This is a genomic window from Streptomyces sp. NPDC059009 (assembly GCF_042740175.1).
Taxonomy (GTDB): domain Bacteria; phylum Actinomycetota; class Actinomycetes; order Streptomycetales; family Streptomycetaceae; genus Streptomyces.
In genome coordinates this window covers 114,312-171,135 of the sequence record NZ_JBHYJB010000019.1, presented here as the reverse complement: position 1 = coordinate 171,135, position 56,824 = coordinate 114,312, and the positions used below count along the sequence as shown (strand labels likewise).

Sequence of the window (56,824 nt, the reverse complement as noted above, 5' to 3'; positions counted from 1 at the left end):
GCGCTGAACAGGCTGCTCGCGGCCCTGGCGGCGATGCGGGACGGAAATTTCCGCAAGCGGCTCACGGTCTCCGGCGATGACGTGATGTCGCAGATCGCGGCGGTCTTCAACGAGGTGGCCGACCGGAACCTGCACCTCACCGGAGAGCTGTCGCGGGTGCGGCGCATGGTCGGACGTGAGGGAAAACTCACGGAGCGGCTCGAGGGCGGCGCGAGCGAGGGCTCGTGGGCGGCGGCGATCGACGCGTCGAACGCGCTGGTCGACGATCTCGTACGGCCGGTCTCCGAGGTCGGCCGGGTGCTCACCGCGGTGGCCGAGGGCGACCTGGAGCAGCGGATGGAGCTGCGGGCGCAGGGCGCGGACGGCAGCGGGCATCCGCTGCGCGGGGAGTTCCTGCGGGTCGGGCGCACGGTCAACAACCTTGTCGACCAGCTGTCGACGTTCACGGACGAGGTCACGCGCGTGGCCAGCGAGGTGGGGACCGAGGGCAAGCTGGGCGGGCAGGCCCGGGTGCGCGGTATGTCGGGTTCGTGGAAGGACCTCACGGATTCGGTCAATACGATGGCGTATCGGCTGACCGCGCAGGTGCGGGACATCGCGCTGGTGACGACCGCGGTGGCCAAGGGTGACTTGTCCCGGAAGGTCACCGTTCATGTCGCCGGTGAGATGCTCGAGTTGAAGAACACCGTCAACACGATGGTGGACCAGCTCTCCTCGTTCTCCTCCGAGGTGACCCGCGTCGCGCGTGAGGTCGGCACGGAGGGCGAGCTCGGCGGGCAGGCGCAGGTGCCGGGTGTCGCGGGTGTCTGGAAGGACCTCACCGACTCGGTGAACCTGATGGCGGGCAACCTCACCGCCCAGGTGCGCGGGATCGCGCAGGTGACGACGGCGGTGGCCAACGGCGACCTGTCGCAGAAGGTCACGGTCAGCGCGCGCGGCGAGGTCGCGCAGCTCGCCGAGACGATCAACCAGATGACCGAGACGCTGCGCACGTTCGCGGACGAGGTCACGCGTGTGGCCAACGAGGTCGGCGCGGAAGGGCAGTTGGGCGGTCAGGCGAACGTGCCGGGCGCGGCGGGGACTTGGAAGGACCTGACGGACTCCGTCAACACGGTCTTCCGGAACCTGACGACGCAGGTGCGGGACATCGCGACGGTCACGACGGCGGTCGCCAACGGTGATCTGTCGCAGAAGGTCACCGTCGATGTCGCGGGCGAGATGCTGGAGTTGAAGAACACCGTCAACACGATGGTGGACCAGCTGTCGGCGTTCGGTGCCGAAGTGACGCGGGTGGCGCGGGAGATCGGCGTCGAGGGTGAGCTCGGCGGGCAGGCGCAGGTGCAGGGCGCGGCCGGGACGTGGAAGGACCTCACCGACTCGGTGAACACCGCTTTCCGCAACCTCACCGGTCAGGTGCGCAACATCGCCCAGGTGACGACGGCGGTCGCCAACGGCGACCTGTCGCAGAAGGTCACGGTGGACGTCTCCGGAGAGATGCTCCAGCTGAAGAACACCGTGAACACGATGGTGGACCAGCTGTCGTCGTTCGCCGACCAGGTCACGCGGATGGCGCGGGACGTGGGCACGGAGGGACGGCTCGGCGGCCAGGCGCGCGTGGACGGCGTCAGCGGCACGTGGAAGGACCTGACGGACTCCGTCAACTTCATGGCGGGGAACCTGACGTCGCAGGTCCGCCAGATCGCGCAGGTGACGACGGCGGTGGCCCGCGGTGATCTGTCGCAGAAGATCGAGGTCGACGCCCGGGGCGAGATCCTCGAGCTGAAGAACACGATCAACACCATGGTCGACCAGCTCTCCGCCTTCGCCGACCAGGTCACGCGCGTGGCCCGCGAGGTGGGTACGGAGGGGCGGCTCGGCGGCCAGGCGCAGGTGCCGGGTGTGGCCGGTGTGTGGCGCGACCTGACCGATTCCGTGAACGGCATGGCGGGCAACCTCACCGCGCAGGTCCGCAACATCGCGCAGGTCGCGACGGCGGTGGCGCGCGGTGACCTCTCGCAGAAGATCGGCGTGGACGCGCGCGGCGAGATCCTGGAGCTGAAGAACACCCTCAACACGATGGTGGACCAGCTCTCGGCCTTCGCCGAGCAGGTGACCCGGGTGGCCCGTGAGGTGGGCACCGACGGCATCCTGGGCGGCCAGGCGGAGGTCCAGGGAGTCTCGGGCACCTGGAAGGACCTCACGCAGTCGGTGAACGGCATGGCGAACAACCTCACCCTCCAGGTGCGGAACATCGCCGAGGTCACGACCGCCGTCGCCATGGGCGACCTCTCCAAGAAGATCACCGTCGACGCGAAGGGCGAGATCCTCGAACTCGTCACGACGGTCAACACGATGGTCGACCAGCTCTCCAACTTCGCCGAGCAGGTGACCCTGGTCGCCCGCGAGGTGGGCACCGAGGGCAACCTCGGCGGTCAGGCCCGGGTGCCCGGCGTCACCGGCATCTGGAAGGACCTGAGCGACAACGTCAACCTGATGGCCTCCAACCTGACTAGCCAGGTGCGGAACATCTCCCAGGTCTCGGCGGCGGTCGCCAACGGTGACCTCACCAAGAAGGTCACCGTCGAGGCGCGCGGCGAGGTGGCGCAGCTCGCCGACACGGTCAACACGATGGTGACGACGCTGAGTTCGTTCGCCGAGCAGGTCACGCGAGTGGCCCGTGAGGTGGGCACCGACGGCATCCTCGGCGGTCAGGCGCGCGTCCCGGGCGTCTCGGGCACGTGGAAGGACCTCACGGAGTCCGTGAACGGCATGGCCTCCAACCTCACCGGCCAGGTCCGCAACATCGCGATGGTGACCACCGCGATCGCCAAGGGCGACCTGACCAAGAAGATCGACATCGATGCGCGCGGCGAGATCCTGGAGCTCAAGACGACCATCAACACGATGGTCGACCAGCTCTCGTCGTTCGCGGAGCAGGTCACCCGGGTCGCCCGCGAGGTGGGCACGGAAGGCCAGCTGGGCGGCCAGGCGCGGGTACGGGACGTCGACGGCACCTGGCGCGACCTCACCGAGTCCGTGAACGAGATGGCCGGGAACCTGACCCGGCAGGTGCGCGCCATCGCGAAGGTCGCGACCGCGGTGACCCGCGGCGACCTGAACCTCAAGATCGAGGTGGACGCGGCCGGCGAGATCCAGGTCCTCCAGGACAACATCAACACGATGATCGCGAACCTCCGCGACACCACCCTCGCCAACAAGGAGCAGGACTGGCTGAAGGGCAACCTGGCGCGGATCTCCGGCCTGATGCAGGGCCGCCGCGACCTGGAGGACGTCGCCTCGCTGATCATGAGCGAGCTGACGCCGGTGGTCTCCGCGCAGCACGGCGCGTTCTTCCTGGCGATGCCCACGGACGACGCGAGCACCGAGGAGGACGCGTACGAGCTGCGCATGCTGGGCAGTTACGGCTACTCGATGGGCTCGATGCCGACGTCGTTCCGGCCCGGTGAGACGCTCATCGGCACGGCGGCCAAGGAGCGGCGCACGATCCTCGTGGAGAACGCCCCGTCCGGGTACCTGCGGATCGCCTCCGGTCTCGGGGAGGCGCCGCCCGCCCAGGTCATCGTGTTGCCTGTGCTCTTCGAGAACACGGTCCTCGGTGTGATCGAGCTGGCGTCCTTCCAGCCCTTCACGCACATCCAGAAGGACTTCCTCAGCCAGATCGCCGAGATGATCGCGACGAGCGTCAACACCATCAGCGTCAATACGAAGACCGAGGTGCTGCTCAAGCAGTCGCAGGAGCTCACCGAGCAACTCCGGGAGCGCTCGGCCGAGTTGGAGAACCGGCAGAAGGCCCTCCAGGAGTCGAACGCGGAGCTGGAGGAGAAGGCCGAGCTGCTCGCCCAGCAGAACCGGGACATCGAGGTCAAGAACACCGAGATCGAAGAGGCCCGGCAGGTCCTGGAAGAGCGCGCCGAGCAGCTCGCGGTGTCGATGCGCTACAAGTCCGAGTTCCTCGCGAACATGTCGCACGAGCTGCGCACACCGCTCAACTCCCTGCTGATCCTGGCCAAGTTGCTGGCCGACAACGCCGACGCGAACCTGACCCCGAAGCAGGTCGAGTTCGCCGAAACGATCCACGGGGCGGGCTCGGACCTGCTGCAGCTCATCAACGACATCCTCGACCTGTCGAAGGTCGAGGCGGGCAAGATGGACGTCTCCCCGACGCGCATCGCCCTGGTCCAGCTCGTCGACTACGTAGAGGCCACGTTCCGGCCGTTGACGGCAGAGAAGGGCCTCGACTTCTCCGTACGGGTGTCCCCGGAACTGCCCGCCACGCTGCACACGGACGAACAGCGCCTCCTCCAGGTGCTGCGCAATCTGCTGTCCAACGCGGTGAAGTTCACCGACTCCGGAGCCGTCGAGCTGGTCATCCGGCACGCCAACTCCGATGTGCCCAACGCCATTCGGGAGCAGCTCCTGGAGGCGGGCTCGCTGCGGGACGCGGACGCGGACCTGATCGCGTTCTCGGTGACCGACACGGGCATCGGGATCGCCGCGAGCAAGATGCGGGTGATCTTCGAGGCGTTCAAGCAGGCGGACGGCACCACGAGCCGCAAGTACGGCGGTACGGGCCTCGGGCTCTCCATCAGCCGGGAGATCGCGCGGTTGCTCGGCGGTGAGATCCACGCGGCGAGCGAGCCGGGCCGCGGCTCCACGTTCACGCTGTATTTGCCGCTGCACCCGAGCGAACTGCCGCCCCAGGGCTACACGCAGCTCGCCCCGCCGTCCGCGTCGGGCGACAGGCCGGTCCTGGAGGCCCTGGACGAGGCGGTGGCCATCGAGCCCGCGCCGTCGCCCGGCGAGGCCGCTCCGCCGCGCCTGGAGGCCCCTTCGGGGAACGGGACGCTGTTCCGGCGCAGCACGCGCCGTACGGCGCCCACGCCCGAGCTGCCGGCCTCGCTGCCGGGGCAGTCGGCCCCGGGCGGTCAGGAGCGCCAGCAGGAGCAGTGGCAGGGCGCGGGGCAGGAGTCGGCGCCCGCGCGCGGGGGCTTCCAGTTCGGCGGCGAGAAGGTGCTGATCGTCGACGACGACATCCGCAACGTGTTCGCGCTCACGAGCGTCCTGGAGCAGCACGGCCTGTCGGTGCTGTATGCGGAGAACGGCCGAGAAGGCATCGAAGTCCTGGAGCAGCACGACGATGTGACGGTCGTCCTGATGGACATCATGATGCCGGAGATGGACGGCTACGCAACGACGACGGCGATCCGCAGGATGCCGCAGTTCGCCGGACTGCCGATCATCGCGCTCACCGCGAAGGCGATGAAGGGCGACCGGGAGAAGGCGATCGACTCCGGAGCCTCCGACTACGTGACGAAGCCGGTGGACCCGGATCATCTGCTCACAGTGATGGAGCAGTGGATGCGCGCGGAGTGACCGAGTAGCCCGGAGATTACGCGGAGTTGCTGACTCAGTGTGGCCGACGCCGTGTAGAAGGGCGGTATACGGGGAACCTTCTGGTCTCCCACTGCGTTTCTGCTACGTGCACAGTGACATCGCGGTGACAGGGTGTGGCGACCGGCGGGGTGCGGCTACCATGACCGGCACAAGGACGGGCGGCGCAACGGAGTCGTCCCCTGGGGCGGCGCCCGGTGTACCGCCGGGGCGAGGAGGGCGGGCCATGGTGCAGAAGGCCAAGATCCTCCTGGTCGATGACCGGCCGGAGAATCTGCTGGCGCTGGAGGCGATCCTCTCCGCGCTCGATCAGACACTGGTGCGGGCATCGTCCGGGGAGGAAGCGCTCAAGGCACTACTCACGGACGACTTCGCGGTCATTCTGCTGGACGTCCAGATGCCGGGCATGGACGGTTTCGAGACGGCCGCACACATCAAGCGGCGAGAACGGACCCGGGACATCCCGATCATCTTCCTCACCGCCATCAACCACGGCCCGCACCACACGTTCCGGGGTTACGCGGCGGGCGCGGTCGACTACATCTCCAAGCCGTTCGACCCGTGGGTGCTGCGCGCGAAGGTCTCGGTCTTCGTCGAGCTGTACATGAAGAACTGCCAACTCCGGGAGCAGGCGGCCCTGCTGCGCCTCCAGCTCGAGGGCGGCGACAAGTCCGCGCCCGGGGACACGAAGGAGCCCGCGGGCCTGCTCGCCGAACTGTCGGCGCGCCTCGCGGCCGTTGAGGAACAGGCCGAGGCGCTCACCAAGCAGCTGGACGACGAGTCGGCGGACGCCGCCGCGGTCGCCACCGCCGCCCATCTCGAACGCAAACTGACCGGTCTGCGCCGGGCTCTTGACGCCCTGGAACCGGGCACGGGCAGTGGGGCTGCCTCCGTCTCCTCGCAGAACTGACGGGTGGCGCCGCCCCGCTGAGCGGCCGTCAGTCGGCCGCCCCGTCGCGGCGACACAAACGGGTGAAGCAGTGGGCACACGTGTCCGCAGTGGCCTCCACCGGTAACCTCACACCCATGGCCTCACGTCCCGCAGCCAAGAAGACGCCCGCGAAGAAGGCGGCCGCGCCGACCAAGGCTCCGGCGAAGAAGGCCCCTGCCAAGAAAGCGCCCGCGAAGAAGGCGGCGGCGAAGAAGGCCCCCGCCAAGAAGGCAGCGGCCAAGAAGCCCGCTCCGAAGCCGGCACCGAACCCCACGGGCGGCCTCTACAAGCTCGTGCGCGCCCTCTGGCTGGGCGTCGCACACGGTGTGGGAGCCATGTTCCGCGGCATAGGGCGGGGCGCGAAGGGACTCGACCCCGCGCACCGAAAGGACGGCCTCGCGCTGCTCCTGCTCGGCCTCGCGCTGATCGTCGCGGCGGGCACCTGGTCGAACCTGCGCGGACCCGTCGGGGACCTGGTCGAGATGCTGGTGACCGGCGCCTTCGGCCGGCTCGACCTGATCGTGCCGATACTGCTCGCGGTCATCGCGGTGCGCTTCATCCGCCACCCCGAGAAGCCCGACGCCAACGGCCGCATCGTGATCGGTCTGTCCGCGCTCGTCATCGGCGTGCTCGGGCAGGTCCACATCGCGTGCGGTGCCCCCGCGCGCAGCGACGGGATGCAGGCCATAAGGGACGCGGGCGGCCTCATCGGCTGGGGCGCCTCGACTCCGCTGACCTTCACCATGGGCGACGTCCTCGCGGTGCCGCTGCTCGTGCTGCTCACGATCTTCGGGCTGCTCGTAGTCACCGCGACGCCGGTCAACGCCATCCCGCAGCGGCTGCGTCTCCTCGGAGTGCGGCTCGGCGTCGTACAGCCCGGGATCGACCACGAAGAGGCGGTCACCGAGGACGACGAGCGGTACGACGAGCAGTGGCGCGAGGCCCTCCCGGAGCGCCCCAGGAAGCGTGTGCGGCCCGCTGAGGCGTACGCCCCGGAGCAGGCCGAGCAGGAGGCGCTCTCCAAGCGGCGCAGGCCGCGCAGGGCCTCCGTACAGCCCGATATGGACCGGCCCATGGACGCGGTGGACGTGGCGGCCGCCGCTGCCGCCGCGCTCGACGGCGCGGTGCTGCACGGCATGCCGCCCTCGCCGCTGGTCGCCGACCTGACGCAGGGCGTCGCCGCGGACCGCGGGGAGCGCGAGGAGCGGCAGGAGCGGGAGCCGTCGGCTCCGGTGCCGACCGCGCGCGGCAAGGGCGGGCCGGTGCCCGGGAAGCTCGTGAAGGAGCCCGAGGAGGCCCAGGAGGCGGTCGCGTCGGCCGTTCCGGACCTCACGAAGTCCGCGCCGGACGAGCTGCGCGACCTGCCGCCGCGGGCCGAGCAGCTGCAGCTCTCCGGCGACATCACGTACGCGCTGCCCTCCCTGGACCTGCTGGAGCGCGGCGGCCCCGGAAAGTCCCGCAGCGCCGCCAATGACGCGGTCGTCGACTCGCTGTCGAACGTCTTTACGGAGTTCAAGGTCGACGCGGACGTCACCGGCTTCACGCGCGGCCCGACGGTCACGCGCTACGAGATCGAGCTCGGCCCCGCCGTGAAGGTCGAGAAGATCACGGCGCTCGCCAAGAACATCGCGTACGCCGTGGCCTCGCCGGACGTGCGGATCATCTCGCCGATCCCCGGCAAGTCCGCGGTCGGCATCGAGATCCCGAACACCGACCGCGAGATGGTCAACGTCGGTGACGTGCTGCGCCTCGCGGACGCGGCCGAGGACGACCACCCGATGCTGGTCGCGCTCGGCAAGGACGTCGAGGGCGGCTATGTGATGGCGAACATCGCGAAGATGCCGCACATCCTCGTCGCCGGAGCCACCGGTTCCGGCAAGTCGTCCTGCATCAACTGTCTGATCACCTCGATCATGTGCCGGGCGACCCCCGAGGACGTCCGGATGGTCCTGGTCGACCCCAAGCGCGTCGAGCTCACGGCGTACGAGGGCATCCCGCACCTGATCACGCCGATCATCACCAACCCGAAGCGCGCCGCCGAGGCCCTCCAGTGGGTCGTGCGCGAGATGGATCTGCGCTACGACGACCTGGCCGCGTACGGCTTCCGGCACATCGACGACTTCAACCAGGCCGTGCGCGACGGCAAGGTTGAGGCGCCGCCCGGCAGCGAGCGCGAGCTGCAGCCGTACCCGTATCTGCTGGTGATCGTCGACGAGCTGGCCGACCTGATGATGGTCGCGCCGCGCGACGTCGAGGACTCGATCGTGCGCATCACGCAGCTCGCGCGCGCGGCCGGAATCCATCTGGTGCTCGCCACCCAGCGGCCCTCGGTCGACGTCGTGACCGGCCTGATCAAGGCGAACGTGCCCTCGCGGCTCGCCTTCGCGACGTCCTCGCTGGCCGACAGCCGCGTCATCCTCGACCAGCCGGGTGCGGAGAAGCTCATCGGAAAGGGTGACGGTCTGTTCCTGCCGATGGGTGCGAACAAGCCGACCCGTATGCAGGGCGCCTTCGTCACCGAGGACGAGATCCACGCGGTGGTCAAGCACTGCAAGGACCAGATGGCGCCGGTCTTCCGCGACGACGTCACCGTCGGCACCAAGCAGAAGAAGGAGATCGACGAGGACATCGGCGACGACCTGGATCTGCTCTGCCAGGCCGCTGAGCTGGTGGTATCCACCCAGTTCGGGTCCACGTCGATGCTCCAGCGCAAGCTGCGCGTGGGCTTCGCGAAGGCGGGGCGCCTGATGGACCTGATGGAGTCGCGGAACATCGTCGGGCCCAGCGAGGGGTCGAAGGCACGTGACGTTCTTGTGAAGCCTGACGAACTGGATGGAGTGCTCGCGGTGATCCGCGGGGAGGCTCATCCGTAAGGGTGTGGCAGGCAACCGTTTCCCTTCGGCGTACGTCAAGTTGAGGGGAACGACAGCACCACGCCCCACCATCGGGACGACCGGAGGTGTCCGGCCATTCTGATGGCGTACAAAGTCCGTCCGCCCGGTTGCCTCACCCTTTCTTCACCCCCCTAGACTGAACCTCCGGCAGGTGGCTACACGCTCGAAAGGCGCCCCCGTGTCCATCGGCAACTCCCCTGAAGACGACCGCCCTTCAGACGACAGCGCTGCTGACGGCCTGACAGCTGACGCCAGCGCAGCGGCCTCTCACGCCGCGGACGATCGCCCCTCGATCGGCCGAGCGCTCCAGCAGGCCCGCATCGCCGCGGGTCTGACCGTCGACGAGGTCAGTACGTCGACGCGGGTGCGCATCCCGATCGTGCATGCGATCGAACAGGACGACTTCTCGCGCTGCGGCGGCGATGTGTACGCCCGCGGCCACATCAGGACCCTGGCCCGCGCCGTCGGCCTCGATCCGGCGCCGCTCCTCGCGCAGTACGCGGAGGGGCACGGCGATGTGACCCCCACGCCGACGCCGGCCGCGCCGCTCTTCGAGGCCGAGCGCATCCGCTCCGAACCCCGCAGGCCGAACTGGACCGCGGCCATGGTCGCGGCGATCGTCGCCGTCATCGCCTTCGTCGGCTTCACCGCGTTCAACGGGGACGACGGGGACGGCAAGAAGGGGCCGGTCGCCGAGGGCCCCAAGACCTCCACCAGCAAGCCCACCGCCCCGAAGCCCAAGCCCAGCAAGCCCGCCGACCCCAAGCCGGACCCCTCTGACAGCGCCATCGCCGGCGTGCCGCGCGACAAGGTCACCGTGAAGGTCAACGCGGCGGACGGCCGGAGCTGGATCTCCGCCAAGGACCACAGCGGCCGACAGCTCTTCGACGGCGTCCTGGAACAGGGCAAGTCGAAGACCTTCCAGGACCAGAAGAAGATCGACCTGATCCTCGGCGACGCGGGCGCGGTCCAGCTGTATGTGAACGGCAAGCAGGTCGACAACGAATTCGAACCGGGCCAGGTCGAGCGCCTCAGCTACACCAAGGGCGACCCCGAGGTCGGCTGACCTGCGGGGGCGCCCCGAAGGGCCTCCTGACTGCCGGGTAACCCTCGCGGCGGGGGCCGGGACGGGGACGAAGTAGTCTTGAGACCATGCCTGAACGCCGCACCGTCGCCCTTGTCACTCTTGGCTGCGCCCGTAACGAGGTGGACTCGGAGGAGCTCGCAGGCCGCTTGGAGGCGGACGGCTGGGAACTCGTCCAGGACGCCGAGAACGCGGACGTGGCCGTCGTCAACACCTGCGGCTTCGTCGAGGCCGCCAAGAAGGACTCCGTCGACGCCCTCCTCGAAGCCAATGATCTGAAGGGTCACGGCAAGACGCAGGCCGTCGTCGCCGTGGGCTGCATGGCTGAGCGATACGGCAAGGAGCTCGCCGACGCCCTGCCCGAGGCGGACGGCGTGCTCGGCTTCGACGACTACTCCGACATCTCCGACCGCCTGCAGACCATCCTCAGCGGCGGCAGCGTCGAGGCCCACACCCCGCGCGACCGGCGCAAGCTCCTGCCGATCAGCCCGGCGGAGCGGCAGGACGCGGGCTCCGGCGTCGCCCTGCCCGGCCACGCGCCGGTCGAGGCGCCGAAGGACCTGCCCGAGGGCGTCGCGCCCGCCTCCGGGCCGCGCGCACCGCTGCGCCGGCGCCTCGGCAGCAACCCGGTGGCCTCGGTGAAGCTGGCCTCCGGCTGTGACCGGCGGTGCTCCTTCTGCGCCATCCCCTCGTTCCGCGGCTCGTTCATCTCGCGGCGGCCCAGCGACGTCCTCGGGGAGACCCGCTGGCTGGCCGAGCAGGGCGTCAAGGAGATCATGCTGGTCTCCGAGAACAACACCTCGTACGGCAAGGACCTGGGCGACATCCGGCTCCTGGAGACGCTGCTGCCCGAGCTCGCGGCCGTCGACGGGATCGAGCGGGTGCGGGTCAGCTATCTGCAGCCCGCCGAGATGCGGCCCGGGCTCATCGACGTCCTGACGTCCACGGAGAAGGTCGCCCCCTACTTCGACCTGTCCTTCCAGCACTCCGCGCCCAACGTGCTGCGCACCATGCGGCGCTTCGGCGACACCGACCGCTTCCTCGAACTCCTGGACACCATCCGCAGCAAGGCGCCGCAGGCCGGTGTCCGCTCCAACTTCATCGTCGGCTTCCCCGGCGAGTCCGAGGCGGACCTGGCCGAGCTGGAGCGGTTCCTCACCGGCGCCCGGCTGGATGCCATCGGGGTCTTCGGCTACTCCGACGAGGAGGGCACCGAAGCGGCGACGTACGAGAACAAGCTCGACGAGGACGTCGTCGCCGAGCGGCTCGCGCACATCTCGCGGCTCGCGGAGGAGCTGACCTCGCAGCGCGCCGACGACCGCGTCGGGGAGACCCTCGAGGTCCTGGTCGAGGCCGTGGACGAGGAGGACGGGGCGGTCGGCAGGGCCGCGCACCAGGCCCCCGAGACCGACGGCCAGGTCCGGTTCACGGGCGCCACGGGTGGGGACGATCTGCACGTCGGTCGTATGGTCGTGGCAAAGGTGGTCGGCACGGAGGGCGTGGACCTGGTGGCTGAATGTCTCGAAGGGACCGGCAGATGACCCAAGTCCCGGCACCCGCGGCGGGCGGCTCCGGCGCGCAGGGCGCGAATCCGGTGCGCGGCGGGAAGCTGGGTGCCGCGGCGGTGAATCAAGCCAGTCTGTGGAACGTCGCCAATCTGCTGACCATGATCCGGCTCGTCCTGGTGCCGGGCTTCGTGCTGCTGCTGCTCGGCAACGGCGGGTACGACCCGGCCTGGCGCTCCTTCGCCTGGGCGGCCTTCGCCATCGCCATGATCACCGACCTCTTCGACGGGCATCTGGCGCGGACGTACAACCTGGTCACGGACTTCGGGAAGATCGCCGACCCGATCGCTGACAAGGCGATCATGGGGGCCGCGCTGATCTGTCTGTCGTGGCTCGGCGATCTGCCGTGGTGGGTGACCGGGGTGATCTTGGGGCGCGAGCTCGGGATCACGCTGCTGCGGTTCTGGGTGATCCGCTACGGCGTCATTCCGGCCAGCCGCGGCGGCAAGATGAAGACCCTCGCGCAGGGCACGGCGGTCGGGATGTATGTGCTCGCGCTGACCGGGCCGCTCGCCACCTTGCGGTTCTGGGTGATGGCGGTCGCGGTCGTGCTGACCGTGGTGACCGGCCTCGACTATGTGAAACAGGCCATTGTGCTGCGCCGCCGCGGCAGAGCCGAGGAGCGCGCGGAGGCGGCCGGTGCCGCGGACGCCGCATCGGCGCCGGAGGCCGCGAAGTGACGACCGCGGGCGTCTCGCGGCCCGGATCGGCGGCCGCCGCCGCGGCCGAGGACGTGCTGCGGCTGCTCGGGGCGCGCGGCGAGACGCTCGCCGTCGCGGAGTCGCTGACCGGAGGTCTCGTGGCCGCGGAGATCACGGAGGTGCCCGGCGCCTCACGGGTCTTCCGGGGCTCCGTGACGGCGTACGCGACGGCGCTGAAGCGGGACGTCCTGGGCGTCGACGGCGCCCTGCTGACCGAGCGCGGGGCGGTGGACGCCGAGGTGGCGCGGCAGATGGCCGCCGGGGTGCGGCGGGCGCTCGGCGCCGACTGGGGCCTGGCCACGACCGGCGTCGCGGGACCCGATCCGCAGGACGGCCAGGCGGTCGGAACGGTCTTCGTGGCCGTCGCCGGACCGCTGCCCGAAGAGCCCGAGAGGTCGGACCTTCACGACGGTCCTGTTCGCCTCCAGGGGAAAGTAGTCACCAAAGCGGCGCTCCTGCGGTTGAACGGTGGCCGTTCGGCAATCCGTAATGAGACTGTACGGAGCGTGCTCACGCTGCTCGCCGAGCAGCTTTCCGGCGAACGTGCCGGGAATGGGCGGGCACAGGATACGGAACAGAACGGGGGGAATTGATGTTTGCAGCCCTGAGTGAACACGACATCGCTCCCCGCACGGCCGCCGCGCAAGGCGGTACGGTGGGGCGTGAAGGATGCGGCTACGCGGTCCGAGGAGGGAGCCACCGATGATTCTGCTCCGTCGCCTGCTGGGTGACGTGCTGCGTCGGCAGCGCCAGCGCCAGGGCCGTACTCTGCGCGAAGTCTCCTCGTCCGCCCGAGTCTCACTCGGCTATCTCTCCGAGGTGGAGCGGGGGCAGAAGGAGGCTTCCTCCGAGCTGCTTTCCGCGATCTGCGACGCGCTTGACGTACGGATGTCCGAGCTCATGCGCGAGGTCAGCGACGAGCTGTCGCTCGCGGAGCTGGCCCAGTCTGCAGCGGTCACCGAGCCCGTGCGCGCACCGGTTCGCCCGATGCTCAATTCCGTCTCCGTGGCCGGCGTGCCACCGGAACGGGTCACGATCAAGGCTCCCGCGGAGGCGGTCGACGTCGTCGCCGCGTGACGGCCTGAGCACGGTTCCCGTGTGACCACGGCGCGCATGTGTGTGTGAAAGCCCTGACCGGGGTGTACCCGGTCAGGGCTTTCGCTGTTCCGGGCCGGGTGTCGGGCCGAGCGATATCGACCGTGATTGGTGACTTTGGTCCCGATGGTCGGGCCTGGTCTGCTGTGCCATGGTTGGTGGGGATTTCCCATGAGTTGGAGGCGACAGATGTACGTCGTGAAGAGCCCTCTGTCCGATGCGGATCTGAAGACGGTCTCCGAGGCGCTGCAAGGGGCGCTCGTGGACCTGGTCGACCTGTCCCTGGTGGCGAAGCAGATCCACTGGAACGTGGTCGGGCCGCGGTTCCGCTCGGTGCATCTGCAGCTGGACGAGGTCGTGGACACGGCTCGGCTGCACTCCGACACGGTCGCGGAGCGCGCCTCGACCCTCGGCGTCTCGCCCGACGGGCGGGCGGCCACGGTGGCGGCGAGCAGCGGGATCGGTGCGGTGCCCGAGGGCTGGGTGAAGGACGCGGACGCGGTGGGGACGCTCGTGGACGCGCTCGGCGCGGTGATCACGCGGATGCGTGAGCGGGTGGCGGCGACGGGCGACGCGGACCCGGTGAGCCAGGACATCTTCATCGGGATCACCGCGGACCTGGAGAAGCACCACTGGATGTTCCAGGCGGAGAACGGCTGAGCCGTTGTTTCGGCGGCCCGTGAGCCGCTTTTCGTACGAGGGGTCCGCCCGGGTTTCGGGCGGACCCCTCGCCGTGTTCCGGCAGCCCTCCCAGGCTTGCCGGCGGCCTCTCTCCTGGAGTGCGGAGCGGGAGGGCGCGGGGGAGACTCGACGGTGCGCCCTGGAGCGTCCGATGCGCCCTCCCGTGGGGTGAAGGCGGGCGTTTAGCGTCGACCTGGTGTTCCGCGTATCGGGCGGGAGGTGACAGCGATGGCAGCCGCGAGGGCCGGTTCGGGGGTCTGGCGGGGGCTGCGCCGGGGGGCCGTCCTGGCGCTCGGCGCGCTGTGGTGGTGGGGCGTGCTGCGGCTCGCGCTCGCGCCCGACGCGGGGGCCCTGGAGGGGGCGGTCGCGGCCGGAGGCTGGGGGCTGAGCCTGCTTCCGGTGCACTGTGTGCCGAAGTCGCGGGCGGCGGGGGTGGCGCCGAGCAGGGGGTGGGTGGCCGGGATGGGCGCCCGGGCGTACGGGACGGTCACCAGGGCGAGCGGGGCAGTCACCAGGGCATGGCCACGCCGCCGTTCGGACGGAGGATCTGGCCCGTCGTGAACGAGGAGGCGTCGGACGCCAGGTGCAGCACCGCCTGGGCGATGTCCTCGGGCGCCCCGACCCGGCCGAGCGGCGACATCCGCACCATGAGGGCCTCGGTGTGGGTCTGCGCCTCGGCATCGTGGTGGTCGGTCATCGGGGTGCGGATCCAGCCCGGCGCGACCGCGTTGACGCGGATGCCGTGCCGTCCGACCTCGGTGGCCAGCGTCTTGGTGAGCTGGACGACGGCCGCCTTGGCCGCGCCGTAGCAGAGCAGGCCGGGGCCGCCGGTGTCCACGGCGCCGGACGCCATCGTGACGATGCTGCCGCCGCCGCCCGCCTCGATCATGGCGCGGGCCGCCGCCTGGCAGGCGTACAGGACGCCCTTGAAGTTGATGTTCAGGACACGGTCGAGGTCCTCGTCGCGGGTCTCCAGGACCGGGCTGCTGTGCATGATCCCGGCGATGGCGGCCATGATGTCGAGGCGCCCGCCGGTGGTCTTGGCGGCGGCGACAGCGGCCTCGACGGCCAGGTCCAGCTGGGGCCGGTCGGAGACGTCCAGACGGTGGGTGTGTGCCGTGCCGCCGTCGTCCTTGATGAGCGTGGCCGTCCCGTGCAGGCCGTCCCCGTCGAGGTCCGCGCAGTGGACGGCCGCGCCGGCCTGGGCGAGGAGGAGGGCCGTCGCCCGGCCGATGCCGCTGGCGGCTCCGGTGACGAAGGCGGAGCGTCCGGTGAGGTCGTACGCCGTGACGGGCATGACGGGACGGTACGGCCGTATCTGACGGAACGTCAACTAGTGGGTGGGGATGTGTTGCTGGGGTGCTACGGGGTGGGTCCCTGTTGGCAGGTGGGGCACCAGTAGGTGGGGCGGACGCGCGAGCCGTCGCCCTGTTCGGCGGTGCGGACGGGGGTGCCGCAGCGCAGACAGGGGCGGGGTGCGCGGCCGTAGACGTACAGGCGCTGGTCGGGGCGGGTGCGGCCGGTGGTGGAGCGGAAAGAGGGAGGGGCTGCGCGAAGCGCATCCGTAGAGGGGCGGTGGCGGGAGACGGGCGGGAGGTCGCGGTTGGCCTCCAGAAGCTTCTTGGCGAGTACGGGGAGGCGGGCGGCCGTCTCCTCGGGGAGCTCGCCGACGGGGAGCCAGGGGGTGACGCGCAGCAGGAAGCAGAGCTCGGACTTGTAGATGTTGCCGATGCCCGCGAGGTTGCGCTGGTCCAAGAGGGCCTCGCCGAGGGGGATTTCGGGGGAGGCGAGGAGGTTGGTGAGGGCGCGGTCCGGGTCCCAGTCGGGGCCGAGCAGATCGGGGCCGAGGTGGCCGACGGCGCGCTGCTCGTCGGCGGTGCGGAGCAGTTCGAGCACGGGGAGGCGGTAGCCCACGGCCGTCGACTCGTCCGTGCCGAGGATCGCCCGGATCTGGTGGCCCGGGCCGCCGCGCCAGCGCTCTCCGGGGGCGTACAGCCGCCAGGCGCCGTCCATGCGGAGGTGGGAGTGGAGGGTGAGGCCGCCCTCGAAGCGGGTGAGGAGATGCTTGCCGCGCGGGGTGACCTCCAGGACGGTGCGGCCCGTCAGGTCGACCGTGGCGAGCTTGGGGACGCGCAGGTCGCAGCGGGTGAGGGTGTGTCCGGCGAGCGCCTGGTGCAGACGGCGGGCCGCCTGGTGGACGGTGTCTCCTTCGGGCATGGGATCAGGGTGGCACGGGGGAGGGGTTCGGTTCGGTGGGTGGGCGTGCGCTCGGGTCAGGGGCGCAGGCGCAGGCCGCGTGGGGTGGCGTGGAAGCCTGCTCCTTCCAGGAGGGGGCCGAGGGGGGAGGTCAGGGCGGGTGTTCCGTTGACGCGCTCGACCGTGACCGTGCCGAGGGTGCCCGCGCGGGCCGCCGCGGCCAGGGCGGCGGCGGCCGGCTGGAGGCGGGTGTCCTGGGCGGGCGGGGTCTGTGCAGTGGCGGGCCAGGCGAGCAGGGACTTGCCGCCGCGCTCCATGTAGAGGGTCAGCTCGCCGTCGACCAGGACGACGAGGGAGCCCGCCTTGCGGCCCGGCTTGTGACCGGCGTCGGTCGGGGGCTCGGGCCAGGGCAGGGCCGCCCCGTACGCGTTGGCCGGGTCGGCGGCGGCCAGGACGACGGCCTGGGCCTCCGAGGGGTGCGAACCCTCCGTTCGCTCCCGGGAGTTGGCGGTGGCGCGCAGCCGGTCCACCGCGCCGTCCATTGCGAACTGGGCGGCGCCGAGGCCCTCGACGACATAGCCGCGCCGCGCCTGTCCGGTGTCCTCGAAGGCCGACAGGACGCGGTACGTCGCGGCGAAGCCGCCCTCGACGCCCTCGGCGGCCACCGCGCCCCGGGTGACCACGCCGTGCCGGTCGAGGAGGGTGCGGGCCAGGGCGTGGGCGCGCAGCGTGGGGTCGGGCTCGCGGGCGGGGAGCTGGGACCAGCGGCCCGCGACGGTGGGCGGGCCGGTGCGTGAGGCGGGGCGGGCGGCGGCCGTCAGGGTGCCGTAACGCCCGCGCGGGACCGGGCGTTTGGCGCGGTGGGCCGTGGAGCCCGCGGTGCGGCCCGAGCCGAGGAGGGCGCGCATGGGGGCCAGCGTGTCGTTCGTCAGGCGGCCCGACCAGGCCAGGTCCCAGATGATGTCCGCGAGTTGGGGATCGGTGGCGTCGGGGTGGGTGGTGGCGCGGACCTGGTCGGCGATCTGGCGGAAGAAGAGGCCGTAGCCGCCGGAGAGGGCGTCCAGGACGGACTGGTGGAGCGCCGTGAGCTCCAAGGGGTGCGGGGGCGGCAGCAGCAGGGGCGCGGTGTCGGCCAGGTGGAGGGAGACCCAGCCGTCCTTGCCGGGCAGGGATCCGGCCCCGGACCACACCACCTCGCCCGCCGCGGTGAGCTCGTCCAGCATCGCGGGGGTGTACCCGGAGACGCGGGAGGGCAGGACGAGCTTCTCCAGGGCGGAGGCGGGGACCGTGGCGCCCTGGAGCTGCTCCACGGCGCGCACCAGTCCGTCGATGCCGCGCAGGCCGTGCCCGCCGAAGTGCTGCCACCGGGGGAGGAACTGGGCGAGCGCGGCGGGCGGCACCGGCTCCAGCTCCTGGCGCAGGGCCGCGAGGGAACGGCGGCGCAGGCGGCGCAGCACGGCGGCGTCGCACCACTCCTGGCCGATGCCCGCCGGGTGGAACTCCCCTTGCACGACACGGCCGTTGGCCGCGAGGCGGTGGAGGGCACCCTCCGTGACGGCCGCGCCGAGGCCGAAGCGGGCGGCCGCGGTGGTGGAGGTGAACGGGCCGTGCGTACGGGCATAGCGGGCGAGGAGGTCGCCCAAGGGGTCCTTGACGGGCTCGGTGAACGCCTCGGGGACGCCGACCGGGAGCGCCGTGCCGAGGGCGTCCCTGAGGCGGCCCGCGTCCTCGATGGCCGCCCAGTGGTCGGCTCCGGCGATGCGCACGCGGATGGCGCGGCGGGCGGCGGCCAGCTCCTCGGGCCAGGCGGGGTCGGCGCCGCGCTCGGTCAACTCCGCCTCCGTGAGCGGTCCGAGGAGGCGGAGCAGGTCGGCCACGCCCTCGGCGTCCTTGACCCGGCGGTCGTCCGTGCGCCACTGGAGCTCGCGCTCCAGCTCGGCCAGGACGTCGGCGTCGAGGAGCTCGCGGAGCTCGGCCTGGCCGAGGAGCTCGGCCAGCAGGTGCGAGTCCAGGGAGAGGGCGGCGGCGCGGCGCTCGGCGAGGGGGGAGTCGCCCTCGTACAGGAACTGCGCCACGTAGCCGAACAGGAGCGAGCGGGCGAAGGGGGACGGGTCCGGGGTGGTCACCTCGACGAGGCGGACCTTGCGGGACTCGATGTCGCCCATCAGCTCGGCGAGCCCCGGCACGTCGAAGACGTCCTGGAGGCACTCCCTCACAGCCTCCAGGACGATCGGGAACGAACCGAACTCGCTGGCCACCTGGAGCAGTTGAGCGGCGCGCTGACGCTGCTGCCACAGGGGGGTGCGCTTGCCGGGGCTGCGGCGCGGCAGCAGCAGCGCGCGGGCGGCGCACTCGCGGAAACGGGCGGCGAACAGGGCGGAGCCGCCGACCTGGTCGGTGACGAGCTGGTCGACCTCGCCCTTGTCGAAGGCGACGTCCGCCGCCCCTACGGGGGCCTTCTCGGAGTCGTACTCCAGGCCCGAGCCCGGGGCCGACGGGTCGAGCGGCTCCTGGTCCAGCAGGTCGAGGCCCATGAGGTCGGCGTCCGGGAGGCGCAGCACGATGCCGTCGTCGGCGTGCATGACCTGGGCGTCCATCCCGTACCGCTCGGTGAGGCGGGCGCCGAGGGCGAGGGCCCAGGGGGCGTGCACCTGGGCGCCGAAGGGGGAGTGGATCACGACGCGCCAGTCGCCCAGCTCGTCCCGGAAGCGCTCGACGACGATCGTGCGGTCGTCCGGGATGTGGCCGCAGGACTCGCGCTGCTCGGAGAGGTACGACAGGACGTTGTCCGCGGCCCAGGTGTCGAGTCCGGCGGCCTGGAGGCGGGCGCGGCCGTCCTCCGGGGAGAGCGCGCCGACCTCGCGCAGGAACGCGCCCACCGCGCGCCCCAGTTCGAGCGGGCGGCCCAGTTGGTCGCCCTTCCAGAAGGGGAGGCGGCCGGGGACTCCTGGGGCGGGGGAGACCAGGACGCGGTCGCGGGTGATGTCCTCGATGCGCCAGGAGCTCGTGCCGAGCGTGAAGACGTCGCCCACGCGCGACTCGTAGACCATCTCCTCGTCGAGCTCCCCGACGCGGCCGCCGCCCTTCTTGGGGTCGGCTCCGGCGAGGAAGACTCCGAAGAGGCCGCGGTCGGGGATCGTGCCTCCGGAGGTGACCGCGAGGCGCTGGGCGCCGGGACGCCCCGTGACCGTCCCGGCGACCCGGTCCCACACCACGCGGGGACGCAACTCCGCGAAGGCGTCGGACGGATAGCGCCCCGCGAGCATGTCCAGGACGGCCGTGAACGCCGACTCCGGAAGGGACGCGAAAGAGGCGGCCCGGCGCACCATTGCAAGGAGGTCGTCGACCTGCCAGGTGTCCAGGGCGACCAGCGCGACCAGCTGCTGGGCCAGCACGTCCAGGGGGTTGGCCGGGATGCGCAGGGACTCGATGGCGCCGGTCCGCATCCGCTCCGTGACGACCGCTGCCTGGACGAGGTCGCCTCGGTACTTCGGGAAGACAACCCCCGTGGAAACAGCGCCCACTTGGTGCCCCGCGCGGCCCACGCGCTGCAGCCCCGAGGCCACGGAGGGCGGCGACTCGACCTGCACCACCAGGTCGACGGCGCCCATGTCGATGCCCAGCTCCAGGCTGGACGTGGCGACCACGGCGGGCAGCCGGCCCGCCTTCAGGTCCTCCTCGACCTGGGCGCGCTGCTCCTTGGAGACCGAGCCGTGGTGGGCGCGGGCGAGGACCGGAGGGGCGCCCTTGGCGGCGCCCGACTCGGCCATCAGCTCGGCCGGGGTGTGGTCCTCGGGGAGGGCCTCGCCGGTGGCGCGCTCGTACGCGATCTCGTTGAGCCTGTTGCACAGGCGCTCGGCCAGGCGGCGGGAGTTGGCGAAGACGATCGTCGAGCGGTGGGCCTGGACGAGGTCGGTGATGCGCTCCTCGACGTGCGGCCAGATCGACGGGCGCTCCGCCGCCTGGTCGGATCCCTGGCCGGAGTCGGCGACCGGGGAGCCGCCCAACTCCCCGAGGTCCTCGACCGGGACGACCACCGAGAGGTCGAACTCCTTGCCCGAGGCGGGCTGGACGATCTCCACCTTGCGCTGCGGGGAGAGATAGCGCGCCACCTCGTCCACCGGGCGGACCGTCGCCGACAGGCCGATGCGGCGGGCGGGGCGGGGCAGCAGCTCGTCCAACCGCTCCAGGGAGAGGGCGAGATGGGCGCCGCGCTTGGTGCCCGCGACCGCGTGCACCTCGTCCAGGATCACCGTCTCGATGCCGGTCAGGGCGTCCCGGGCAGCGGACGTGAGCATCAGGAAGAGGGACTCGGGCGTCGTGATCAGGATGTCCGGGGGACGGGTGGACAGGGCGCGGCGCTCGGCGGCCGGGGTGTCGCCGGAGCGGATGCCGACGCGGACCTCGGGCTCGGACAGGCCCAGGCGCACCGACTCCTGGCGGATGCCGGTGAGGGGGCTGCGCAGATTGCGCTCCACGTCGACCGCGAGGGCTTTCAAGGGCGACACGTACAGGACGCGGCAGCGCTTCTTGGGGTCGGCGGGCGGCGGGGTCGAGGCCAGCTGGTCCAGGGCGGCGAGGAAGGCGGCCAGGGTCTTGCCGGAGCCGGTGGGCGCCACCACCAGGACGTCCGAGCCCTCCGCGATGGCCTGCCACGCCCCGGCCTGCGCGGAGGTGGGCGCGGAGAAGGCGCCCGTGAACCAGCCGCGGGTCGCGGGGGAGAAGCTGTCGAGGGCGCCGAGGGTGCTGTGGGCCCCTTGCCTGGACCTGACCATGCCCCCATCCTGCACCCCGCCACTGACAATCGCCGTGACCTGCAGAAACGACTGGTCCACCGAGGGTGGCCCGACGCAGAATGGCAGGCATGGCGAGCAAGGCGGGCAAGGGAGAGTGGGCGCGGCACTGGCAGTACGAGCGGTTGCCCGGCCTCGACCTGCTGCGTGCCCGCTATGTCCGGCACACGTTCCCGCGCCACAGCCACGACGGCTATGTGTTCGGCGCGGTCACCCGCGGAGTCGAGGCGGTCGGCATGCCCGACGGCACCCTGTACGCGGGTCCGGGCAGCGTCGTCATGATCAACCCTGAGGTGGCGCACACCGCGTGGGCCGCCGGGCCCGAGGGCTGGGCGTACGACACGCTCTACCCCTCGGCCGACGTCGTCGCGGAGATCGCCGCCGAGACGACCACGGTCCGCGGCACCGCGGGCTTCGGCGAGACCATCGTCATGGATCCACGGGCCGCGCGCCTGATCAGCGAGGTGCACCGGGCCGCCGAGTCGGGCGAGGCGCTGGTCGCCGACAGCCTGCTGAGGGTGGTGCTCGCCCGGCTGCTGCGCGATCACGGCACGGCGCTCGCCCAGCGCCCGCGCCGGTCCGCGGGGGCCAGGGCCGCGGCACGCGCGCGTGAGGTCCTCACCGAGCGCATGGCCGACCCGCCGTCCCTGGAGGGCCTCGCGGCCGAGCTCGGCACCAGCCCCTTCGCTCTGCTGCGTGCCTTCCGCGACGCCTATGGAATGCCACCGCACGCCTGGCTCACCAACGCCCGGGTGCGCGCCGCGCGCCGCCTCCTGGAGGCGGGCATCGCTCCGGCCGAAGCCGCCGTGGCCGTCGGCTTCACCGATCAGCCGCACCTGAACCGGCACTTCACCCGCATCGTGGGGGTGCCGCCCGGGGCGTACCAGCGCGGCCGCAAGAACGTACAAGACGCTTCCGGGGAGCTCCTCGTAGCGTCCGACGCGTGGCAGAACAGACAGCATCAGCACCAGCCTCGTCAGTAGAACCCCTCGAAGAAGCCCCCGCAGGATCCGCCGCGACCGCAGCTCCGGAGAAGTCCGATGCCGCCGTCGTGCGGGACGCCCTCGGGGTGGGCGTCGCCGTCGGCCTCTCCGGGTTCGCGTTCGGCGTGACCTCGGCGGGCAGTGGCCTCACCGTGCTGCAGACGTGCGCGCTCAGCCTCCTGGTCTTCACCGGGGCCTCGCAGTTCGCCCTCGTGGGCGCGCTCGCCGGAGGCGGGAACCCGCTCACGGCCGCGGCCGGGGCCTTCTTCCTCGGGGTGCGCAACGCCTTCTACGGGCTGCGGCTCTCGCAGTTGCTCGCCCTCCCGCGCGCGGTGCGGCCCTTCGCGGCGCACTGGGTCATCGACGAGACGGCGGCGGTCGCCCTCGCCCAGCCCACCCGGCGCGGCATCCGCATGGGCTTCACCGTGACCGGCCTCTCTCTGTACGCGCTGTGGAACCTCACCACGCTCCTGGGCGCTCTCGGCGCCGAGGCGATCGGCGACACCGACGCGTGGGGGCTCGACGCCGCGGGACCCGCGGTCTTCCTGGCGCTGCTCGCGCCGATGCTGCGGACGGCGATGGAGCGGGCCGTCGCGGGCCTCGCCGTCGTCCTGATGCTCGGCCTGCTGCCGGTGCTGCCCGCGGGAGTGCCGGTCCTCGTGGCCGGGCTCGCCGCCCCGGCTGCCCTCTACGTAGAAGGCCGCAAGGACCGCAACACCGCACAGAAGGAAGCCCGTTGAACATCTGGATCGCCATCGCCGTCACCGCTGTCGGGTGCTACGCCGTGAAGCTCGCCGGGCTGCTCGTGCCCGCGGGCGTCCTGGAGCGCCCCTCGGTCAAGCGTCTCGCCGCCCTGCTGCCCGTGGCGCTCCTGGCCGGGCTCACGGCCCAGCAGACCTTCGCCGACGACCGCGTCCTCGTGCTGGACGCCAGGGCCGCCGGGCTCGCCGCGGCGGCCGTCGCGCTGCTGCTGCGCGCGCCCTTCCTTGTCGTCATCGGGGCGGCCGTGGCCGTCACGGCGGGGCTGCGGGCCCTCGGCTGAGCGGCCCCGAGCGGCCGGGCTGCCTCAGCCGAGGGCCCGGCCGTGCGCCCGCAGGGTGCGCAGCGCCTCGATGGTGACGATCGGACGCCACTCCAGTGCGGTGCCCGGCGCCCACTGCCGGAAGCGGATCGGCCAGCCGCCGTCCTCCTGTTGCTCGCTCTCCAGGAAGTCGAGCGAGCGGGCCATCTCGTCGTCGGTGAACCACGCGCGCGCGAGGGACTCGGGCGTCTTCGCGAAGTCGTACGCGAAGTGGTGCTCGCCCGCGGCGTAGCCGGCAGCGACCGGGTAGTCCTGGAGGCGGTCCGGGTCGAGGGCGGCGAGGCGCTGCTCCCGCACGAGCCGCCCGAGGCGGTCGGCGGCCGCCTCCGCGCGCGGGCGGTCGGGTGCGCCGTCGAGGAACGCGACGGCCGCCTGGATCTCGTACGGATGGGACTTCTCCAGGGATTCGACGGTCGCCCAGCAGAAGTCGGTGGCCCGGAACAGCCAGGCGTGCCACACCTCGTTGCGGTGCAGGAGGCCCACCACGGGGCCGGTGGCGAGGAGCTCGCTCGGCGGGTCGTCCACGATCGGCACGAACGGGGCCGCGGGGTAGCCGCGTTGGCTGGGATGGATCGCCGGAAGGGCGCCGTCGGGTGTCGAGACGGACGTCAGATAGCGGCACACACGCTCCACACGCTGCCCGCCGCAGCGCCGGATCGAGTCCAGGACGCGCAGCGCCTGGCCGGTGTGCAGGGGCTGGCTCACCGGGCCGCGCAGATCGGGTTCGAGGGCGTGACCGTACCCGCCGTCCTCGTTGGCGTACGCGGCCAGGGCGGTCTCGACGGCGTCGGCGGCCTCGTCGGCGCCCGGCCCGGTGGCGGCGGTGAGGAAGTGGTACGCGAACCGGCGCTGCTCGAGGACGCGCGCGGTGAGCCAGACGAACTGCTCGGCGCGGGCCAGGAGGGAGGACGCGGCGTGCGGGGATGCTCCGGATTCGGCCATGGTCCGACGGTAGGACGGAAAGCGTTCTCGGCAAGCCCCCTGTGCTCCGGCTGCACTCTCAGGGGCGGGATACTGGAGTCATGCGGTTGACGGTCTTCTGGGAGCTGATGGCGGCCCACTTCGGTGCGGGGTACGCCGACTCCTTCGCGCGCGATCATGTGATGGCGGAACTCGGCGGGCGCACGGTGCACGAGGCGCTGGACGCGGGCTGGGAGGCCAAGGACGTCTGGCGGGCGGTCTGCGTCGCGGTGGACGTACCGGCCGAAAGGCGCTGATGCCCGGACCTCTCGGGGTGCCCGCGCCCCCTTGTGCGGGCCCTGGAGCGGGTGAACAAGTGGGGACCGGGGCCGAATGTCGGCGGCGTGGGTGAGACTGGGCCCGTGGCATCGACAGACGAGACCGCGCAGGTCACCCAGGACGCAGCCCCGCCCGGCACGACGCCGCCCGCGCAGCCCCCCGCCGGGCCCGGGGCCGAGCGCGCCCGCATGCCGCGGTGGCTGCCGCGCGCCATGGTGCTGGCTCTCGCGCTCATCGCCTGTTTCCAGCTGGGCAGTTGGGCCTTCCACCAGCTGACCGGGCTGTTGATCAACATCCTGATCGCGTTCTTCCTGGCGCTCGCGGTGGAGCCCGCGGTGAGCTGGATGGCGTCGCGCGGTCTCCGGAGGGGCCTGGCCACCTTCATCGTCTTCCTGGGCGTCCTGATCGTGAGCGCCGGCTTCATCACGCTGCTCGGCTCGATGCTCGCGGGCCAGATCGTGGACCTGGTGGAGGACTTCCCGAAGTATCTCGACCAGGTGATCAAGTGGATCAATGAGACGTTCCACACGGAGCTCAGCCGCGTCGAGGTCCAGGACAGCCTGCTGCACTCGGACTGGCTGCAGAAGTACGTCCAGAACAGCGCGAGCGGCGTCCTGGACGTCTCCGCGCAGGTCCTCGGCGGCCTCTTCCAGCTCCTGACGATCCTGCTGTTCTCGTTCTACTTCGCGGCCGACGGGCCCCGGCTGCGGCGCGCGCTCTGCTCCGTGCTGCCGCCCGCCCGGCAGGCCGAGGTGCTGCGCGCCTGGGAGATCGCCGTCGACAAGACCGGCGGCTATCTGTACTCCCGGGGGCTGATGGCGCTGATCTCCGGAGTCGCGCACTACATCCTGCTGCAGGCCCTGGACGTCCCCTACGCGCCCGTCCTCGCCGTCTGGGTGGGTCTCGTCTCGCAGTTCATCCCCACCATCGGCACGTACTTGGCGGGAGCCCTGCCGATGCTGATCGCCTTCACCGTGGACCCCTGGTACGCGCTGTGGGTGCTCATCTTCGTAGTCGTCTACCAGCAGTTCGAGAACTATGTGCTGCAGCCCAAGCTCACCGCCAAGAGCGTCGACATCCACCCGGCGGTCGCCTTCGGCTCGGTCATCGCGGGCACGGCCCTCCTCGGCGCGGTCGGCGCGCTGGTCGCCATCCCGGCGGTCGCGACGCTGCAGGCGTTCCTCGGGGCGTACGTGAAGCGGTACGACGTCACGGACGACCCGCGGGTGCACGGACACCGGAGGCGGAACGGGGAGCCCATCCTCGCGCGCGTGCGGCGTGCGCTGAAGGGGTCGCGGGAGCGGGAGCCCCATCAGGAGAGCGACCCTCAGTAGGCGACCGCCGCCCAGAGCCCTGCGCCCAGGACCGCCGCCGCGTAGGCGCCGACCGCCACGGTCATGATCCGCTGCCGGGTCCGCTCGCCCCAGGAAGTGCGCGACAGCAGCCAGGCCAGCGCGGGCAGGACCAGGACGGCGTGCAGGCTCACTCCGTGCAGCGGCTTGAGCGCGGCCGTGGAGTGGTACGCCGCCTCCTGGTGGCCGGTGCGGGTCAGGAACACTCCGCGCGCGATCATCGCCGCTCCGGACGCGAGGGCGACAAGGAGGACGGCGAAACCGGCGCGGAGCGCGAGCGGCATCCCCGCCGGGCCGTCTGGCCGGTGCCGGAACGAGGCGACGGCGAACACCGACAACAGCACCACAAGGAGGCCGCCGCCCACCGCGAGTGCCATGGAGACGACGGTGTTGAAGGGTGTCTCCATGTTGAGATGAGAGGGCACGCCCCGCCACGCCTGAAGGGTGATCCCGCCGACCTCGAGCACGCAGTCGGCGGCGAACAGCACGAGCAGCGCCCTCCGCGCGCGCTCTGAGAAGCGGAGATACGAGGTCACCCAGGTGAGGGCGATCAGCGTCAGGCCGAAGGACAGCCCGAAGGTGACCGGCTTGCGCCAGGAGACGGGCCCCTCCCACGGGCCGCCGTCGACCGCGAACACCAGCAGATGCGCGAGGCCGGAGAGGACGAGGACCACGCCCGTCGCATGACAGAGGCGCTCGGAGGGGCGCGCGGAGTGCCACAGGGTGCGTACGGCGGTGGGCAGGGCCCGGCGAGGCGGGGCGCCGGATCCGGTCGGGGCGCCGGGTCCGGTCAACGAGGCTGCGGGGACTGCTCGTTGCGGTGTCTCCTTGTGGCTTTCCGCGTGGCTCTTCATGTGCTCAAGCCTGGCGTTCGCGCGGCTTCCGGTCGTCGTCCGCCTGAAGGCACCGCCCGTACGCCTGGGGGAGTACGAGAGGTACGCGGAGTACGGGGCGGCCCGGAGAGTCCCGCGATGCCCCCCGTACGCTTCCCGGCATGGGTGGCCACAGGGAGAGGCGAGGTCCGCGGACGCGAGGGCTTCCGGAGCGGCTGGCCGCCGCGTGGTCGTGGGGGCCCGACCCCGTCAGGACCGTCCTGTTCCTGCTGCTCGCGCCCGCGCTCCTGACCGCCGGGGCGCTCGGGGCCATGGGCTGGACCTGGTGGCAGCGGACGCTCGCGGGCCTGGGCGCCCTGGCCATCGGCGCGTATCTCCTGCTGGTCCTGGTGGGCGCCCGAAGGCGCGGCCGGACGAGGAGGGCCGCTGGACGGCCGGAGACCCGGCGATCATGATGCCGGGATGACGGAGAACCGAACTCCCGTGCCGCCGACCGTGATACGGCTCGCGCGCTACACGAAGACGGAGCAGAGCGAGATCCTCGGCGACGGGGCCGACCCCTTCGGTGTCGTGGACACCGGCCTGTCCTTCCTGCCCAAGGACGAGCACTTCGGAGTCCGCCTCGACGGCCGACTCGTGGCGCACGCCGGGCTGTTGGAGCTGCCCGTCGAGGTGGCCGGAGCCGGTACGCGCGTGGTGGGCGTCGGCGGGGTCGCCGTCGCCCCCGACGTGCGTGGGCGGGGCCTGGCCCGGCTGGTGCTGGCGGGGGCCCTGGAGCACGCGCGCACGATGGGGCCGGACCACGGGCTGCTCTTCTGCCGCCCGCCCCTTGTCGCGCTGTACGAGCGGCTCGGATGGAGCGCGCTCGGCGTGGACGTGCGGGTGGAGCAGCCCGGGGGCCGGGTCGTGACCATGCCGCTCCGGACGATGGTGACGCCGTTGCGGGAGGGTGCGGTGTGGACTGCGGGGCCGGTGCGTCTGCTGTCGCAGCCCATGTGACGCGGCCGGGCCGCGGGTCTTCTTCGGCGGCCGGCGTCAGCGGACGTCCATGGGTGCCGGTCGACGTCAGTGGACCTGGCCGACCTGGTAGTCGCCCGCGGGCTGCTGGGTGATGACGTTCAGACGGTTGAAGGCGTTGATGAGGGCGATGGTCGTCACCAGGGCGGTGAGCTGGTCCTCGTCGTAGTGCTTGGCGGCGTTGGCCCAGACGTCGTCGGGGACGCCGCCCGCCGCGTCGGCGATGCGGGTGCCCTCCTCGGCCAGCTCCAGGGCGGCGCGCTCGGCGTCGGTGAAGACCTTGGCCTCGCGCCAGGCCGCGACGAGACTGAGGCGCACCGAGGTCTCCCCGGCCGCGGCGGCCTCCTTGCTGTGCATGTCGATGCAGCCTGCGCAGCCGCTGATCTGGCTGGCGCGGAGCATGACCAGTTCGCGCGTCGTGGCGGGCAGCGTCGAGCCCGCGAGCGCGTGGTGCGCGGCGATGAGGTGCTTGACGGCCTTGACGGCGATCGGGCTGGCCATGAGGTTCAACCGAGCTTCCACGATGTGCTCCTGTATGTCGTTGCCGGCGCTTGCACCCCTAGGACGGAGCGATGTCCGCTGGTTGTGACACGGGCGGGTGTGACCCGGCTCTCGCGTGGTGCGGCGGGGTCAGGGGTTCGTAGGCTGGGCGCGTGTCCTTGCTCAGCTGGAAGCGTGTTCTCGGCGCGGTGGCCGTGCTGTTGGCGGCTGCGGCCCTGGTGCTCCTCGTGTGCGCGCTCGTCGGGGCCGCGCCCTGGCGGCTCGTCACCGGCGTGGTGATCGGTGCGGTCGTGGCGGGCGGGCTGTGGGTGTCGGCCGGCCGGGACGCAGGTCGCCGGACTCGGGCGGACCGGCGGCCATAGGCCGGGTGTCCCGGCCTTCACCCCGCACATCCAAGGTCTTCGCGCGGCCGCGTGGCGCGCTTGACAGTAAAATCGAACATCCATTCTCATGAAGTGTCCGGCGGCGTGATTCCGGGGGTTCACGGGGGCTTCCCGGGGCCGCCAGGGGATTTCGGTGGGCGGATCGCCCCGAGTTATCCACAGGCCGGGCGGGCGTCGGGGCGCATTGTCAGTGGCAGGCGTTAGCGTCTTTGACGTGAAGCGATCGACTCAAGCAAACCGGGTGGAACCCATGGCAGGAACCGACCGCGAGAAGGCGCTCGACGCCGCGCTCGCACAGATTGAACGGCAATTCGGCAAGGGCGCAGTGATGCGCATGGGCGAGCGGCCGAACGAGCCCATCGAGATCATCCCCACCGGGTCGACCGCGCTCGACATCGCGCTCGGCGTCGGCGGTCTGCCGCGCGGCCGTGTGGTGGAGGTGTACGGCCCGGAGTCCTCCGGTAAGACGACCCTGACGCTGCACGCCGTGGCCAACGCGCAGAAGGCCGGCGGAGCGGTCGCCTTCGTGGACGCCGAGCACGCCCTCGACCCCGAGTACGCGAAGAAGCTCGGCGTCGACATCGACAACCTCATCCTGTCCCAGCCGGACAACGGCGAGCAGGCCCTCGAGATCGTCGACATGCTGGTCCGCTCCGGCGCGCTCGACCTGATCGTCATCGACTCCGTCGCGGCCCTGGTCCCGCGCGCGGAGATCGAGGGCGAGATGGGTGACTCGCACGTGGGTCTCCAGGCCCGCCTGATGAGCCAGGCGCTCCGGAAGATCACCAGCGCGCTCAACCAGTCCAAGACCACCGCGATCTTCATCAACCAGCTCCGCGAGAAGATCGGCGTGATGTTCGGCTCCCCGGAGACCACGACCGGTGGCCGCGCCCTCAAGTTCTACGCCTCGGTGCGCATCGACATCCGCCGCATCGAGACCCTGAAGGACGGCACGGACGCGGTGGGCAACCGCACCCGCTGCAAGGTCGTCAAGAACAAGGTCGCGCCGCCCTTCAAGCAGGCCGAGTTCGACATCCTGTACGGCCAGGGCATCAGCCGCGAGGGCGGCCTGATCGACATGGGCGTGGAGCACGGCTTCGTCCGCAAGGCGGGCGCCTGGTACACGTACGAGGGCGACCAGCTCGGCCAGGGCAAGGAGAACGCCCGTAACTTCCTGAAGGACAACCCCGATCTCGCCAACGAGATCGAGAAGAAGATCAAGGAGAAGCTGGGCGTCGGCGTGCGGCCGGAGGCTTCGGACGCCGAGCAGGACAAGGACACGGACGCTGCCGCGGCGGCCCCGGCCGAGGACGCGGCCAAGACGGTGCCCGCACCGGCGGCGAAGTCCAAGTCCAAGGCCGCGGCGGCCAAGAGCTAGTCCGTGACGCGGCGAACCGACTGGGCGGTCGACCCTGCCGAGGCCCCACGCCGGGAGTACCAGGGGCACCGGGAATACCGGGAGCACGAGGACGGCGCCTCGGCCGGGGGAGAGGCTCCCGGTTCCGGTGCGGGCCCTGGTTCCGGCGAGGGGTTCGGTGAGGGTTTCGACCCCGGTGACGGCTCCGGTTCCGGCGCGGGCTCCGGTTCCGGTCGACGTGGTGGTCGTCGGCGGCGTGGCGGCTTCGGCGGTCATCAAGGCAGCGGTTCCCCTTCCTCGTCGAGGGCCGAGCAGGGGGAGTCGTCGCCGACGGGGGATCCGGCTGAGCGGGCGCGGGCGATCTGTCTGCGCCTGCTCACCGGGACTCCGCGCACGCGCAAGCAGCTCGCCGACGCCCTGCGCAAGCGTGAGATCCCCGAGGACGTGGCGGACGAGGTGCTGTCCCGCTTCGAAGAGGTCGGCCTGATCAACGACGGCGCCTTCGCCGACGCGTGGGTGGAGTCCCGGCATCACGGCAGGGGCCTGGCCCGGCGGGCGCTCGCCCGGGAGCTGCGCACGAAGGGGGTCGACTCCACGCTGATCGACGAGGCCGTCGGACAGCTGGACTCGGAGCAGGAGGAGGCGACGGCGCGCGAGCTCGTCGCCCGCAAGCTCCGCTCCACGCGGGGCCTCGACCGCGACAAGCGGCTGCGCCGCCTCGCGGGGATGCTCGCCCGCAAGGGCTACTCGGAGGGGATGGCGCTCCGGGTGGTGCGGCAGGCCCTGGAGGAGGAGGGCGAGGAGACGGAGGACCTGGAGTACGGGGGGTGAGCACCCCTGTGGGGTGTGGGGGCGTTCGAGGGGCTCCGGCCGGTTCTCACGGGGGTGGAACCGGCCGGGCCCGCGCTTCCTTGAACGTCCCCGGGGCCGCCCGTAGGTAGGGCTAACCCCCCGGAGAAGACGCCGGGTTGCCTCACTGCACAGGGGCCTGTGCACAGACGACTGTGTACGCATGGCAGAGGAACCCGAGGAATCCAGGAAGCCCGGGGCGCCCCAGGAGCTCCACGACCTGGCCACGCTCAAGGCGCTCGCACAGCCGCGGCGGCAGCAGATGCTGCAGCACCTCACGGTGCACGGCCCCGTCACCTCCGCGACCCTCGCCCGCGCCCTCGGCCTCAACACCGGTGCCACCAGCTACCACTTGAGGGAGCTCGCCCGGTACGGCTTCGTCGAGGAGACGAGCGGACCTGAGCCTGAGCCCGGGACCGTTCTTGGACCCGGGCGTGGGCGGGAGCGCTGGTGGCGTGCCGTGCCCGGCGACCGCAGGTTCCCGCCGCGCAGTCGGCAGAGCCCCGAAGTGCGGCTCGTCATGGACGAGTTGAACCAGCAGTCGTACGCCGCCGACCTGGAGCTCTTCACGCGGCTCCAGCGCGAGGCGGACCACGCGGCAGAGGGAGGCGCGGGCGCCGAGGCGGACGCCGGGTCCGATGAATGGGTCGACGCCTTCCCGTACTCGCGCGGCACCATCCGTCTGAACCTGCCCGAACTCCGCGCGTTCTTCGAGGAGTACATCGCCCTCCTCAACCGCTACCGGCGCCCCGACGCCGAGACCCCCGCGGACGCGCGCACCGTCCTGACCCGCTTCCTCGCCTTCCCCGCGCCCGCCCCCACCCCTGACGACAACAGAAAAGGCACGGACCCCTCATGATGCTGCGCTACGCCCTGCAGACCGTCCGTGACCGCAAAGGCGGCTTCCTGGGGGCCTTTCTCGCCCTGATGTGTGCGGCCGCCCTCATCACCGCCTGCGGCACGCTCCTGGAGACCGGCCTTCGCGGCACCATCCGCACCGAGCGCTACGCCGCCGCCCCGGTGATCGTCTCCGCCGACCAGAACGTCCACCGGACCACCGTCAAGCACAAGAAGGGCAAGACCAAGGTCAAGCACAAGGCCAAGCCGATCGCCGAGCGCGCCTGGCTGTCCGCGGGTCTCGCCGAGCGGATCAGGGACGTGCCGGGCGTCTACGGCGTCGTGCCCGAACTCACCTTCCTCGCCCAGCCGTTGAGCCCGGCCGCCGACGACGCGGACCGGCCCGCGTACGGGCACGCCTGGAGCTCGGCCGCTCTCACCCCCTTCCGTCTCGTCGACGGCGCGGCCCCGCGCGCGGCCACCGACCTCGTCGTCGACCGGGCTCTCGCCGACCGCGCCCACCTCGCGCCGGGCGACCGCCTCACCGTCCAGTCCACGCAGGCCCCGCGCAGCTACCGGATCAGCGGCATCGCGGCCCCCGGCCAGCAGGGCGGCCGAAGCGGCGGCCTCGCACACCAGACCTCCCTCTTCTTCTCCACCGCCGAGGCCCAGCGCCTCGCCGCCCGCCCCGGCCAGGTCACCGCACTCGCCGTGCTCCCGGCCAAGGGTGTCGACGCCGACCGCCTCAAGGGCGCCGTCAAGGAGGCCCTCTCCGGCACGCCCAACGGCAAGACGGCGCAGGTCAGTTCCGGTGCCGGCCGTGGTGCCGTCGAGTTCCTGGACGCTGCGGACGCGCGCGTGCGGCTCATCAGCATGGGCGGCGCGATGGGCGGCACCTCCCTCGCGGTCGCCGTCCTCGTGGTGATCGGCACCTTCGCCCTCTCCATCCAGCAGCGCCACCGCGAACTCGCCCTGCTGCGGGCCATCGCCGCCACACCGAAGCAGATCCGTCGCCTCCTCGGCCGCGAGGCCCTGATCGTCGGCGCGGCCGCCGGGGCCGCCGGAGCGCTCGCCGGACTCCCGCTCGGCGGCTGGCTGTTCGGCCGGTTCGTCGACCGGGGCGTGGTGCCCGCGACCGTCGAACGCACGGGCGGCGTCTTCCCCGCGCTCGCCGCCGTCGCCGCGACGCTGCTCGGGGCCTGGGCCGCCGCCCGCCTCTCGGCCCGCCGCATCGCCCGGATCCGCCCGGCCGAGGCCCTGGCCGAGGCGCGGGTCGAGCGCACCCGGCTCTCCTGGGGGCGCCTGGTCGCCGGTCTCGTCTTCCTCGCCGGGGGCGTCGTCCTCGTGGCCGTGCTCGGCATCCTGCACACCGAGCCCGCGTCGACTCCCGTGACCTTCCTGGCCGTTGTGGTCCTCGCCTGCGCCGTCTCGCTGCTCGGCCCGCTCGTCGTGCGGGGCGCGGCGGGGCTCCTGCGGGGCCCGCTGCGCGGTGCCGGACCCGGCGGGAAGCTCGCGCACGCCAACCTGCGCGGCAACGCGGCCCGGATGGCCGCCGTCGTCACCCCGCTCGCCCTCCTGACCGGTATGACCTGCACCGTGCTGTTCGTCCAGCCCACCCTCGACCACGCCGCGCGCACCCAGGCCCGCGACGGCGTCCGCGCCGACTGGGTGCTCGCCGCCCAGGGCCCCGGCGTCCCCGCGGCGGCGGCCCGGACCCTCCGTACGGCCGAAGGCGTCGACGCGGTCACCGAGGTCGTCCGCACGACCGTGCGCGTCGGGCTCGACAAGTTCCCGGCGCAGGGCGTCACCCCCACCGGCCTCAGCCGCACCTGGGACCCCGACGTCACCGCGGGCTCGCTCGCATCCTTCAAGAAGGGCAGCGTCGCCGTCAGTGAGGTCGCCGCCGACCAGCTGGGCCTGAAGCCCGGCGCCACGGTCAAGCTCACGCTCGGCGACGGCACCCCGGCCACCGTGAAGGTCGCCGCCGTCTACGCGCGCGGGCTCGGCTTCGGGGATCTCACCCTGCCGCACGACCTGGTCGCCCGGCACGTCGACAACCCCCTCGCCGCCACGGTCCTCGTCAAGAGCGACCGCGACCGGGCTCAACTCGCGGGGGATCTGCGGCAGTTCCCGGGCCTGCGGGTCCTCGCCCCGGCCGCCGCCGACGAGCTCCAGGCCGAGGGCCGCCAGGCCAACGCCGAGGTGAACCTCCTCGCGATGAGCCTCGTCCTGGCCTTCACGGCGATCGCCGTCGTCAACACCCTCGCGATGTCGGTCTCCGAGCGCGTCCGCGAGTTCGCGCTGCTGCGCCTGGTAGGAGCCCGGCGCCGCCAGGTCCTGCGGATGCTGCGCATCGAGGCGCTGTCGGTCCTGTGCGTCGCCGTCGCGCTCGGCAGCGGCATCGCGCTCGCCGTCCTGTCCGCGTTCAGCCTCGGCATGACGGGCAGCGCGGCCCCTACGGTCCTGCCCCTGGCGTACGTCGCCGTGGTCGCCGTCGCGGGCCTGCTCACCCTGACGGCCACCGCGCTCCCCGGCCGGGTGGCCCTGAAGCCGCGCCCGGTCACGGTGGCAACCGCCAAGGAGTAGACGGGTAAGGGTCAGCACGCAGTGGTGGGCGCCCCTTACCGAGCGGGAAAGGGGCGCCCACGCGCGCGTGCCCGGGTACGCACACACCGGGAGGCGGGTCTACGTTCGCGTCTCAGGCAGCCTGCACAGGGAGCCCCGCCGCCTTCCATGCCTGGAACCCGCCGACGAGGTCGGTGGCATGCCGCAGGCCCAACTGCCGCAAGGAGGCTGCCGCGAGGCTCGACGCGTACCCCTCGTTGCAGATCACGACGATCCGCAGGTCATGGCTGACGGCTTCGGAGGCACGGTGGCTGCCCTGGGGGTCCAGGCGCCACTCGAGCTCGTTCCGCTCGACGACGAGCGCCCCGGGGATCAGCCCGTCGCGCTCGCGCAGCGCGGCGTACCGGATGTCGACAAGGAGACCTCCGTCCCGGAAGACGCCGTACGCCTCCTGGGGGCCGATCCGGTCGAGGCCGCTCCGGACCCGCTCCAGCAACTCGTCGATGCCGACCGGGCGTTCACCCTCGGCCTGATGCCCGCTCGCTCCCCGTTCTGCGCTCACTGCCAGTCCTCCGGGCGCTCCACGGACTCGAGGCGCAGCACGGGCCCCGTACGGCTGTAGCGGCGGATCTGGGGCAGCGGCGGGTAGTACGCGTGCACCGACACCGCGTGCTCGGTCGTGGACTCGTTCAGCACCTCGTGGACGTGGTTCCGGCCGAACGCCCGGCCCTGGCCCGCCGCCAACTGCCGCTCGCGGTCCACCCCTTCGGAGAGCTCCAGGGTCTTCCAGCCGTCCGTGGGCAGCCGGGCGGCGAGCGAGCGCTCCCTGAGCGTGCCCGCGGCCGTGGTGAAGGCGCCGACCGACTCGGCGTGGTCGTGCCAGCCGGTGCCGGTGCCCGGCGGCCAGCCGATCAGCCACGCCTCGCTGCCCGCGGGGCCTTCGAGACGGATCCAGGTGCGCCCCTCGGGGTCGAGCGGCAGCGAGGCGACCAGCTCGGGGTCGGCGGCGGTGCGGCGGACGTAGTCGAGGAGCTCGGCGGGGGAGGGGCCCGGGGCGGGGGAGCCGGAGCCCGCGCGGGCCGTAGTCGTAGTGGCAGAGGCAGCAGAGGTGGCGGCGGTGGTGCTGGGAGTGGGAGAGACAGACATCAGTACCGTCCTGGAGTTCGCGAAGGGTCCGCGTCGACGGCACGGGCGGCGGCGCGCGGGCGAGGCGGCCGCGGCGTCCGTGACGGGGAAGCGGAGGGTCCGCGTCGAGGTACGCGGGATCACCAGCGGGGATCACCGTGTCCTGGAGCGGAGGCGCGCGCCCGTCACCGCGAGGCGGGAGGGCGCGACCGGGAAGCGCTGCGAATTCAGCAGGAGGGGCGACACACGCAGCCCGCATAGCGGACGAGGTCCATATGGACCCTCCGCCACAGGCGCACATCGGTGTCGGTCACGTTCCGGAGTAGACCATGGGCGGCCTGACCGGTCAACTCACGCTATGGAGCGGTTGAACGACTGGTGCCCAGCTCGCTACGGGTGCCACTGCCGCCACCGTCTTCGCCGCTGTCGACGCCTCCGGTTCCACCGGGCTCCTTCCCGGGCCCCTCTCCGTGAGCCCCCGCCTTCCGCCGCGGCACCGCCCCGCCCAGGGCCGCCTCCGCCGCCGCGTACAGCTCGGCCGGGCGCACCCCGGCCAGCGCCGTGACGAGGTGCCCGTCCGGCCGGACGAGCAGCACCGAGTGGGCGGCCGCCCCCGGGTAGCTCTCCGCGACGAGGAGCTCGGCGGGGTGCGGCAGGGCCGAGACCGCGGCCGCGAGCCGGGGCATCAGCCCGGCCTTCATCCAGTGCCGCCGCTCCCACACCACCGTGCCGGGCGCCACCAGGACGACGAGCAGCTGCCCGAGGCCGAGCCGGTCCCGCAGCCGCACGAACTCTCCGTCCGGGGCGGTCACCTGCACGTCGACGACCGGAGCCCCGGGCTCCGTGTCCGTCGCCACCTCCGACTCGGAGCGCGGAGGCGCCAGCGGTGAATCGGTGTACGCCCCCGGCGCACCGAGCGGCCCGCGCCCCACATGGCCGTCGGTGAGGAGCATGTCGTGGCCGCGCGCGCTCCCCGGCACGTACGAGCGGAGCCCGCCGCTGCCGCGCAGTATCGGCAGCGACTGGTCGGCGGCGCGCAGCCGCGCGGCCACCCCGGCCCGCCGCTCCTCCTGGTAGCTGTCCAGCAGTGCCTCGCGGGGCCCGTGGTGCCAGGCGAGCGCCAGCTTCCAGGAGAGGTTGTCCGCGTCCCGCAGCCCCTCGTCGAGCCCCTGGGTGCCGAGCGCGCCGAGCAGGTGCGCGGCGTCACCGGCGAGGAAGGCCCGGCCCACCCGCCAGCGGCGCGCGAGACGGTGGTGCACCGTGTGGACGCCGGTGTCGAGGAGCTCGTACGGGGGCGTGGAGCCGCCGCACCAGCCCGCGAGGGTCTCGCGGATGCGGGCCACCAGGGCGTCGGGCGTCACCAGCTCGCCGCGCGGCGGCAGCAGCCAGTCGAGCCGCCACACCCCGTCGGCGAGCGGACGCCCCGTCACCTCGGCGCCGCCGCCCGGCCACGGGGGCATCCGGTGCAGCAACGCCTCGCCGGGCCACGGCAGTTCGGTGCGCAGCGCCGCCACGGCGTGCCGCTCCACCGCCGTACGGCCCGCGAAGCGGATGTCGAGGAGCTTGCGCACGGTCGAGCGGGGACCGTCGCAGCCCACCAGGTAACTCCCGCGCCACCACGTGTCCTTGGGCCCGCGCGTGTGGGCGGTGAGGCCGGAGGCGTCCTCCTCCAGGGAGTCGAGCCTGCTGTCCACGGCGACCTTGACCAGCCGCTCGTGGCTGATGGCCTCGCGCAGGGCCCCGGTCAGGACGTGCTGCGGCACATGGAGCGGCGGTGGCGTCTCGTCACTGAACGTGAGGTGGCGCATGAGCTGCTTGCGGCGCAGCGAGCGCCAGGCGGTCCACCGCGCGCCCGACTCCGTGTCCCCGAACGAGTGACCGGCGAGCCGCTCCACGAAGGCCGCGGTGTCCTCTCTCAGGACGACGGTCCGCGCGGGACGCTGCTCGTCCTTGCCCGGCCCTTCGTCGAGCACGACGGTGGGGACGGAGTTGCGGGCGAGCGCGAGGGAGAGGGCGAGGCCCACGGGGCCCGCGCCGACGACGATCACCGGGTCCACGGCGCGCGTCCCCCTGCCCGGCGGTGCGTGTGGGGCGCCTGATGCGTCGTACAGGCAGGGACAGTTGGGGGAGGGTGCGCGATCACAGAACGTATGCAACCCATTGCCGGTTCTTGCGTCAAGTGACGACGACAGCGGTCAGGCCCCGCGTCATGGTGCGACGTGGGGCCTGACCGTGCGATGACGCCCGGGCTTCGGCGTGCTGCCCGACGGTGCGTCAGTTCGTCTTGGTGGGTGGCTCGTCGGGGCCGGTGGGCCTGGCCGGGCCCGCCGCGGGTCCCGCGGCGGCGTCGAGCACGCCCGGCGCCTCGGCCGGTTCGACGGCCCCGGCGACCACGATGCCGGTCTTGGCGCGACGGCCCCGCTTCTCGATCCAGGTGGCGAGCCCGGAGAGGGCCAGACACATCGCCACGTAGATGGCGCCGACGACGATGACGACCGGAACGTACGGGTTCTCGTCGTTGACGATCGTGTTGTTGGCGAGCTTCCGCGCCGTGTTCAGGAGCTCTTGGTTGTAGGTGATGATGTAGCCGAGCGACGTGTCCTTCAGGGTGACGACCAGCTGGCTGATGATGGTCGGCAGCATCGCGCGGACGGCCTGCGGCAGTTGGAGGGTCGTCATCACCTGGGACTTGCGCAGACCCAGGGCGTACGCCGCCTCCACCTGGCCGCGCGGCACAGCGTTGACGCCCGCCCTGAGGATCTCGGCCTGGACGCAGCCGTTGTAGACCGTCAGACCGATCACCAGCGCCCAGAACTCCGGGTTCTCGCCGACGACGCCCAGGTTCTCCTTGTAGGTGAGGAAGACCACCCACAGGGTGTAGATCGTGATCAGGAGCGGGACGGCGCGGAACAGCTCGATGAAGCCGGTGACGATCGCGCTGAGCCAACGGCGGTCGGAGAGCCGTCCGATGGCCAGCAGCGAACCGAACGCCATCGAGAGCACGCCCGCCACCGCGAAGACCTTCAGCGTGGTCAGGACACCGGTGCGGATCCGGGCCTGGACATCGGCGTAGTTGAAGATGTCCCACATCTCCGGCGCCAGCCAGCCGCCGTCGTAGAGCCGGTAGACCGCGAAGCCGATCAGGCCGAGCACCAGGAGCGAGCCGACGATGCTGTAGACGACGTTCCGCGCGCGGGCCTTGGGGCCGGGGGAGTCGAAGAGGACGCTCGAACTCATCGTGCGACCTCCATGCGTCGCTCGAGCAGCCGGAACAGACCGCTGATGGTGAACGTGATGATCAGGTAGCCGGCGGCGACGAAGAGGAAGATCGGGACGATCGCGAAGCCCTTGTCGCTGAGCAGCTTCTGCACGCCGAACAGCTCGCTGACACTGAACGCACCGGCGATGGCCGAGTTCTTGGTCAGCGCGATGAAGATGGAGCTCAGCGGCGGCAGGACGGTCCGGGTGGCCTGCGGCAGGACGATCAGGGTCAGCGTCTGGGAGAACGTCATGCCCAGGGAGCGCGCCGCCTCGGCCTGGCCCAGGGGAACCGTGTTGATGCCGGAGCGCACCGCCTCGGCGACGAAGGCCGAGGTGTAGAAGCCGAGCGCGAGCAGGGCCTTGGTCCAGGGGGAGAGCCCCGGCATGAAGATCTCGGGCACGACGAACCAGGCGACCAGGAACAGCAGCGTGAGCGGCGTGTTCCGGAAGAGCGTGACCCAAGCGGTGCCGAAGATCCGCAGCGGCGGCACGGGCGAGACCCGGAAGGCGGCGATGATCACGCCGATGACCATGGCCAGCGCCCCGCTGGCCAGGGTCAGCAGGATCGTTCCTATGAACCCTTCGCGGAACTCCGATAGATGGTCAGTCAGTACATTCACGGGGCAGTCCTCGTGGGCGGCAGCGGGCGGGCAGCGGGGAGGCACGCCCCGTGCGCGCCGCGAGGGGGTGCGCACGGGGCCGGTCAGCGTGCTGCCGGTGGATCAGGCAGGCCAGGTGACCTGGCGGGTCCAGTGACCGGACCGGTCACTGGACCGGTCCGGTCGACTGACCAGGTGGGACGCGGGCTTCGGCGTCAGTAGCGCTCGAGCGCCGGCGGCTCGGAGTACGGCGAGCCGGACAGGCCGAGCGTCGCCTCGTACGCCTTCTTGTAGTCGCCGTTCTTCTGGTGCGCCTCGATGGCGTCGGAGACCGCCTTGCGCAGGGCCTTGTCGTCCTTGTTCATGCCGACGCCGTAGGGCTCCTTGGTGAACGGCTTGCCGACGACCTTGAGCTTGGACGGCCGCTGGGCGGCGTAGCCCTTGAGGATCGCGTCGTCGGTGGTGACCGCGTCGACCTCGTCGTTCAGGAGCTGCTGCACGCACTCGGAGTACTTGGCGAGCTCGACGGTCTTGGCGCCGTACTTCGGCTTCTTGATCTCCTGGAGCGGAGTGGAGCCGACGATCGAGCAGACCTTCTTGCCCTTGACCGAGTCGGGGCCCGTGATGGACTTGTCGTCCTTGCGGACCAGGAGGTCGGCGCCGGCCATGAAGTACGGGCCCGCGAAGCCGACCTGCTTCTTGCGCTCGTCGTTGATCGTGTACGTGCCCACGTACAGGTCGACCTGGCCCTTGGAGATGGAGGTCTCGCGGACACCGGAGTCGACCGTCTTGAACTTGATCTGGTCGGGCTTGAAGCCGAGGTCGGCCGCGACCATCTTGGCGATCTCGATGTCGAAGCCGGAGCGCTTGCCGCCGCTGTCCTCGAAGCCCAGGTACGGCTGGTCGTCCTTGGCGCCGAAGACGATCTGGCCGTCCTTCTGCGCCTTCTTCAGGGTCGCCGAGTCGAGCTTCACACCGGTCTTGACCTTGTACTCCGGCAGCTTCGGGGCGTTCTTGCCGCCCGGGCTCTCGGGCTTGTCACCGGCCTCACCGGACTTGCCGCCACAGGCCGTGGCGGTCAGGGCGAGCGCGGCGATCGTCGCCGCGACGGCGGCTGACTTGCGGAGCTTCATGGTGAACATCCTTTGTTCTCAACAGGGTTCGGATCGACGCTCGGCTCCGGAGCGATGCTGCCCCGGCACGGGCGTCCTGCGTCAGTGGTGAAGGATCTTCGACAGGAAGTCCTTGGCCCGGTCGCTGCGGGGGTTGCTGAAGAACTGGTCCGGCGTGGCCGACTCGACGATCCGGCCGTCCGCCATGAAGACCACACGGTTGGCCGCGGAGCGGGCGAAGCCCATCTCGTGCGTGACGACGACCATCGTCATGCCGTCGCGGGCGAGCTGCTGCATCACCTCGAGGACCTCGTTGATCATCTCCGGGTCGAGCGCCGACGTGGGCTCGTCGAAGAGCATGACCTTCGGGTCCATCGCCAACGCCCGGGCGATCGCGACGCGTTGCTGCTGGCCGCCGGAGAGCTGCGCGGGGTACTTGTCGGCCTGGGTGCCGACGCCCACGCGGTCCAGCAGGGCGCGGGCCTTCTTCTCCGCCTCCGCCTTGCCTGTTTTGCGCACCTTGACCTGGCCCAGCATCACGTTCTCGAGCACGGTCTTGTGCGCGAAGAGGTTGAACGACTGGAAGACCATGCCGACGTCGGCGCGCAGCCGGGCGAGCTCCTTGCCCTCCTGGGGCAGCGGCCTGCCGTCGATCGCGATGGCACCCGAATCAACCGTCTCCAGGCGGTTGATGGTGCGGCACAGTGTCGACTTGCCCGACCCGGAGGGGCCGATCACGACGACGACTTCGCCACGGGCGATGGTCAGGTCGATGTCCTGGAGGACATGCAGCGCGCCGAAGTGCTTGTTGACGTTCTTCAGCACGACCAGATCGGCCGCCGCGGGTATGGCGTCCTTGGTCACCGATGGTTCGGTCACGGCTTGTTGCTCCATCCTCCTCGGTTGGGAGGACAGTAATAACGCAGTGCGACCAGCGTCATTACATCTGAGGGGAAATTGAGCATAACGATCCGGCCGCAACCGGACACTATGCGTGAAGGGGACGCCCGGTCCGCGTACCGGCTGCATAACGGAACGTGTCCGTGACCCGAACCCCCTTGACGAGATCCTTCTCGATCGGCGTGGATGCCTTGGTGCGCGCACGCGCACGGCCCCGGCATGCCGATCCGACATGCCGGACCGACGTACCGATGAGAAACGCGCACGCGCGCGCGTACCGGCTGCTGGAAAGCGGGTACGGAACGACCGATGAACCGGAGGGGGCCCGCATGAGACTGCTTCTCGTCGAGGACGACGACCATGTGGCGGCCGCCCTGTCCGCGGTCCTGGCCCGGCACGGCTTCGAGGTCAAGCACGCGCGCAGCGGCGAGGAGGCCCTCCAGGCGCTGCTGCCCGCCGACACGAAGCCCTTCGGAGTCGTGCTCCTCGACCTCGGCCTGCCCGACCAGGACGGCTACGAGGTGTGCGGCAAGATCCGCAAGCGCACCGCGACCCCCGTGATCATGGTGACGGCCCGCGCCGACGTGCGCTCCCGGATCCACGGCCTGAACCTGGGCGCCGACGACTACGTGGTGAAGCCGTACGACACGGGCGAGCTCATCGCCCGGATCCACGCGGTGATCCGGCGCCCCGCCGCCGAGGCCGCCACCTCCGCGGCCCCCGCCGACAACGAGCTGATACTCGGCAGCGTACGCATCGAACTGCCCACCCGGCAGGTCAGCGTGGACGGTTCAGTTGTCCAACTGACCCGCAAGGAGTTCGACTTGCTCGCGCTGCTGGCCCAGCGGCCCGGAGTGGTGTTCCGCCGGGAACAGATCATCAGCGAGGTCTGGCGCACCAGTTGGGAGGGGACGGGCCGCACGCTGGAGGTGCATGTGGCGTCCCTGCGGGCCAAGCTGCACATGCCCGCCCTCATCGAGACCGTACGCGGCGTCGGCTACCGGCTCGTCGCTCCGGCGTCGTAGCGGGCCCGGGTGCGCTCTCGCCTCCTCCCGCTGCTCATCGTCCTCATGGCGGGCGTGCTGCTCGCGCTCGGCTTCCCGCTCGCCGTGAGCGTGGCCGGGGCGCAGCAGCAGAAGGTCGTCGTCGACCGCATCGACGACACGGCTCGGTTCGCCTCGCTCGCGCAGTTCGTCACCAAGCGCTCGGCCGGGCCCATCGACATCGTCCAGGACGAGCGGCGCGACACGCTCCTGAAGGAACTCGCGTCCTACTACAAGGTGTACGGGATCAGAGCGGGCGTCTTCTACCGGGACACCGTGCCGATGGCGAACGCCCCGGGCGACTGGTACCTGCCCCGCGCGGGTGCGACGCGGGAAGCCTTCGAGGAGGCCCTCACCTCGCGCGGGAGCCACGATCCGCCGCAGGTCTGGCCGTGGCAGGAGGGGCGGCTCGTGGTGGCGTCCCCGGTGATCAGGGACGGCGACGTCATCGCCGTCGTCGTCACCGACTCGCCCACCGGCCACATGCGGTCGAAGACGCTGCGCGGCTGGCTGCTGATCGCCGCGGGCGAGTCGGCGGCCATGCTGCTCGCCGTGGGCGCCGCGCTGCGCCTCACCGGCTGGGTGCTGCGGCCCGTACGGATCCTCGACGCCACCACCCACGACATCGCCACCGGCAGCCTCAAGTCGCGCGTCGCGGCCGCCGGCGGACCCCCGGAACTGCAGCGCCTGGCCCGGTCGTTCAACGAGATGGCCGACAACGTCCAGGACGTCCTGGAGCAGCAGCGCGCCTTCGTCGCCGACGCCTCCCACCAGCTGCGCAACCCCCTGTCCGCCCTGCTCCTGCGCATCGAGCTGCTCGCCCTCGAACTGCCGGAGGGCAACGAGGAGATCGCGTCCGTACGGACGGAGGGCAAGCGCCTCGCCCAGGTCCTCGACGACCTGCTCGACCTGGCCCTCGCCGAGCACTCCACCGGCGACCTGCGCCTCACCGACGTGGGGGAGCTCGCGGCCGAGCGGGTCGAGGCGTGGCGGGCCCTGGCCGAGGAGCGCGGGGTGCGCCTGACGGGAGTGTGCCCGGCGACCACCGGCTGGGCGGACCCGGTCGCCCTGTCCAGCGCCCTGGACGCGGTGATCGACAACGCCCTGAAGTTCACGCCCGAGGGCGAGGAGGTGCGGGTCACGGTCGCCTCGAACGGCGCGCAGTCCACCGTCGAGGTGAGCGACCGCGGCCCCGGCCTCACGGCGGACGAGCTCGCCCGCGTCGGCGACCGCTTCTGGCGCAGCACCCGCCACCAGAACATCAAGGGTTCGGGGCTCGGCCTCTCCATCTCGCGGGCGCTGCTCGCGGCGGGCGGGGGCAGCATCGCGTACGCGCGGAACGAGCCGCACGGACTGACGGTGACGGTGGGGGTGCCGCGGACGGGGCCTGCGGAGTGAGGCTGCGCCGGCCGAGCCGGGACGGTGGGCTCAGGGCTTGACCGACTCGTAGTAGCGCCGGGCGCCCCGGTGCAGTTCGAGCGGGTCCGTGTACAACGCCGTGCGCAGGTCGACCAGTTGGGCCGCGTGCACCTGGCGGCCGATGTGGTCGCGGCTGTCGATCACGGTGCGGGTGAGGCGCTCGGTGAGCTCGGAGTCGGTCCGGTCCGTGGTGACCAGGAGGTTGGCCACGGCGAGGGTGCGCACGGCGGTGCCCCGCTGGGCGCGGGGGTAGGCGTCCGCGGGCATCACGGCGGCCCGGTAGTAGCGGGACGCGCCGCCCTGCCGGTGCAGCGCCCTGACGAGGTTGCCGAGCGGGACGAGGCGGACGTCGAACTGCTCCGAGAGCTGGAGCACCGTGTTGGTGGGCAGGCCGCCCGACCAGAAGAACGCGTCGATGTCGCCGTTCTGGAGGAGCTGGGGGGCGGTGTCGATGCCGTTGTCGAACGCCTTGATGTCCGTACCGAGGCCGAGGCCCGCCGCCTGCAGCACCCGGTCCGCGATGAGCCGGACCCCGGAGCCCTTCTGGCCCACGGCGACCTTCCTGCCGCGCAGGTCGGCGGCCGACCTGATGTCCGAGGAGCGGCGCACGACGAGCTGGACGTAGTCGTCGTACAGGCGCGCACAGCCCTGCAGGCGGCGCGCGCCCGGCCGGTGATCGATGCGGTACTTGGCCACGGCGTCGGCGGCCGCGATCGTGAAGTCGGCCTTCCCGGTGGCCACGCGCGAGACGTTCTCCCACGACCCCTTGCTGTTGTGGAGGCGGACGTCGACCCCGGGCATGTCCCGGTCGGCGGCCGTCCGCAGGAGGTTGCCGTAGCGCTCGTAGACCCCGCTCTTGACGCCCGTGCTGAACCGCATCTCGCCGGTCGGGGAGTCGTCGCGCGGAGGCAGCAGCCACCACACCAGCAACCCGAACACCACGAGGGCCGCGGCCGCGCCCTGGAGAGCGCGGCGCCTGCTGATGCGGGGAAGTGCGGGGAACATGCGCGCGATCCTGCCAGCTCACGCGCCGTGGTGACCAGGGTCGGGCTCACACTGAGGTGATCAGGGCCGGGCCCGGACTGAACCGGGCGGCCCGCGGCTCCGTATGTAGGGGTGGGGAACAACGGGGCAGGGGGGCGGGGGAAAGCCGCATTCGAGCACGGTGGGCCTTTCGGCATGCCCGGAAATTCTGCGCGAATTACTTTTCTCCGTTGTGTGCTGCGTGCTTGGCGCGATGTACAGGCCGGGAATTAATGCCCAATGTTCAAAAGCCGTGGACTCGTCAATATGTGGATGCTCGCATTCCTTCGTTGACATTTGAATGCGGCACCTTCCATGCTGTGCGTGGGTCGGTGAGCAAGCCACTGGCAATTCACCCGCCCGAGGCGTCACAGAAACGCCGCCCGCATGGGACCCGGGGACTCATCGATTCACTTGCGGTGTGGAAATGGCGCCTGCCTCCCTGCATTACGCCCCATTCAATTGCGAGCGTCGGAAAGGAGGGAACCCTCATGACGAAGATGTCGATCCGCAAGGCCGGTCCGATCCGCCTGACCACGGCCTGTTACTACGCCTGCGCCGAGCAGTGACCCGCCCCGGTCGGAGCCGGACTCCCCGGCGGGGGGTCCGGCTCCGATCCCGCCCACGCAGAGAGGCACGCCGGATGAGCGTGACCGTTCCGGGCGGCCGCACGGTCCGCCTGCATCCCCTCACGATGGTGGCCGAGGACGACGGCGTCATGGTCGGCCGGCCGGACATCGGCTCGTACGCGGTCTTCCCCGAGGAGGGCGCCGAGGTCCTGCGCATGCTCGGCACCGGGTCGTCGATCGCCGAGGTCGCGGCCTGGTACGAGCGGACCTGCGGCCAGCAGCTCGACATGGACGACCTCCTCGAGGCCCTCGAGGAACTGCAGTTCCTGCGCGCCGACCGGCCCGGTCCCGGCGAGCCCGGCTCCGGCGGCCCGTCCGGCACCGCGGACCCGTCCGGCGTCGGGCCCACGGCGCCCCTGCGCTGGCAGCGGCTCGGTGCCGCCGCCTTCTCGCGGGTCGCCTGGGTGGTCTACGGGGCGCTGACGGCGGCCGCGGTCGTGGCCATGGTGCGCGCGCCCGAACTCCGCCCCTCCTACCGCCATCTGTTCTTCACGGACTATCTTTCACTCATCCCCATTTCGCTGTTCGGGGCCGCTATTCCGTGCATTCTGATCCATGAGGGATTCCATGCCCTCGCCGGGCGCAGGCTGGGACTTCCCTCGACCCTCGGGATCGGCCGGCGGCTCTACTATCTGGTCGCGGAGACCCGGCTCGATTCACTGCTCAGCGTCGAGCGGCGCAAAAGGTATCTGCCTTTTCTTGCGGGCATGGTGGCCGATGTCGTCCTGGTCGCGGCCCTGACGCTGTTGTCGGTCGCACTCGACGAACCCGGCATTCCCGGCTGGGTCCACAAACTCTGTCTGGCCGTCGCCTTCACCTGTGTGATGCGGCTGATCTGGCAGTTCATGTTCTATCTGGAGACCGACCTCTATTACGTCGTGACCAACGCCATGCGGTGCACGAACCTGCAGAACGCCGGCCGGTTCCACGTGCGCAGGCAGGTCCACCGGCTGCTGCGCCGCCCGCCCCCGCGCCCGGACACCGAGTGGTCCGAGCGGGACCGGGCCATGGCGCGCTGGTACACGCCCTTCCTTGTCGCCGGTTACGGATTCTCGCTCGCCTGCCTCGCCTGGGCGGCCATCCCGACCGCCTGGCACTTCTGGTCGATGGCCATCGGCCGCTTCGCCGACGCCGACACCCCGGCCACCGGCTTCCTCGACGCGGCCGGCTTCGTCCTCCTCACCTCGCTGGAGATCGGCCTGCTGATCTACGTGACGGTGCGGGACCGACGGGCCAAGAACCGCGCAGAGCGCCGCACCCGCAAGGCCGCCACAGCCACCAGCCCCGACGCGCACTCATCCGAAGGAGCACCCACATGACCTCGTCAGCTGACGCAGCCGCACCCCGCCACCACTGGGCCGCCCCGGCCCCCCTGGACGCGTACGCCGCCACCAGCAACGGCGCCCTGCCGCAGCCACCCCGGCCCCACCTGGAGGTGCCCTGTCACCGCAGGCTGCGCGGCCCCTACACCGGAGCGGGCCGGCTGCTGCGCCGCGTGGTGCCCGAACTCGTCGAGCGGCACCCGGAGTTGGTGGCCGAGCGGGCGCCCTCGATCACGGCCGTCGCGCCGGACCTCACGCCGCTCGTGCCCGCGCCGCCGCAGACCCTCACCAACCAGGCCGACCGCAAGGAGCGCACCCGCTTCTACCCCGCGACCCGCGCACCGCGCCTCGCCCACGGCGTCACCGAACTCCTCCTGGACTGGGCCCGGGTCCTGCACCCCGACGGGGTCGTCGTGGCCTTCCGCGACCTGGACGCCGCCGACCCCACCGACCGCGACCTGGTGGACATCCTGCTGCGCCGCGCGGACCCGGCCGTGCTCACCGTGGTCGCGGACAGCTCGGGCACCGCCGACGACGCGCTCGGCCGCCGCCTGCGCACCCACACCGCCCGCTCCGCCGGACTGCCGCGCCCCGCCCCGGAGCCGCCCCGGAGCGGCGACCTGGCCCAGCTCTTCATCGACACCGACGGCACCAGCGCCGAACCGGCCCTCCTGGAGGCGTACGCCGCCCTGTCCCCGGGTGAGCGGGCCCGCCGCCACACCGCCCGCGCCGCCGAGCTCGCCGCCCTCGACGAGCCCGGGGTGCGCCTCGGCGCGATCCCGTACCACCTGGAGCACGGCAGCGACCCCCAGGGCGCCGGGGTCGACGCCCTCCGTGAGGCCCTCAACCTCAGCTTCGCCATGGGCTTCTACGAGGCCGTGGTGGACCTCGCCCAGCGCGGCCGCCGACTGGCCCCCAGCACCGAACGCCCCGACCCCTACTGGCACTTCACGCACCGCCTCGCGGCCTGCCTCTGCTACCTGGGCCGCGGCCACGACGCCATCGGCTACCTCCAGGAGATACGCCGGGGCTCCCTCACGACCGACCTCCACATGGGCGCCGCCTACCTCCTCGCGATGCTCTACACCCGCTTCCTGCCCAAGGAGGACCACGACGAGGACATCGCCCTCGCCTGGGTCAACACCGCGATCTGCATCGCCGACGCGCACCCCAACCCGGGGCGCCGCATTCTCGTACGGTCGTTCATGCGCAACGCCCGCGCCCTGGTCGAGCTGCACCGCGCCAACCCCGAGGGCGCCCTGGCCCTCGTCAACGAGGCGATGGCCCTCACCGACGCCGACTTCGCCCCGCACGAGCAGCTCCTGCACCGCTCCGTGCTGCTCTACAACCGCGCCCAGGTCCTCGGCGCCGGAGGGGACCACCTCGCCTCTCTGATCGACTACGACGAGGTGATCCGCCGCGACCCCGACTACGGCGACTACTACTTCGAACGCGCGGCCCAGCACCGCGCGCTCGGCCACCACCCGGAGGCCCTCACCGACTACGCCACCGCGATCCGCCTCACCCCGCCCTTCCACGAGGCCCACTTCAACCGCGCGGACCTGCTCCGCGAACTGGGCGAGGACGACGCGGCCCTGCGCGACCTCGACTACGCCCTGGAAGTCGAACCCGACCACATGGAGTCCCTCATCAGCCGGGCCGACCTCTACATGGAGCGCGGTGAGACCGAGCGGGCCCGCGCCGACATCGACAGGGGGCTCGGCCTCGACCCGGACAACGCACCGCTCCTGGCCGCCCGGGGCGCGCTCCTCGCCGACTCCGGAGACACCGAGGCCGCCTACGAGAGCTACACCGCGGCCCTGCGCCGGGCACCGACCTACGTCGCCGCCTGGGCCAACCGCGCCGTCCTCGCGTACACCACGGGGCGGCCCGTACAGGCGGTGGGCGACCTCTCCGAAGCGCTGCGGCTCACCGAGGACGGCGACGACACGGCCCTGCGCGCCAACCGGGCCATCGCGCTCCAGGACATCGGCGACCACGCCCGCGCCGTCGAGGACCTCGACCGTGCGCTCGCCGGATCCGACGGGACCGACCCCGACCTCCTCTACCGGCGCGGGGTCAGCCGGCACGCCCTCGCCGACATCGAGGGGGCGCTCGCGGACTGGCGCGCCCACCTCGCGGCCTTCGGGCCCGGCGAGATGTCGCCGCACGCCGAGGAGATCAGGGCGCGGGCCGGGGACCTGGTGGCCGCGGTCCGCGGGGAGGGAGCGGCGTGACGGAGGTGCTGTCCGCCGCCGACGAGGTGGCGCAGGAGGCCGGGGAGGCGGCACGGGAGGTGAGCGACGTGGCGCAGGAAGCGGGTGCGGTGGCACCGGCAGCGGGTGCGGGCGCGGTCCCGCAGGAAGCGGTCGTGGTGGCGCCCGAGCTGCTGCGCTCGGTCCTGCGCCACCACGCCAAGGGCGTCGCCGTGATCACCGCGGGCGCCGAGCAGCCGGTCGGCTTCTGCGCCACCTCCCTGGCCTCGCTCTCGCTCGACCCGCCGCTGGTGTCCTTCACCGTCGGGCTGCGCTCCTCGTCCTGGCCGACGGTGCGCGCGGCGCCGCACGTCATGGTCCACCTGCTCGCCGAGGGACAGGAGGAGCTCGCCCGCACCTTCGGCGGCGCGGGGGCGCCGAAGTTCGGCCACGGCACCCGCTGGCACCGCGGCGCCCACGGACTGCCGGTCCTCGACGACGTGCTCGCCTGGCTGGCCGTCGAGCCCCTCAGCCACCTCCCGGCCGGCGACCACGCGCTGGTCGTCGGCCGGGTGGTCACGGCCCGCAGCGTCACGGCGGGCGCGCCGCTGGTCCACCACGACGGCGCCTTCGTGGGCCTGGCGGTCGGTGCCCCGGAGGTATTCAGCCGAGGAACGTGATCGGAGCCCTTACCCTGGATGGGTGAGCGGTGACGACGTGCCTTTCGGAGTAGTGGACGGCTTGAAGACGTACGAAGTGCGCACCTACGGGTGCCAGATGAACGTCCATGACTCCGAGAGGCTCTCCGGCCTCCTGGAGGGGGCCGGATATGTGAAGGCCCCCGAGGGTTCGGACGGCGACGCGGACGTCGTCGTCTTCAACACATGCGCGGTTCGGGAGAACGCGGACAACCGCCTGTACGGCAACCTCGGCCGCCTCGCCCCGATGAAGACCAAGCGGCCCGGGATGCAGATCGCCGTCGGCGGCTGCCTCGCCCAGAAGGACCGCGACACCATCGTGAAGAAGGCCCCCTGGGTCGACGTGGTCTTCGGCACGCACAACATCGGCAAGCTCCCCGTCCTCCTGGAGCGCGCCCGCGTCCAGGAAGAGGCGCAGGTCGAGATCGCCGAGTCCTTGGAGGCGTTCCCCTCCACGCTGCCGACCCGCCGCGAGAGCGCGTACGCGGCCTGGGTGTCGATCTCCGTGGGCTGCAACAACACCTGCACGTTCTGCATCGTCCCGGCCCTGCGCGGCAAGGAGAAGGACCGCAGGACCGGCGACATCCTCGCCGAGATCGAGGCCCTCGTCGGCGAGGGCGTCTCCGAGATCACCCTCCTCGGCCAGAACGTGAACGCGTACGGGAGCGACATCGGCGACCGCGAGGCGTTCAGCAAGCTGCTGCGCGCCTGCGGCGACATCGAGGGCCTGGAGCGCGTCCGCTTCACGTCTCCCCACCCCCGCGACTTCACGGACGACGTGATCGCCGCCATGGCCGAGACGCCGAACGTGATGCCGCAGCTGCACATGCCGCTGCAGTCCGGCTCGGACCCGGTCCTGAAGGCGATGCGCCGCTCCTACCGCCAGGAGCGCTACCTGGGGATCATCGAGAAGGTCCGCGCCGCCATCCCGCACGCGGCCATCACGACCGACATCATCGTGGGCTTCCCCGGCGAGACCGAGGAGGACTTCGAGCAGACCATGCACGTGGTCCGCGAGGCCCGCTTCTCCCAGGCGTTCACCTTCCAGTACTCCAAGCGCCCCGGGACGCCCGCGGCCACCATGGAGAACCAGATCCCCAAGGAAGTCGTCCAGCAGCGCTACGAGCGCCTGGTCGCCCTCCAGGAGGAGATCTCCTGGGAGGAGAACAAGAAGCAGGTCGGCCGCACCCTGGAGCTGATGGTCGCCGAGGGCGAGGGCCGCAAGGACGGCGCCACGCACCGCCTCTCCGGCCGCGCCCCCGACAACCGCCTGGTCCACTTCACCAAGCCGGACCAGGAGGTCCGCCCCGGCGACGTGGTCACGGTCGAGATCACATACGCCGCCCCGCACCACCTCCTCGCCGAGGGCGCCGTCCAGGACGTGCGCCGCACGCGCGCGGGCGACGCCTGGGAAAAGCGCAACAAGGAGGAGGCCGCCAAGCCCGCGGGCGTGCTGCTCGGCCTCCCGAAGATCGGCGTCCCCGAGCCGCTCCCGACGGCCGGCACGGGCTGCGGCTGCGACTGATCCCCCGGAAGAGGGCCCCAGGTTCCCTGAGGAGGGTCCCAGGGCCCGATCCGCCGGACACGACCTACCCGCACAGCACCCCGCACGCGGGGTTACGCTGCCGATCATGCTTGTCGCCGCCGCCGTAGCCCCCTGCCCGCCCCTGCTCGTGCCCGAGGTCGCCGCGGGCGCCGCACCCGAGCTGGACGCCGCGCGCGCGGCCTGCTCGGACGCCATCGCGGTGCTCGCCGCGGCCCGGCCGGACCGCCTCGTCGTGGTCGGCCCCGCCGAGCAGAGCGGGCGCGGTCCGCATCAGCAGGGAGCCCGTGGTTCGTTCCGGGGCTTCGGGGTGGACCTCGACGTACGCCTGGGACAGACCGGCCCCGACACCGCCACCGCCCCTGAGCGCGACCTGCCGCCCTCCCTCTCCGTCGCCGCCTGGCTGCTCGCGCGCGCGGGCTGGGCGGCGGCCCCGGTGGAGGGCCTCGGCGTGGGGGAGCCGCTGGAGCCGCAGCGGTGCCTGGAGGTCGGCGGTGAACTCGCCGCGCGCGCGGACCGGGTGGCGCTCCTGGCGATGGGCGACGCCAGCGTGTGCCGCACCCTCAAGGCGCCGGGTTACTTCGACGAGCGGGCGGCGGGCTTCGACGCGGAGGCCGCGCGGGCCATCGGGTCGGCCGACATCGCGGCCCTCAAGGCACTGGACGCCGAGCTCGCGTACGAGCTGAAGGCGGCGGGCCGGGCGCCCTGGCAGGTCCTCGCGGGCGCGGCCGAGCAGGCGTCGCTGCGCGGCGAGCTGCTGTACGAGGACGCCCCGTACGGCGTGGGCTATCTGGTGGCGGCCTGGTCCTAGCGGCCGCGAGGTCTCGAGAACGGCGCGCACGGCGACGGCCGCGGAGCTGGTGGCGCTCCGCAGCCGTCCGCCGCGTGCTGTCCGGGAAGCGGCTCAGGGAGCCGAGGGCGACGACGGCGGCGTCGGAGGGGCGGTGTCGCCGCCCGCGGCCTTGCCGGTCGCGCCGCCGTCCGTCCCGGCGAGCCGGTCCACGGCGTCCTTGGCCTTGTCCGTGCCCGTCTGGATCTTGTCGCTGTACTTGCCCTTGGTCTTCTCGTCGACCATCTTGGCGGCCTTGTCGAGACCCTGGTCGATCTTGTCCCCGTGCTGTTGCGCGAGGTCGGAGACCTTGTCCTTGGCCGGGGCAAGCTTTTCCTTCAACTGCTGCAGGAAGCCCATGAGTTCACCTTCCCTCGCCGGGGAGCTACTTGCGGGCGCCCTCGCCGGCCTCGTTGTCGGCCGCCTCCTCGGCGGACTGCTGCTTGGGGATCTCCACGCCCTCGGCGGCAGCTGCTTCGGCGGTGTCGGCCGACTCCTTCGACTCGTCCTCGGGGTCCTCGGAGGTCTCGGCGGTCGCGCCCTCCGTCTCGGCCTTCTCCGTCGTGGCCTCGGACTCCGTCTCCGCCTCGGCCTTCGCATCCGTCCCGGCGGCGGCCTCGGAAGACTCCTCGGCCGTCTCGGGCTCGGCTGTGAGGGTGGCGGCATCCGCCTCGGTGGTTGACGCCTCCTCCGCGCCCTTTGCCTTCCGGCGGAACCGACTAAAAACGCCCATATCTACTCCATACGTTACTCGTGTGGGCGAAATCCCGCGCCGCCCGGTGCGTCCCATTGCGTCGCCCGGGTCACCGGTCCTCGAAACCGGCGGCCGGAACCTCGCAACAGGCAACGACCCCGGACCCGTCGCGTCACGTAGCTCATTCGGGAAGCAGCCCCAGGGTTTGCGAGACTGGGGCGGTGAGTAGCGCAGCTCCCGCCCCGCGGGTCATCGCCGTCGTCGGTCCGACCGCGGCCGGAAAGTCCGATCTGGGCGTCTTCCTCGCCCAGAAACTCGGCGGCGAAGTCGTCAACGCCGACTCCATGCAGCTGTACCGGGGGATGGACATCGGCACCGCCAAGCTGACGCTCGCGGAGCGCGACGGCGTCCCGCACCACCTCCTCGACATCTGGGACGTCACGGAGGCGGCGAGCGTCGCCGAGTACCAGAAGCTCGCCCGCGCCGAGATCGACCGTCTCCTTGCCGACGGCCGCTGGCCGATCCTCGTCGGCGGCTCCGGCCTGTACGTACGAGGAGCCGTCGACCAGCTGGAGTTCCCCGGCACCGACCCCGCCGTCCGCGCCCGCCTGGAGGAGGAGCTCGCAGAGCACGGCCCCGGCGCCCTGCACGCCCGGCTCGCCGCCGCCGACCCGCAGGCCGCCCGGGCGATCCTGCCGAGCAACGGCCGCCGCATCGTGCGCGCCCTCGAAGTCATCGAGATCACCGGCAAGCCCTTCACGGCCAACCTCCCCGGCCACGAGTCCGTCTACGACACCGTCCAGATCGGCGTCGACGTGGCCCGCCCCGAGCTCGACGAACGCATCGCCACGCGCGTGGACCGCATGTGGGAGGCCGGGCTCGTCCCCGAAGTGCGCGACCTGGAGGGCCGGGGCCTGCGCGAGGGGCGCACCGCGTCCCGGGCCCTCGGCTATCAGCAGGTCCTCGCGGCCCTCGCGGGCGAGTGCACCGAGGACGAGGCGCGGGCCGAGACCGTGCGGGCCACCAAGCGGTTCGCGCGCCGCCAGGACACCTGGTTCCGGCGGGACCCGAGGGTGCACTGGCTGAGCGGCGCCGCCGCCGACCGGGAGGAACTCCCGGCACGGGCACTGGCGTTGGTCGAACGAGCGGTCACAGCCTGATCACGTGATGGCATCGGGACGCTCCGGCGGTCATCCCGGCCCCCGGGGCCGTGCCATCATCGACCATCGATCGACCAGTGGAGTCCGGAGTGGGAGGGCGCGTGGCGATGGAGGCCGGCCCTCGAGACACCGCACATGACGGCGAGCTGAGCCCGGACGGACCCGGGCACAGGCTGACGCCGGACGTCTCCCTGGACGGGCTGAGCGCGGACGGTCCCGGCGGCGAACTGAGCCCCGACGGCCCCGAGCAGACGCCGGACGGCGTGAGCGGCGTGACCGACGACGGGCCTGGCGCGGGCGAGATGGCCGGCCCCGAGGTCGAGGTCGAACTGCGCCCGCAGCGTCGGCTGCGTATCTGGCAGCTCGCCCCCATCGTGATCCTCGCCGCGATCGGCTCCCTGATGTTCGCGTTCCCGCTCGCCTTCGAGTTCGGCGACGGCGGGGCCGTGGTCGCGATGCTCGGGCTGCTGCTCAGCTCGTGTGCCGCGGGCTGGGGCATGATGGCCGCGCGCCGCGTCGGGCACACCTGGCCGGGCCTTCCCGAGCGCGGTTCGGGGCGCCGTCCGGACTGGCGGATCGTCTCCGCGTACGCCCTGGTGGTCGCGGCCGCCGCCGTCCTCGCGGTCTGGCGGGTGGCCCGGCTCCGCTGAGCTCGCAGCCGCGGCGGGCACCGCCCCGAGGGAGTGTCCGAGCCACCCCGTACGATCGAGGAATGAGCACGCGGATCGCCTTCCTCAAGGGGCACGGGACGGAGAACGACTTCGTGATCGTCCCCGACCCCGACAACGCCATCGAGCTGCCCCCGGCCACCGTCGCCGCCCTGTGCGACCGCCGTGCGGGCATCGGCGGCGACGGCCTGCTGCACGTCGTGCGCTCCGCCGCCCACCCCGAGGCCCGCCATCTGGCCGCCGAGGCCGAGTGGTTCATGGACTATCGGAACGGGGACGGGTCGGTCGCCGAGATGTGCGGCAACGGAGTCCGCGTCTTCGCCCGCTATCTCCAGCGCGCGGGCTACGCGACCGAGGGCGGGCTCGCCGTCGCCACCCGCGGCGGCGTGAAGACCGTGCACATCGCCAAGGCCGCGGCCGACGGCACCCCCGGACACATCACCGTCGGCATGGGCAAGGCCCTGCTCCCCGGCGGGGACGTCACGGTGTCCGTGGCCGACCGGCAGTGGCCCGCGCTCAACGTGAACATGGGCAACCCGCACGCGGTCGCCTTCGTGGCCGACCTGGCCGAGGCGGGGAACCTGTACGAGCCCCCGCCGTTCAGCCCCGCCACGGCCTACCCGGACGGGGTGAACGTGGAGTTCGTCGTCGACCGCGGCCCCCGCCACGTCGCCCTGCGCGTGCACGAGCGCGGCGCGGGCGAGACCCGCTCCTGCGGCACGGGCGCGTGCGCCGTCGCCGTGGCCGCCGCCCGCAGGGACGGCGCGGATCCCACCGTGACCGGCACCCCGGTGACGTACACGGTGGACCTGCCCGGCGGACGGCTCGAGATCACCGAGCGGCCGGACGGCGAGATCGAGATGACGGGTCCCGCGGTGATCGTCGCCGAGGGCGAGTTCGTCCCGGAATGGCTCGAAACGGCAATGCGATGAACCTTCGCTCGAATGGGTGATCCGTTTCACGCTGGGCGAGAGGCGGTCAGCACCGCGTGATGGGCTCGGTAGCATCAAGCACCGGCCCGGACGGAGCATGGCTGCACGGTCATCGTCCCCTCACCGCCGGTCGGAGCAGCCGGAGGTGCCCATGAGTGCAGAGGCCACAAACCCTGCGACGCCTGGCCCCGTGACGCCCGGGGCCCAGCGCAGGCGCGGCCGCCCCCGGCTCGACCTGCGCCGTCTCGGCCGTGCGGCGCTGCTGGGCCCGGCCGCCCGGGACCGGCTCCCGGACGCGATCGGCCATGTGGCGGAAGCCCATCGCGCGTACTACCCCGACGCCGACCTGGAGCCGCTGCGCCGTGCGTACGTCCTGGCCGAGTCCTCGCACCGCGGCCAGATGCGCAAGAGCGGCGAGCCGTACATCACGCACCCCCTCGCGGTGACGCTGATCCTCGCCCAGCTCGGCGCGGAGATCACCACGCTGACCGCGTCCCTGCTCCACGACACCGTCGAGGACACGGACGTGACCCTCGACCAGGTGCGCGCGGAGTTCGGCGACGACGTCTGCTATCTGGTCGACGGCGTCACCAAGCTGGAGAAGGTCGACTACGGAGCGGCGGCCGAGCCGGAGACGTTCCGCAAGATGCTGGTCGCCACCGGCAACGACGTGCGCGTGATGTCGATCAAGCTCGCCGACCGGCTGCACAACATGCGCACCCTCGGCGTCATGCGCCCCGAGAAACAGGCCCGGATCGCCAAGGTGACCCGGGACGTGCTCATCCCGCTCGCCGAGCGGCTCGGCGTGCAGGCGCTCAAGACCGAGCTGGAGGACCTCGTCTTCGCGATCCTCCACCCGGAGGAGTGTGCCCAGGTCAAGGCCCTGATCGCGGCCAACTCGGCCTGTCCGGGGGACCGTCTCGAAGAGGTCGCCGACGCGGTACGGGCAGTGCTGCGGGACGCGGGCATCCAGGCCGAGGTCCTCATCCGGCCCCGGCACTTCGTCTCCGTGCACCGGGTGCACCGCAAGCGCGGCGAGCTGCGGGGCACGGACTTCGGGCGGCTGCTCGTCCTGGTCGGCGAGGACGCGGACTGCTACGGGGTGCTCGGCGAGCTGCACACGTGCTTCACGCCGGTTGTCTCGGAGTTCAAGGACTTCATCGCGGTCCCCAAGTTCAACCTCTACCAGTCGCTGCACACCGCCGTGGCGGGGGCCGACGGCGAGGTCGCCGAAGTCCTCATCCGCACGCACCAGATGCACCGGGTCGCGGAGGCGGGCGTGGTCACGCTGCGCAATCCGTATGCGCCCGTCTCGGACGAGCC

At 71.9% G+C, this 56,824-nt stretch carries 50 protein-coding genes (2 of these 50 only partly in view); 33 read left to right on the top strand and 17 right to left on the bottom strand.

Going from position 1 to position 56,824, the window contains the following annotated elements; genetic code table 11:
- The 10 genes from ACFWYM_RS20620 to ACFWYM_RS20575 form a co-directional block, all read left to right on the top strand.
- Positions 1-5,394: the 3' portion of a HAMP domain-containing protein gene (locus ACFWYM_RS20620; protein WP_384838828.1), read on the top strand. Its footprint begins 108 nt before the window's first position; only the last 5,394 of its 5,502 coding nucleotides appear in the window; its start codon lies beyond the left edge, outside the window; the stop codon is at positions 5,392-5,394.
- 244 nt (positions 5,395-5,638) lie between these two features.
- Positions 5,639-6,322, top strand: a complete 684-nt coding sequence (locus ACFWYM_RS20615) for a two-component system response regulator (protein WP_384838824.1) — start codon at positions 5,639-5,641, stop codon at positions 6,320-6,322.
- A gap of 116 nt (positions 6,323-6,438) precedes the next feature.
- The gene (locus tag ACFWYM_RS20610; RefSeq protein ID WP_384838821.1) at positions 6,439-9,216 is read left to right on the top strand and encodes a DNA translocase FtsK; all 2,778 of its coding nucleotides are present in this window, start codon (positions 6,439-6,441) and stop codon (positions 9,214-9,216) included.
- Positions 9,217-9,415: 199 nt separating this feature from the next.
- A complete protein-coding gene (locus ACFWYM_RS20605; protein ID WP_384838818.1) occupies positions 9,416-10,303 on the top strand; it encodes a helix-turn-helix domain-containing protein in 888 nt (295 codons plus the stop codon).
- Positions 10,304-10,389: 86 nt separating this feature from the next.
- Positions 10,390-11,862, top strand: coding sequence for a 30S ribosomal protein S12 methylthiotransferase RimO (gene rimO / locus ACFWYM_RS20600; RefSeq protein ID WP_384838815.1), 1,473 nt, complete (start codon positions 10,390-10,392; stop codon positions 11,860-11,862).
- The gene (pgsA, locus tag ACFWYM_RS20595; RefSeq protein WP_384838813.1) at positions 11,859-12,566 is read left to right on the top strand and encodes a CDP-diacylglycerol--glycerol-3-phosphate 3-phosphatidyltransferase; all 708 of its coding nucleotides are present in this window, start codon (positions 11,859-11,861) and stop codon (positions 12,564-12,566) included. The genes rimO and pgsA overlap by 4 nt, the downstream gene beginning before the upstream one ends.
- Positions 12,563-13,180: a CinA family protein gene (locus tag ACFWYM_RS20590; protein WP_384838810.1), complete on the top strand. Its 618-nt coding sequence runs from the start codon at positions 12,563-12,565 to the stop codon at positions 13,178-13,180. Before pgsA ends, ACFWYM_RS20590 begins: the two co-directional genes overlap by 4 nt.
- A gap of 109 nt (positions 13,181-13,289) precedes the next feature.
- Positions 13,290-13,664: a helix-turn-helix domain-containing protein gene (locus tag ACFWYM_RS20585; RefSeq protein WP_384838807.1), complete on the top strand. Its 375-nt coding sequence runs from the start codon at positions 13,290-13,292 to the stop codon at positions 13,662-13,664.
- 207 nt (positions 13,665-13,871) lie between these two features.
- Positions 13,872-14,342, top strand: coding sequence for a Dps family protein (locus ACFWYM_RS20580; RefSeq protein ID WP_384838854.1), 471 nt, complete (start codon positions 13,872-13,874; stop codon positions 14,340-14,342).
- A gap of 249 nt (positions 14,343-14,591) precedes the next feature.
- Complete coding sequence (locus ACFWYM_RS20575; protein WP_384838804.1) at positions 14,592-14,924, top strand: hypothetical protein; 333 nt, start codon at positions 14,592-14,594, stop codon at positions 14,922-14,924.
- Here the strand turns inward: ACFWYM_RS20575 and ACFWYM_RS20570 are convergent.
- The 3 genes from ACFWYM_RS20570 to ACFWYM_RS20560 form a co-directional block, all read right to left on the bottom strand.
- Complete coding sequence (locus ACFWYM_RS20570; RefSeq protein WP_384838801.1) at positions 14,872-15,660, bottom strand: SDR family NAD(P)-dependent oxidoreductase; 789 nt, start codon at positions 15,658-15,660, stop codon at positions 14,872-14,874. The genes ACFWYM_RS20575 and ACFWYM_RS20570 overlap by 53 nt on opposite strands.
- Positions 15,661-15,725: 65 nt before the next feature.
- Positions 15,726-16,580, bottom strand: a complete 855-nt coding sequence (locus tag ACFWYM_RS20565) for an Fpg/Nei family DNA glycosylase (protein ID WP_384838798.1) — start codon at positions 16,578-16,580, stop codon at positions 15,726-15,728.
- Between the two features lie 56 nt (positions 16,581-16,636).
- Positions 16,637-21,334 carry a DEAD/DEAH box helicase gene (locus tag ACFWYM_RS20560; protein WP_384838795.1) on the bottom strand — a complete coding sequence of 1,566 codons (4,698 nt, stop codon included), beginning with the start codon at positions 21,332-21,334 and terminating at the stop codon, positions 16,637-16,639.
- An 89-nt stretch (positions 21,335-21,423) separates the two neighbouring features.
- Here ACFWYM_RS20560 and ACFWYM_RS20555 point away from each other — a divergent pair, with 89 nt between their 5' ends.
- The 3 genes from ACFWYM_RS20555 to ACFWYM_RS20545 are packed head-to-tail and all read left to right on the top strand — an operon-like array spanning position 21,424 to position 23,377.
- The gene (locus ACFWYM_RS20555; RefSeq protein ID WP_384838792.1) at positions 21,424-22,335 is read left to right on the top strand and encodes an AraC family transcriptional regulator; all 912 of its coding nucleotides are present in this window, start codon (positions 21,424-21,426) and stop codon (positions 22,333-22,335) included.
- The gene (locus ACFWYM_RS20550; RefSeq protein WP_384838789.1) at positions 22,296-23,075 is read left to right on the top strand and encodes an AzlC family ABC transporter permease; all 780 of its coding nucleotides are present in this window, start codon (positions 22,296-22,298) and stop codon (positions 23,073-23,075) included. The genes ACFWYM_RS20555 and ACFWYM_RS20550 overlap by 40 nt, the downstream gene beginning before the upstream one ends.
- Positions 23,072-23,377, top strand: a complete 306-nt coding sequence (locus ACFWYM_RS20545; RefSeq protein WP_384838787.1) for an AzlD domain-containing protein — start codon at positions 23,072-23,074, stop codon at positions 23,375-23,377. The genes ACFWYM_RS20550 and ACFWYM_RS20545 overlap by 4 nt, the downstream gene beginning before the upstream one ends.
- Positions 23,378-23,401: 24 nt before the next feature.
- Here ACFWYM_RS20545 and ACFWYM_RS20540 read toward each other — a convergent pair whose 3' ends face one another.
- Complete coding sequence (locus tag ACFWYM_RS20540) at positions 23,402-24,358, bottom strand: hypothetical protein (protein ID WP_384838784.1); 957 nt, start codon at positions 24,356-24,358, stop codon at positions 23,402-23,404.
- A gap of 80 nt (positions 24,359-24,438) precedes the next feature.
- Here ACFWYM_RS20540 and ACFWYM_RS20535 point away from each other — a divergent pair, with 80 nt between their 5' ends.
- Positions 24,439-24,633: a DUF3046 domain-containing protein gene (locus tag ACFWYM_RS20535; RefSeq protein WP_384838781.1), complete on the top strand. Its 195-nt coding sequence runs from the start codon at positions 24,439-24,441 to the stop codon at positions 24,631-24,633.
- A gap of 105 nt (positions 24,634-24,738) precedes the next feature.
- On the top strand, positions 24,739-25,989 hold the full coding sequence (locus tag ACFWYM_RS20530) for an AI-2E family transporter (protein WP_384838778.1): 1,251 nt from the start codon (positions 24,739-24,741) through the stop codon (positions 25,987-25,989).
- On the opposite strand, the gene ACFWYM_RS20525 is transcribed toward ACFWYM_RS20530, so the two are convergent.
- A complete protein-coding gene (locus ACFWYM_RS20525; RefSeq protein ID WP_384838775.1) occupies positions 25,983-26,861 on the bottom strand; it encodes a hypothetical protein in 879 nt (292 codons plus the stop codon). The two genes, ACFWYM_RS20530 and ACFWYM_RS20525, sit on opposite strands and share 7 nt — an antisense overlap.
- Positions 26,862-27,001: 140 nt before the next feature.
- On the opposite strand from ACFWYM_RS20525, the gene ACFWYM_RS20520 reads away from it, so the two are divergent.
- Together ACFWYM_RS20520 and ACFWYM_RS20515 are read left to right on the top strand one after the other, a co-directional pair.
- Entirely contained in the window at positions 27,002-27,295 is a 294-nt protein-coding gene (locus tag ACFWYM_RS20520) for a hypothetical protein (RefSeq protein ID WP_384838772.1), read from the top strand.
- Positions 27,296-27,302: 7 nt separating this feature from the next.
- Positions 27,303-27,839, top strand: a complete 537-nt coding sequence (locus ACFWYM_RS20515; RefSeq protein ID WP_384838769.1) for a GNAT family N-acetyltransferase — start codon at positions 27,303-27,305, stop codon at positions 27,837-27,839.
- A 66-nt stretch (positions 27,840-27,905) separates the two neighbouring features.
- On the opposite strand, the gene ACFWYM_RS20510 is transcribed toward ACFWYM_RS20515, so the two are convergent.
- A complete protein-coding gene (locus ACFWYM_RS20510; protein WP_384838766.1) occupies positions 27,906-28,379 on the bottom strand; it encodes a carboxymuconolactone decarboxylase family protein in 474 nt (157 codons plus the stop codon).
- A 131-nt stretch (positions 28,380-28,510) separates the two neighbouring features.
- Here ACFWYM_RS20510 and ACFWYM_RS20505 point away from each other — a divergent pair, with 131 nt between their 5' ends.
- The 5 genes from ACFWYM_RS20505 (at position 28,511) to ACFWYM_RS20485 (ending at position 34,370) form a co-directional block, all read left to right on the top strand.
- A complete protein-coding gene (locus ACFWYM_RS20505; protein ID WP_384838764.1) occupies positions 28,511-28,720 on the top strand; it encodes a hypothetical protein in 210 nt (69 codons plus the stop codon).
- 271 nt (positions 28,721-28,991) lie between these two features.
- A complete protein-coding gene (gene recA / locus ACFWYM_RS20500; protein ID WP_384838761.1) occupies positions 28,992-30,119 on the top strand; it encodes a recombinase RecA in 1,128 nt (375 codons plus the stop codon).
- Positions 30,120-30,122: 3 nt separating this feature from the next.
- Positions 30,123-30,929, top strand: coding sequence for a recombination regulator RecX (recX, locus tag ACFWYM_RS20495; RefSeq protein WP_384838758.1), 807 nt, complete (start codon positions 30,123-30,125; stop codon positions 30,927-30,929).
- A 181-nt stretch (positions 30,930-31,110) separates the two neighbouring features.
- Positions 31,111-31,806: an ArsR/SmtB family transcription factor gene (locus ACFWYM_RS20490; RefSeq protein ID WP_384838755.1), complete on the top strand. Its 696-nt coding sequence runs from the start codon at positions 31,111-31,113 to the stop codon at positions 31,804-31,806.
- Positions 31,803-34,370 carry an FtsX-like permease family protein gene (locus ACFWYM_RS20485; RefSeq protein WP_384838752.1) on the top strand — a complete coding sequence of 856 codons (2,568 nt, stop codon included), beginning with the start codon at positions 31,803-31,805 and terminating at the stop codon, positions 34,368-34,370. The genes ACFWYM_RS20490 and ACFWYM_RS20485 overlap by 4 nt, the downstream gene beginning before the upstream one ends.
- Positions 34,371-34,482: 112 nt before the next feature.
- Here ACFWYM_RS20485 and ACFWYM_RS20480 read toward each other — a convergent pair whose 3' ends face one another.
- The 8 genes from ACFWYM_RS20480 to ACFWYM_RS20445 all read right to left on the bottom strand — a co-directional run bounded on the left by ACFWYM_RS20480 (position 34,483) and on the right by ACFWYM_RS20445 (position 41,325).
- Positions 34,483-34,911, bottom strand: a complete 429-nt coding sequence (locus tag ACFWYM_RS20480) for a rhodanese-like domain-containing protein (protein ID WP_384838749.1) — start codon at positions 34,909-34,911, stop codon at positions 34,483-34,485.
- Complete coding sequence (locus tag ACFWYM_RS20475; protein ID WP_384838746.1) at positions 34,908-35,495, bottom strand: cysteine dioxygenase; 588 nt, start codon at positions 35,493-35,495, stop codon at positions 34,908-34,910. The genes ACFWYM_RS20480 and ACFWYM_RS20475 overlap by 4 nt, the downstream gene beginning before the upstream one ends.
- A gap of 206 nt (positions 35,496-35,701) precedes the next feature.
- On the bottom strand, positions 35,702-35,773 hold the full coding sequence (locus ACFWYM_RS20470; RefSeq protein ID WP_309544753.1) for a putative leader peptide: 72 nt from the start codon (positions 35,771-35,773) through the stop codon (positions 35,702-35,704).
- Between the two features lie 57 nt (positions 35,774-35,830).
- Complete coding sequence (locus tag ACFWYM_RS20465) at positions 35,831-37,531, bottom strand: FAD-dependent monooxygenase (RefSeq protein WP_384838743.1); 1,701 nt, start codon at positions 37,529-37,531, stop codon at positions 35,831-35,833.
- A gap of 217 nt (positions 37,532-37,748) precedes the next feature.
- Positions 37,749-38,711 carry an amino acid ABC transporter permease gene (locus ACFWYM_RS20460; RefSeq protein ID WP_384838740.1) on the bottom strand — a complete coding sequence of 321 codons (963 nt, stop codon included), beginning with the start codon at positions 38,709-38,711 and terminating at the stop codon, positions 37,749-37,751.
- Positions 38,708-39,355 (bottom strand): amino acid ABC transporter permease, encoded by a 648-nt coding sequence (locus tag ACFWYM_RS20455; protein ID WP_384838737.1) that lies wholly within the window; start codon positions 39,353-39,355, stop codon positions 38,708-38,710. Before ACFWYM_RS20455 ends, ACFWYM_RS20460 begins: the two co-directional genes overlap by 4 nt.
- Before the next feature lie 194 nt (positions 39,356-39,549).
- Positions 39,550-40,467 carry a glutamate ABC transporter substrate-binding protein gene (locus ACFWYM_RS20450; protein ID WP_384838734.1) on the bottom strand — a complete coding sequence of 306 codons (918 nt, stop codon included), beginning with the start codon at positions 40,465-40,467 and terminating at the stop codon, positions 39,550-39,552.
- An 81-nt stretch (positions 40,468-40,548) separates the two neighbouring features.
- Positions 40,549-41,325, bottom strand: coding sequence for an amino acid ABC transporter ATP-binding protein (locus tag ACFWYM_RS20445; protein WP_384838731.1), 777 nt, complete (start codon positions 41,323-41,325; stop codon positions 40,549-40,551).
- 350 nt (positions 41,326-41,675) lie between these two features.
- On the opposite strand from ACFWYM_RS20445, the gene ACFWYM_RS20440 reads away from it, so the two are divergent.
- Together ACFWYM_RS20440 and ACFWYM_RS20435 are read left to right on the top strand one after the other, a co-directional pair.
- A complete protein-coding gene (locus tag ACFWYM_RS20440) occupies positions 41,676-42,371 on the top strand; it encodes a response regulator transcription factor (RefSeq protein WP_384838728.1) in 696 nt (231 codons plus the stop codon).
- A 9-nt stretch (positions 42,372-42,380) separates the two neighbouring features.
- On the top strand, positions 42,381-43,787 hold the full coding sequence (locus ACFWYM_RS20435) for a sensor histidine kinase (protein ID WP_384838726.1): 1,407 nt from the start codon (positions 42,381-42,383) through the stop codon (positions 43,785-43,787).
- 30 nt (positions 43,788-43,817) lie between these two features.
- Here ACFWYM_RS20435 and ACFWYM_RS20430 read toward each other — a convergent pair whose 3' ends face one another.
- Positions 43,818-44,813 (bottom strand): TAXI family TRAP transporter solute-binding subunit, encoded by a 996-nt coding sequence (locus ACFWYM_RS20430; RefSeq protein WP_384838723.1) that lies wholly within the window; start codon positions 44,811-44,813, stop codon positions 43,818-43,820.
- A gap of 661 nt (positions 44,814-45,474) precedes the next feature.
- Here ACFWYM_RS20430 and ACFWYM_RS20425 point away from each other — a divergent pair.
- The 5 genes from ACFWYM_RS20425 to ACFWYM_RS20405 all read left to right on the top strand — a co-directional run bounded on the left by ACFWYM_RS20425 (position 45,475) and on the right by ACFWYM_RS20405 (position 52,029).
- Positions 45,475-46,779, top strand: a complete 1,305-nt coding sequence (locus tag ACFWYM_RS20425) for a hypothetical protein (RefSeq protein ID WP_384838720.1) — start codon at positions 45,475-45,477, stop codon at positions 46,777-46,779.
- Positions 46,776-49,019 carry a tetratricopeptide repeat protein gene (locus ACFWYM_RS20420; RefSeq protein ID WP_384838717.1) on the top strand — a complete coding sequence of 748 codons (2,244 nt, stop codon included), beginning with the start codon at positions 46,776-46,778 and terminating at the stop codon, positions 49,017-49,019. The genes ACFWYM_RS20425 and ACFWYM_RS20420 overlap by 4 nt, the downstream gene beginning before the upstream one ends.
- On the top strand, positions 49,016-49,657 hold the full coding sequence (locus ACFWYM_RS20415) for a flavin reductase family protein (RefSeq protein WP_384838714.1): 642 nt from the start codon (positions 49,016-49,018) through the stop codon (positions 49,655-49,657). The genes ACFWYM_RS20420 and ACFWYM_RS20415 overlap by 4 nt, the downstream gene beginning before the upstream one ends.
- Before the next feature lie 37 nt (positions 49,658-49,694).
- Positions 49,695-51,200 carry a tRNA (N6-isopentenyl adenosine(37)-C2)-methylthiotransferase MiaB gene (gene miaB / locus ACFWYM_RS20410; RefSeq protein WP_384838851.1) on the top strand — a complete coding sequence of 502 codons (1,506 nt, stop codon included), beginning with the start codon at positions 49,695-49,697 and terminating at the stop codon, positions 51,198-51,200.
- Between the two features lie 106 nt (positions 51,201-51,306).
- On the top strand, positions 51,307-52,029 hold the full coding sequence (locus tag ACFWYM_RS20405) for a class III extradiol dioxygenase subunit B-like domain-containing protein (RefSeq protein ID WP_384838711.1): 723 nt from the start codon (positions 51,307-51,309) through the stop codon (positions 52,027-52,029).
- A 93-nt stretch (positions 52,030-52,122) separates the two neighbouring features.
- On the opposite strand, the gene ACFWYM_RS20400 is transcribed toward ACFWYM_RS20405, so the two are convergent.
- Together ACFWYM_RS20400 and ACFWYM_RS20395 are read right to left on the bottom strand one after the other, a co-directional pair.
- On the bottom strand, positions 52,123-52,407 hold the full coding sequence (locus tag ACFWYM_RS20400) for an antitoxin (protein WP_384838708.1): 285 nt from the start codon (positions 52,405-52,407) through the stop codon (positions 52,123-52,125).
- Between the two features lie 25 nt (positions 52,408-52,432).
- A complete protein-coding gene (locus ACFWYM_RS20395) occupies positions 52,433-52,780 on the bottom strand; it encodes a hypothetical protein (RefSeq protein WP_384838705.1) in 348 nt (115 codons plus the stop codon).
- Positions 52,781-52,962: 182 nt separating this feature from the next.
- Between ACFWYM_RS20395 and miaA the strand changes: the two genes are divergently transcribed.
- The 4 genes from miaA to ACFWYM_RS20375 all read left to right on the top strand — a co-directional run.
- A complete protein-coding gene (gene miaA / locus ACFWYM_RS20390) occupies positions 52,963-53,901 on the top strand; it encodes a tRNA (adenosine(37)-N6)-dimethylallyltransferase MiaA (protein WP_384838702.1) in 939 nt (312 codons plus the stop codon).
- A 107-nt stretch (positions 53,902-54,008) separates the two neighbouring features.
- Positions 54,009-54,551 (top strand): hypothetical protein, encoded by a 543-nt coding sequence (locus ACFWYM_RS20385; RefSeq protein ID WP_384838849.1) that lies wholly within the window; start codon positions 54,009-54,011, stop codon positions 54,549-54,551.
- 62 nt (positions 54,552-54,613) lie between these two features.
- Positions 54,614-55,501 (top strand): diaminopimelate epimerase, encoded by an 888-nt coding sequence (dapF, locus tag ACFWYM_RS20380; protein ID WP_384838699.1) that lies wholly within the window; start codon positions 54,614-54,616, stop codon positions 55,499-55,501.
- A 151-nt stretch (positions 55,502-55,652) separates the two neighbouring features.
- A protein-coding gene (locus tag ACFWYM_RS20375; protein ID WP_384838696.1) for a RelA/SpoT family protein crosses the window boundary here: on the top strand, positions 55,653-56,824 show its 5' portion. The gene runs 967 nt beyond the window's last position; 1,172 of the gene's 2,139 nt are visible here — the first part of the coding sequence; it begins with the start codon at positions 55,653-55,655; the stop codon falls past the right edge of the window.

What these genes read in the sequence shown, in the direction of transcription:
- ACFWYM_RS20615 (WP_384838824.1), top strand. Translation starts at nt 5,639, where the DNA reads ATGGTGCAGAAGGCCAAGATCCTCCTGGTCGATGACCGGCCGGAGAAT.
- ACFWYM_RS20610 (WP_384838821.1), top strand. Translation starts at nt 6,439, where the DNA reads ATGGCCTCACGTCCCGCAGCCAAGAAGACGCCCGCGAAGAAGGCGGCC.
- rimO (WP_384838815.1), top strand. Translation starts at nt 10,390, where the DNA reads ATGCCTGAACGCCGCACCGTCGCCCTTGTCACTCTTGGCTGCGCCCGT.
- pgsA (WP_384838813.1), top strand. Translation starts at nt 11,859, where the DNA reads ATGACCCAAGTCCCGGCACCCGCGGCGGGCGGCTCCGGCGCGCAGGGC.
- ACFWYM_RS20585 (WP_384838807.1), top strand. Translation starts at nt 13,290, where the DNA reads ATGATTCTGCTCCGTCGCCTGCTGGGTGACGTGCTGCGTCGGCAGCGC.
- ACFWYM_RS20580 (WP_384838854.1), top strand. Translation starts at nt 13,872, where the DNA reads ATGTACGTCGTGAAGAGCCCTCTGTCCGATGCGGATCTGAAGACGGTC.
- ACFWYM_RS20575 (WP_384838804.1), top strand. Translation starts at nt 14,592, where the DNA reads ATGGCAGCCGCGAGGGCCGGTTCGGGGGTCTGGCGGGGGCTGCGCCGG.
- ACFWYM_RS20570 (WP_384838801.1), bottom strand. Translation starts at nt 15,660, where the DNA reads ATGCCCGTCACGGCGTACGACCTCACCGGACGCTCCGCCTTCGTCACC.
- ACFWYM_RS20565 (WP_384838798.1), bottom strand. Translation starts at nt 16,580, where the DNA reads ATGCCCGAAGGAGACACCGTCCACCAGGCGGCCCGCCGTCTGCACCAG.
- ACFWYM_RS20560 (WP_384838795.1), bottom strand. Translation starts at nt 21,334, where the DNA reads ATGGTCAGGTCCAGGCAAGGGGCCCACAGCACCCTCGGCGCCCTCGAC.
- ACFWYM_RS20555 (WP_384838792.1), top strand. Translation starts at nt 21,424, where the DNA reads ATGGCGAGCAAGGCGGGCAAGGGAGAGTGGGCGCGGCACTGGCAGTAC.
- ACFWYM_RS20540 (WP_384838784.1), bottom strand. Translation starts at nt 24,358, where the DNA reads ATGGCCGAATCCGGAGCATCCCCGCACGCCGCGTCCTCCCTCCTGGCC.
- ACFWYM_RS20535 (WP_384838781.1), top strand. Translation starts at nt 24,439, where the DNA reads ATGCGGTTGACGGTCTTCTGGGAGCTGATGGCGGCCCACTTCGGTGCG.
- ACFWYM_RS20525 (WP_384838775.1), bottom strand. Translation starts at nt 26,861, where the DNA reads ATGAAGAGCCACGCGGAAAGCCACAAGGAGACACCGCAACGAGCAGTC.
- ACFWYM_RS20520 (WP_384838772.1), top strand. Translation starts at nt 27,002, where the DNA reads ATGGGTGGCCACAGGGAGAGGCGAGGTCCGCGGACGCGAGGGCTTCCG.
- ACFWYM_RS20515 (WP_384838769.1), top strand. Translation starts at nt 27,303, where the DNA reads ATGACGGAGAACCGAACTCCCGTGCCGCCGACCGTGATACGGCTCGCG.
- recA (WP_384838761.1), top strand. Translation starts at nt 28,992, where the DNA reads ATGGCAGGAACCGACCGCGAGAAGGCGCTCGACGCCGCGCTCGCACAG.
- ACFWYM_RS20490 (WP_384838755.1), top strand. Translation starts at nt 31,111, where the DNA reads ATGGCAGAGGAACCCGAGGAATCCAGGAAGCCCGGGGCGCCCCAGGAG.
- ACFWYM_RS20485 (WP_384838752.1), top strand. Translation starts at nt 31,803, where the DNA reads ATGATGCTGCGCTACGCCCTGCAGACCGTCCGTGACCGCAAAGGCGGC.
- ACFWYM_RS20475 (WP_384838746.1), bottom strand. Translation starts at nt 35,495, where the DNA reads ATGTCTGTCTCTCCCACTCCCAGCACCACCGCCGCCACCTCTGCTGCC.
- ACFWYM_RS20460 (WP_384838740.1), bottom strand. Translation starts at nt 38,711, where the DNA reads ATGAGTTCGAGCGTCCTCTTCGACTCCCCCGGCCCCAAGGCCCGCGCG.
- ACFWYM_RS20450 (WP_384838734.1), bottom strand. Translation starts at nt 40,467, where the DNA reads ATGAAGCTCCGCAAGTCAGCCGCCGTCGCGGCGACGATCGCCGCGCTC.
- ACFWYM_RS20440 (WP_384838728.1), top strand. Translation starts at nt 41,676, where the DNA reads ATGAGACTGCTTCTCGTCGAGGACGACGACCATGTGGCGGCCGCCCTG.
- ACFWYM_RS20430 (WP_384838723.1), bottom strand. Translation starts at nt 44,813, where the DNA reads ATGTTCCCCGCACTTCCCCGCATCAGCAGGCGCCGCGCTCTCCAGGGC.
- ACFWYM_RS20425 (WP_384838720.1), top strand. Translation starts at nt 45,475, where the DNA reads ATGAGCGTGACCGTTCCGGGCGGCCGCACGGTCCGCCTGCATCCCCTC.
- ACFWYM_RS20420 (WP_384838717.1), top strand. Translation starts at nt 46,776, where the DNA reads ATGACCTCGTCAGCTGACGCAGCCGCACCCCGCCACCACTGGGCCGCC.
- ACFWYM_RS20405 (WP_384838711.1), top strand. Translation starts at nt 51,307, where the DNA reads ATGCTTGTCGCCGCCGCCGTAGCCCCCTGCCCGCCCCTGCTCGTGCCC.
- ACFWYM_RS20400 (WP_384838708.1), bottom strand. Translation starts at nt 52,407, where the DNA reads ATGGGCTTCCTGCAGCAGTTGAAGGAAAAGCTTGCCCCGGCCAAGGAC.
- ACFWYM_RS20395 (WP_384838705.1), bottom strand. Translation starts at nt 52,780, where the DNA reads ATGGGCGTTTTTAGTCGGTTCCGCCGGAAGGCAAAGGGCGCGGAGGAG.
- ACFWYM_RS20385 (WP_384838849.1), top strand. Translation starts at nt 54,009, where the DNA reads ATGGAGGCCGGCCCTCGAGACACCGCACATGACGGCGAGCTGAGCCCG.
- dapF (WP_384838699.1), top strand. Translation starts at nt 54,614, where the DNA reads ATGAGCACGCGGATCGCCTTCCTCAAGGGGCACGGGACGGAGAACGAC.